Source organism: Streptomyces sp. NPDC107581 (assembly GCF_055657175.1).
Genome location: NZ_JBVKBH010000004.1, coordinates 1 through 51,038 on the forward strand (window position 1 = coordinate 1; position 51,038 = coordinate 51,038).

Annotated in this window: 49 protein-coding genes and 3 pseudogenes; 31 read left to right on the forward strand and 21 right to left on the reverse strand. The window is 71.1% G+C overall.

The genetic code is table 11. From position 1 onward, the window contains the following. Positions 1 to 4,361: non-ribosomal peptide synthetase (locus tag ACZ7P3_RS09925; protein ID WP_472080354.1), on the forward strand; the 4,361-nt coding region annotated here is incomplete at its 5' end. A 209-nt stretch (positions 4,362 to 4,570) separates the two neighbouring features. Here the strand turns inward: ACZ7P3_RS09925 and ACZ7P3_RS09930 are convergent. Beyond that, positions 4,571 to 6,115 carry an amino acid permease gene (locus ACZ7P3_RS09930; protein ID WP_472080356.1) on the reverse strand — a complete coding sequence of 515 codons (1,545 nt, stop codon included), beginning with the start codon at positions 6,113 to 6,115 and terminating at the stop codon, positions 4,571 to 4,573. Between the two features lie 526 nt (positions 6,116 to 6,641). Between ACZ7P3_RS09930 and ACZ7P3_RS09935 the strand changes: the two genes are divergently transcribed. Then, positions 6,642 to 7,250 (forward strand): hypothetical protein, encoded by a 609-nt coding sequence (locus ACZ7P3_RS09935; protein ID WP_472080358.1) that lies wholly within the window; start codon positions 6,642 to 6,644, stop codon positions 7,248 to 7,250. Between the two features lie 51 nt (positions 7,251 to 7,301). Here ACZ7P3_RS09935 and ACZ7P3_RS09940 read toward each other — a convergent pair whose 3' ends face one another. The 4 genes from ACZ7P3_RS09940 to ACZ7P3_RS09955 all read right to left on the reverse strand — a co-directional run bounded on the left by ACZ7P3_RS09940 (position 7,302) and on the right by ACZ7P3_RS09955 (position 10,328). Then, the gene (locus ACZ7P3_RS09940; protein WP_472080360.1) at positions 7,302 to 8,036 is read right to left on the reverse strand and encodes a hypothetical protein; all 735 of its coding nucleotides are present in this window, start codon (positions 8,034 to 8,036) and stop codon (positions 7,302 to 7,304) included. Between the two features lie 236 nt (positions 8,037 to 8,272). Then, positions 8,273 to 8,884, reverse strand: a complete 612-nt coding sequence (locus ACZ7P3_RS09945; RefSeq protein ID WP_472080362.1) for a hypothetical protein — start codon at positions 8,882 to 8,884, stop codon at positions 8,273 to 8,275. Positions 8,885 to 9,146: 262 nt separating this feature from the next. Next, complete coding sequence (locus tag ACZ7P3_RS09950; RefSeq protein ID WP_472080364.1) at positions 9,147 to 9,506, reverse strand: hypothetical protein; 360 nt, start codon at positions 9,504 to 9,506, stop codon at positions 9,147 to 9,149. A 507-nt stretch (positions 9,507 to 10,013) separates the two neighbouring features. Then, positions 10,014 to 10,328, reverse strand: a complete 315-nt coding sequence (locus ACZ7P3_RS09955; RefSeq protein ID WP_472080366.1) for a hypothetical protein — start codon at positions 10,326 to 10,328, stop codon at positions 10,014 to 10,016. 86 nt (positions 10,329 to 10,414) lie between these two features. Here ACZ7P3_RS09955 and ACZ7P3_RS09960 point away from each other — a divergent pair, with 86 nt between their 5' ends. From ACZ7P3_RS09960 to ACZ7P3_RS09980, 5 genes are all read left to right on the forward strand, one after another. After that, positions 10,415 to 13,150, forward strand: a complete 2,736-nt coding sequence (locus tag ACZ7P3_RS09960) for a helix-turn-helix transcriptional regulator (protein WP_472080368.1) — start codon at positions 10,415 to 10,417, stop codon at positions 13,148 to 13,150. A 174-nt stretch (positions 13,151 to 13,324) separates the two neighbouring features. Continuing rightward, entirely contained in the window at positions 13,325 to 14,479 is a 1,155-nt protein-coding gene (locus tag ACZ7P3_RS09965) for a serpin family protein (RefSeq protein ID WP_472080370.1), read from the forward strand. Continuing rightward, positions 14,472 to 15,182 carry a hypothetical protein gene (locus ACZ7P3_RS09970; protein WP_472080372.1) on the forward strand — a complete coding sequence of 237 codons (711 nt, stop codon included), beginning with the start codon at positions 14,472 to 14,474 and terminating at the stop codon, positions 15,180 to 15,182. Before ACZ7P3_RS09965 ends, ACZ7P3_RS09970 begins: the two co-directional genes overlap by 8 nt. A gap of 180 nt (positions 15,183 to 15,362) precedes the next feature. Then, a complete protein-coding gene (locus tag ACZ7P3_RS09975) occupies positions 15,363 to 15,656 on the forward strand; it encodes a hypothetical protein (RefSeq protein ID WP_472080375.1) in 294 nt (97 codons plus the stop codon). A gap of 286 nt (positions 15,657 to 15,942) precedes the next feature. After that, positions 15,943 to 16,191 (forward strand): hypothetical protein, encoded by a 249-nt coding sequence (locus ACZ7P3_RS09980; RefSeq protein ID WP_472080377.1) that lies wholly within the window; start codon positions 15,943 to 15,945, stop codon positions 16,189 to 16,191. 294 nt (positions 16,192 to 16,485) lie between these two features. Here the strand turns inward: ACZ7P3_RS09980 and ACZ7P3_RS09985 are convergent, their stop codons facing one another. Both ACZ7P3_RS09985 and ACZ7P3_RS09990 read right to left on the reverse strand, forming a co-directional pair. Next, positions 16,486 to 17,661, reverse strand: a complete 1,176-nt coding sequence (locus ACZ7P3_RS09985; protein WP_472080379.1) for a CapA family protein — start codon at positions 17,659 to 17,661, stop codon at positions 16,486 to 16,488. Positions 17,662 to 17,819: 158 nt separating this feature from the next. After that, positions 17,820 to 18,215, reverse strand: coding sequence for an ArsR/SmtB family transcription factor (locus tag ACZ7P3_RS09990; protein ID WP_472080381.1), 396 nt, complete (start codon positions 18,213 to 18,215; stop codon positions 17,820 to 17,822). A 218-nt stretch (positions 18,216 to 18,433) separates the two neighbouring features. On the opposite strand from ACZ7P3_RS09990, the gene ACZ7P3_RS09995 reads away from it, so the two are divergent. Continuing rightward, positions 18,434 to 19,714, forward strand: a complete 1,281-nt coding sequence (locus ACZ7P3_RS09995) for an MFS transporter (RefSeq protein ID WP_472080383.1) — start codon at positions 18,434 to 18,436, stop codon at positions 19,712 to 19,714. Positions 19,715 to 19,843: 129 nt separating this feature from the next. On the opposite strand, the gene ACZ7P3_RS10000 is transcribed toward ACZ7P3_RS09995, so the two are convergent. After that, positions 19,844 to 20,188 (reverse strand): hypothetical protein, encoded by a 345-nt coding sequence (locus tag ACZ7P3_RS10000; protein WP_472080385.1) that lies wholly within the window; start codon positions 20,186 to 20,188, stop codon positions 19,844 to 19,846. 31 nt (positions 20,189 to 20,219) lie between these two features. Next, complete coding sequence (locus ACZ7P3_RS10005) at positions 20,220 to 20,441, reverse strand: hypothetical protein (protein WP_472081063.1); 222 nt, start codon at positions 20,439 to 20,441, stop codon at positions 20,220 to 20,222. On the opposite strand from ACZ7P3_RS10005, the gene ACZ7P3_RS10010 reads away from it, so the two are divergent. The 4 genes from ACZ7P3_RS10010 (at position 20,341) to ACZ7P3_RS10025 (ending at position 23,208) form a co-directional block, all read left to right on the forward strand. Continuing rightward, entirely contained in the window at positions 20,341 to 20,787 is a 447-nt protein-coding gene (locus ACZ7P3_RS10010) for an ABC transporter permease subunit (RefSeq protein WP_472080387.1), read from the forward strand. The two genes, ACZ7P3_RS10005 and ACZ7P3_RS10010, sit on opposite strands and share 101 nt — an antisense overlap. Positions 20,788 to 21,100: 313 nt before the next feature. Continuing rightward, positions 21,101 to 21,430 (forward strand): PadR family transcriptional regulator, encoded by a 330-nt coding sequence (locus ACZ7P3_RS10015; RefSeq protein ID WP_472080389.1) that lies wholly within the window; start codon positions 21,101 to 21,103, stop codon positions 21,428 to 21,430. Positions 21,431 to 21,432: 2 nt separating this feature from the next. Continuing rightward, positions 21,433 to 21,813, forward strand: a complete 381-nt coding sequence (locus tag ACZ7P3_RS10020; RefSeq protein WP_472080391.1) for a DUF1048 domain-containing protein — start codon at positions 21,433 to 21,435, stop codon at positions 21,811 to 21,813. Between the two features lie 159 nt (positions 21,814 to 21,972). Continuing rightward, positions 21,973 to 23,208, forward strand: coding sequence for a serine hydrolase domain-containing protein (locus ACZ7P3_RS10025; RefSeq protein WP_472081033.1), 1,236 nt, complete (start codon positions 21,973 to 21,975; stop codon positions 23,206 to 23,208). Positions 23,209 to 23,490: 282 nt separating this feature from the next. On the opposite strand, the pseudogene ACZ7P3_RS10030 reads toward ACZ7P3_RS10025, so the two are convergent. Further along, positions 23,491 to 23,775, reverse strand: a pseudogene (locus ACZ7P3_RS10030) (Tn3 family transposase); the annotation flags it as partial. 269 nt (positions 23,776 to 24,044) lie between these two features. Between ACZ7P3_RS10030 and ACZ7P3_RS10035 the strand changes: the two are divergent. From ACZ7P3_RS10035 to ACZ7P3_RS10050, 4 genes and pseudogenes are all read left to right on the forward strand, one after another. Next, positions 24,045 to 24,629, forward strand: a complete 585-nt coding sequence (locus tag ACZ7P3_RS10035; protein WP_472080393.1) for a TetR/AcrR family transcriptional regulator — start codon at positions 24,045 to 24,047, stop codon at positions 24,627 to 24,629. A gap of 61 nt (positions 24,630 to 24,690) precedes the next feature. Next, positions 24,691 to 24,978, forward strand: a complete 288-nt coding sequence (locus ACZ7P3_RS10040) for a YciI family protein (RefSeq protein ID WP_472080394.1) — start codon at positions 24,691 to 24,693, stop codon at positions 24,976 to 24,978. A 12-nt stretch (positions 24,979 to 24,990) separates the two neighbouring features. Beyond that, a pseudogene (locus tag ACZ7P3_RS10045) lies at positions 24,991 to 25,543 on the forward strand (DNA-3-methyladenine glycosylase I); the annotation flags it as partial. Positions 25,544 to 25,589: 46 nt separating this feature from the next. Continuing rightward, positions 25,590 to 26,285, forward strand: a complete 696-nt coding sequence (locus tag ACZ7P3_RS10050; protein WP_472080395.1) for an ISAs1 family transposase — start codon at positions 25,590 to 25,592, stop codon at positions 26,283 to 26,285. Here ACZ7P3_RS10050 and ACZ7P3_RS10055 read toward each other — a convergent pair. Next, positions 26,265 to 26,459, reverse strand: coding sequence for a Tn3 family transposase (locus tag ACZ7P3_RS10055; protein ID WP_472080396.1), 195 nt, complete (start codon positions 26,457 to 26,459; stop codon positions 26,265 to 26,267). The two genes, ACZ7P3_RS10050 and ACZ7P3_RS10055, sit on opposite strands and share 21 nt — an antisense overlap. A gap of 136 nt (positions 26,460 to 26,595) precedes the next feature. On the opposite strand from ACZ7P3_RS10055, the gene ACZ7P3_RS10060 reads away from it, so the two are divergent. Further along, positions 26,596 to 27,069 (forward strand): hypothetical protein, encoded by a 474-nt coding sequence (locus tag ACZ7P3_RS10060; protein WP_472080397.1) that lies wholly within the window; start codon positions 26,596 to 26,598, stop codon positions 27,067 to 27,069. A 323-nt stretch (positions 27,070 to 27,392) separates the two neighbouring features. Here ACZ7P3_RS10060 and ACZ7P3_RS10065 read toward each other — a convergent pair whose 3' ends face one another. Next, positions 27,393 to 27,926 (reverse strand): CbrC family protein, encoded by a 534-nt coding sequence (locus ACZ7P3_RS10065; RefSeq protein WP_472080398.1) that lies wholly within the window; start codon positions 27,924 to 27,926, stop codon positions 27,393 to 27,395. A 264-nt stretch (positions 27,927 to 28,190) separates the two neighbouring features. Between ACZ7P3_RS10065 and ACZ7P3_RS10070 the strand changes: the two genes are divergently transcribed. From ACZ7P3_RS10070 to ACZ7P3_RS10085, 4 genes are all read left to right on the forward strand, one after another. Next, positions 28,191 to 28,325 (forward strand): hypothetical protein, encoded by a 135-nt coding sequence (locus tag ACZ7P3_RS10070; RefSeq protein ID WP_472080399.1) that lies wholly within the window; start codon positions 28,191 to 28,193, stop codon positions 28,323 to 28,325. A gap of 255 nt (positions 28,326 to 28,580) precedes the next feature. Next, positions 28,581 to 29,573 (forward strand): dihydroxyacetone kinase subunit DhaK, encoded by a 993-nt coding sequence (gene dhaK, locus ACZ7P3_RS10075; RefSeq protein WP_472080400.1) that lies wholly within the window; start codon positions 28,581 to 28,583, stop codon positions 29,571 to 29,573. 46 nt (positions 29,574 to 29,619) lie between these two features. Continuing rightward, positions 29,620 to 30,231, forward strand: coding sequence for a dihydroxyacetone kinase subunit DhaL (gene dhaL, locus ACZ7P3_RS10080; RefSeq protein ID WP_472080401.1), 612 nt, complete (start codon positions 29,620 to 29,622; stop codon positions 30,229 to 30,231). After that, positions 30,224 to 30,634 carry a PTS sugar transporter subunit IIA domain-containing protein gene (locus tag ACZ7P3_RS10085; protein ID WP_472080402.1) on the forward strand — a complete coding sequence of 137 codons (411 nt, stop codon included), beginning with the start codon at positions 30,224 to 30,226 and terminating at the stop codon, positions 30,632 to 30,634. Before dhaL ends, ACZ7P3_RS10085 begins: the two co-directional genes overlap by 8 nt. A 28-nt stretch (positions 30,635 to 30,662) precedes the next feature. Here the strand turns inward: ACZ7P3_RS10085 and ACZ7P3_RS10090 are convergent, their stop codons facing one another. Next, positions 30,663 to 31,394, reverse strand: a complete 732-nt coding sequence (locus ACZ7P3_RS10090) for a glycoside hydrolase family 75 protein (RefSeq protein WP_472080403.1) — start codon at positions 31,392 to 31,394, stop codon at positions 30,663 to 30,665. A gap of 457 nt (positions 31,395 to 31,851) precedes the next feature. On the opposite strand from ACZ7P3_RS10090, the gene ACZ7P3_RS10095 reads away from it, so the two are divergent. Together ACZ7P3_RS10095 and ACZ7P3_RS10100 are read left to right on the forward strand one after the other, a co-directional pair. Next, the gene (locus ACZ7P3_RS10095; protein WP_472080404.1) at positions 31,852 to 32,832 is read left to right on the forward strand and encodes a fibronectin type III domain-containing protein; all 981 of its coding nucleotides are present in this window, start codon (positions 31,852 to 31,854) and stop codon (positions 32,830 to 32,832) included. Between the two features lie 193 nt (positions 32,833 to 33,025). Beyond that, complete coding sequence (locus ACZ7P3_RS10100) at positions 33,026 to 33,565, forward strand: hypothetical protein (RefSeq protein WP_472080405.1); 540 nt, start codon at positions 33,026 to 33,028, stop codon at positions 33,563 to 33,565. A gap of 14 nt (positions 33,566 to 33,579) precedes the next feature. Here ACZ7P3_RS10100 and ACZ7P3_RS10105 read toward each other — a convergent pair whose 3' ends face one another. Together ACZ7P3_RS10105 and ACZ7P3_RS10110 are read right to left on the reverse strand one after the other, a co-directional pair. Next, entirely contained in the window at positions 33,580 to 34,188 is a 609-nt protein-coding gene (locus ACZ7P3_RS10105) for a PadR family transcriptional regulator (protein WP_472080406.1), read from the reverse strand. Between the two features lie 30 nt (positions 34,189 to 34,218). Then, positions 34,219 to 36,234 carry an oxidoreductase gene (locus ACZ7P3_RS10110; RefSeq protein ID WP_472080407.1) on the reverse strand — a complete coding sequence of 672 codons (2,016 nt, stop codon included), beginning with the start codon at positions 36,232 to 36,234 and terminating at the stop codon, positions 34,219 to 34,221. Between the two features lie 173 nt (positions 36,235 to 36,407). On the opposite strand from ACZ7P3_RS10110, the gene ACZ7P3_RS10115 reads away from it, so the two are divergent. Beyond that, a complete protein-coding gene (locus ACZ7P3_RS10115) occupies positions 36,408 to 36,827 on the forward strand; it encodes a tautomerase family protein (RefSeq protein WP_472080408.1) in 420 nt (139 codons plus the stop codon). 12 nt (positions 36,828 to 36,839) lie between these two features. On the opposite strand, the gene ACZ7P3_RS10120 is transcribed toward ACZ7P3_RS10115, so the two are convergent. After that, positions 36,840 to 37,208 carry a hypothetical protein gene (locus ACZ7P3_RS10120; RefSeq protein WP_472080409.1) on the reverse strand — a complete coding sequence of 123 codons (369 nt, stop codon included), beginning with the start codon at positions 37,206 to 37,208 and terminating at the stop codon, positions 36,840 to 36,842. Between the two features lie 212 nt (positions 37,209 to 37,420). Further along, positions 37,421 to 38,302, reverse strand: a complete 882-nt coding sequence (locus tag ACZ7P3_RS10125; RefSeq protein WP_472080410.1) for a hypothetical protein — start codon at positions 38,300 to 38,302, stop codon at positions 37,421 to 37,423. A 322-nt stretch (positions 38,303 to 38,624) separates the two neighbouring features. On the opposite strand from ACZ7P3_RS10125, the gene ACZ7P3_RS10130 reads away from it, so the two are divergent. After that, on the forward strand, positions 38,625 to 40,703 hold the full coding sequence (locus ACZ7P3_RS10130) for a SpoIIE family protein phosphatase (protein WP_472080411.1): 2,079 nt from the start codon (positions 38,625 to 38,627) through the stop codon (positions 40,701 to 40,703). A gap of 100 nt (positions 40,704 to 40,803) precedes the next feature. Here the strand turns inward: ACZ7P3_RS10130 and ACZ7P3_RS10135 are convergent, their stop codons facing one another. Continuing rightward, positions 40,804 to 41,610 (reverse strand): putative protein N(5)-glutamine methyltransferase, encoded by an 807-nt coding sequence (locus ACZ7P3_RS10135; RefSeq protein ID WP_472080412.1) that lies wholly within the window; start codon positions 41,608 to 41,610, stop codon positions 40,804 to 40,806. A gap of 470 nt (positions 41,611 to 42,080) precedes the next feature. Between ACZ7P3_RS10135 and ACZ7P3_RS10140 the strand changes: the two genes are divergently transcribed. From ACZ7P3_RS10140 to ACZ7P3_RS10150, 3 genes are all read left to right on the forward strand, one after another. Further along, entirely contained in the window at positions 42,081 to 43,607 is a 1,527-nt protein-coding gene (locus tag ACZ7P3_RS10140; RefSeq protein ID WP_472080413.1) for a hypothetical protein, read from the forward strand. Positions 43,608 to 43,651: 44 nt separating this feature from the next. Next, positions 43,652 to 44,935: an AAA family ATPase gene (locus tag ACZ7P3_RS10145; protein ID WP_472080414.1), complete on the forward strand. Its 1,284-nt coding sequence runs from the start codon at positions 43,652 to 43,654 to the stop codon at positions 44,933 to 44,935. Positions 44,936 to 45,033: 98 nt separating this feature from the next. Continuing rightward, positions 45,034 to 46,185, forward strand: coding sequence for a vWA domain-containing protein (locus ACZ7P3_RS10150; RefSeq protein WP_472081034.1), 1,152 nt, complete (start codon positions 45,034 to 45,036; stop codon positions 46,183 to 46,185). A gap of 284 nt (positions 46,186 to 46,469) precedes the next feature. Here the strand turns inward: ACZ7P3_RS10150 and ACZ7P3_RS10155 are convergent, their stop codons facing one another. Next, the gene (locus tag ACZ7P3_RS10155; RefSeq protein ID WP_472080416.1) at positions 46,470 to 47,582 is read right to left on the reverse strand and encodes a hypothetical protein; all 1,113 of its coding nucleotides are present in this window, start codon (positions 47,580 to 47,582) and stop codon (positions 46,470 to 46,472) included. Between the two features lie 151 nt (positions 47,583 to 47,733). Between ACZ7P3_RS10155 and ACZ7P3_RS10160 the strand changes: the two genes are divergently transcribed. Beyond that, positions 47,734 to 48,132: a MarR family winged helix-turn-helix transcriptional regulator gene (locus ACZ7P3_RS10160; RefSeq protein WP_472081035.1), complete on the forward strand. Its 399-nt coding sequence runs from the start codon at positions 47,734 to 47,736 to the stop codon at positions 48,130 to 48,132. Between the two features lie 95 nt (positions 48,133 to 48,227). On the opposite strand, the gene ACZ7P3_RS10165 is transcribed toward ACZ7P3_RS10160, so the two are convergent. Further along, a complete protein-coding gene (locus tag ACZ7P3_RS10165) occupies positions 48,228 to 48,905 on the reverse strand; it encodes a GNAT family N-acetyltransferase (protein ID WP_472081036.1) in 678 nt (225 codons plus the stop codon). 179 nt (positions 48,906 to 49,084) lie between these two features. Next, positions 49,085 to 49,405, reverse strand: a pseudogene (locus ACZ7P3_RS10170) (quinone oxidoreductase family protein); the annotation flags it as partial. A 168-nt stretch (positions 49,406 to 49,573) separates the two neighbouring features. Here ACZ7P3_RS10170 and ACZ7P3_RS10175 point away from each other — a divergent pair. Further along, on the forward strand, positions 49,574 to 50,179 hold the full coding sequence (locus tag ACZ7P3_RS10175) for a sulfite oxidase-like oxidoreductase (RefSeq protein ID WP_472080418.1): 606 nt from the start codon (positions 49,574 to 49,576) through the stop codon (positions 50,177 to 50,179). A gap of 4 nt (positions 50,180 to 50,183) precedes the next feature. Further along, positions 50,184 to 50,939, forward strand: coding sequence for a ferredoxin reductase (locus ACZ7P3_RS10180; protein WP_472081037.1), 756 nt, complete (start codon positions 50,184 to 50,186; stop codon positions 50,937 to 50,939). Positions 50,940 to 51,038 lie beyond the last annotated feature (99 nt).

A 51,038-nucleotide genomic window follows, 5' to 3' on the forward strand; every position in this document is an offset into this window, starting at 1 on the left:
CCCTCCCCACCCTCCCACTCACCCCCAACGGCAAAACCGACCGCACCGCACTCCCCCCACCCACCACCACCCACACACCCACCACCACACCCACCACCACACCCACCCCACCCCACACCCCACCCCGCACCCCACTCGAACACACCATCACCAACGCCTTCGCCACCGCCCTCAACACCCACCCCCACACCATCAACATCCACGACAGCTTCTTCCAACTCGGCGGCGACTCCATGCGCGCCATCCGCGCCATCGGAACACTCCGCACACAAGGCGTGCACCTCACGGTCCAGGACCTCTTCACGCATCAGACCGTGGCGCAGTCCGCCGCGCTGGCGGCCACGGCATCCTCGGCCCAGGAGGAGACCGGGCCGGTCGGACGGTTCGAGCTGCTCGCCCCGGGCGATCGTGCACGCTTGCCGGAGGGGCTGGTCGACGCCTACCCGATGGGCCAGGTCCAGGCCGGCATGGTCTACGAGATGCTCGCCGACCCCGAGCGCAACACGTACCAGAACGTGTCCAGTTTCGAGATCCTCGACGACGGCCCGTTCTCGGCGGACGCCCTCCGCGAAGCCGTACGCAGGCTGCTGGCGCGCCACGAGATCCTGCGCACCTCCTTCGACCTCACCGGTTACTCCGAGCCGCTGCAGCTCGTGCACGCATCCGCCGATCTCGACATCGGGGTGGACGACCTGCGCGATCTGACCGCCGAGCAGCAGCAGGAGGCCATCGGGCGTCATCGGGACGAGGCCCGGCGGACCCCGTTCGACATCAGCCGCGCCCCCCTGTTGCGCTATCACGTGCACCTCCTGGGAGAGGGGAGGTGGCTGCTGACCCACAGCGAGTGCCACGCGATCCTCGACGGCTGGAGCCACCACTCGGTGATCGGAGAGCTGCGGGCCGGCTACCGTGCGATCCGGCAGGGCTCCGACACAGGGCTGGAGGCGCCGCCCGAGGTCCGCTACGCCGACTTCATCGCTCTGGAGAAGGAGTCGCTGGCCTCCGTCGAGGACCGCGAGTTCTGGCAGGGGCGGATCACCGGCTTCGAGCGGCTGAGGCTGCCCGAGGACACCGCTGCCGCCGAGGCCCGTCTTCCCGCATCCGAGATCCGGTTGTCCTGGGCCCATCTGGAGCCGGAACTGCGCAGGCTGGCGGCGGAGACCCGGACGTCGCTGAAGGCAGTGCTCTCCGCGGCCCATCTGAAGGTGCTGGGGATGATCAGCGGTCAGCACCGGTTCTTCGCGAGTGCGGTGGTCAACGGCCGGCCCGAACTGCCCGGCGGTGACCAGGTGCGCGGCATGTACCTGAACACCGTGCCGTTCGCCGTCGACCTCGACCAGCTCACCTGGCGCGACCTGGTGGCATCGGTGTTCGCCGAGGAGCTGGCCCTGTGGCCGCACCGGCGCTACCCGCTGCCCGCCATGCAGCGGGCCTGGGGCGGCGGCACCCCGCTGGTGGACGTCGTCTTCACCTGTCTGGACTTCCATGTGCTGGACGACCAGCGGTCCGGCCTCGGCACCATCACCGACCACAGTCCCAACGAGTTCACCTTCGACGTGTGGACCTTCCCGGGGCAGCTGCGGATGAGCTGTCGGCCCGGCTGGGTCAGCCGGGACCGGCTGGAGACCTTCGCGGCCGTGTTCGTGGACGTACTCACCGCGATGGCCGCCGATGCCGACGCCGATCCGCGGGCCTTCCGTGCCGACGAGATGCACCGGCTCACGACGCCGGACCGGGCCGAACCCGAGCTGCCGGACATGTGCGTGCCCGAACTGGTCGCCTCCCGGGCGCTGCCGGAGTCGACGGCACTGCTGTACGGCGAGCGGCGGCTGACCTACCGGGAGCTGGAGCGTCGGGCGAACCAGCTGGCACGGCTGCTGCGGGGGCACGGGGTCGGTCCGGAGACGCCGGTCGCCGTGTGCCTGGAGCGCGGTATCGAGGCGGTGGTGACCCTGCTGGGAATTCTCAAGGCCGGCGGTTACTACGTGCCGCTCGACCCGGAGTTCCCGGACGAGCGGATCCGGTACGTTCTCGACGACACCCGCGCCGGGATCCTGGTGACCCATCCGCGGCACGCCTCGCGTTTCGCGGAGTACGGTGCCGCTCTGCGGACGGTCGAGGTGGATGAGAGCTGGTCGGCGCTCTCGGACCAGCCGGATGCGCCGCCGCGGGTGGCGCTTGCCCCGGACCATCCGGCATACGTCATGTACACCTCGGGCTCCACCGGCCGGCCCAAGGGCGTCCAGGTGACCCACCGGGGCATCGTCCGGCTGGTGTACGACCCCGACTATGCCGTTCTCGACCGTGACCAGGTGGTGCTGCAGCACTCGCCGCTGGCCTTCGACGCATCGACCTTCGAGATCTGGGGCGCGCTGTGCCACGGTGCTCGGCTCGCGTTGTGCCCGCCCGGCGCCACTCCAGCAGCTGAGCTGGCGGAGCTGCTGGACCGGCACCGGGTGACCACCCTGTTCATGACCCCGGTCCTGTTCCACCACATGGTGGAGAGCCGGCCTTCGGCCCTGGCGAGGCTGCGTCAAGTGCTCAGCGGCGGCGACGTGCTCTCTCCGGTCCACCTGCGCACGGCCTTGGAACACGGCATCTCGGTCAGCAACCTGTACGGGCCCACCGAGTGCACCACCTTCAGCACGGGGCGCCGGAATCTCACCATGGCCGACGCCGAGCACGCCGTGCCGATCGGCGGGCCGATCTCGAACACGTACGTGCTGGTGGTGGACGAGGACCTGGTGCCGGTGCCGTTCGGGGTGCCTGGCGAACTCCTGGTGGGCGGGCCCGGGTTGGCGCGCGGCTACCTCGGCAGGCCGGAGCTGACGGCGGAGCGGTTCGTGCCGGATCCGGCCGGTACGCGCCCCGGTGCCCGGCTGTACCGGACCGGCGACATCGTGCGCCGGGATCCCGACGGCACCGTGCACTTCCTCGGGCGGCGCGACCACCAGGTCAAGATCCGCGGCCACCGTGTGGAACTCGGGGAGGCGGAGGCCGCGCTCTCGGACCTGCCGGCCGTGCGCGCCGCGGCCGCCGACGTCGAACGCGGCGCCGACGGGACCAAGCAGCTGGTCGGCTATGTGGTGCTCGACCCGGAACACCCGGTCGAGGTCGGCGAGTTGCGTGCCCAGCTGCGCCGACGTGTGCCCGATTTCCTGGTACCCACCGCATGGGTGGTGCTGGACGAGCTGCCGCTCAACGTCAACGGCAAGGTCGACCGTGCGGCTCTACCGGCGCCCTCCGCGGCCGGCCCGGAGCGCGAGTACACCGCGCCGCGCACGGCGCTCGAGCAGGCCGTGGCGGACGTCTGGGCCGAGGTGCTGGGTGTCGATCGTGTCGGTGTGCACGACGACTTCTTCGACCTCGGCGGCCACTCCCTGGTGATCCTGCGGATCATCGCCCTGCTGCGTGAACGGCGCGGTGTCACGGTGTCCGCGCGCGCCTTCATGGAGCACCACACCGTCGCCGCGCTGGCCGAGTCGGTCGAGGGCGGTCGTCCGGCCGACCGGGCGCTGACGTGGCTGCGGCGGACGGGCGGTCGGCCCGTGTTGTTCTGCGTGCATCCGGGCGGCGGAAGCGCACACTGGTACCGGCTGCTGAGCCGGGAGCTGAGTGCCGAGCAGCCGGTGGCGGCGTTCGCGTGGCCGGGCCTTCAGGCCGAGAACGGGCCGGTGCCGTCGGCGCGGCAGATGGCCGAGCGCTACCTCGCCGAGCTGCGGACCGCCGTTCCGCAGGGGCCGTACCGGCTGTTCGGTTGGTGCGGTGGCAGCGGCATCGTCAGCGAGATGGCGCACCGGCTGGCCGCCGAGGGCGAGGACGTCACGTTCCTGCTCCTCGACCCGGCTCTGGACAGCCACGAGCGGCCGGAGCTGTGGAACGAGTACGCGCTGATCGAGGAGTGTGTCGAGAAGCTGGAGGCGCTGGCGGCCGCTCCCCCGGCGCAGGACACGTCGACGCTGCGCCGGGAGACCCTGGAGCTGCTGGAACATCTGGTGGACGACGTGGACCCGGAGGTCGGTATCACGCTGCCCGAGCACGGAGCGGGTGAGGTGTGGCTGCCGTCCGCGCGGATGTGGCGTGAGGTCATGGAGATGTGCCTGGCCTATCGGCACCGTCGCTACGCGGGGCGCCTGCACCTCGTTGTCAGCGATGAACTGGCCCGGGGCGATCACGAGGTGGCTTCGGGGCAGTCGTACCCGGACTATCTCGACCGGTGGCGGGACCTCACAGGGGCGCTGGAGGTGCACCGGATACCTGGTGACCACTTCAGTGTGATGAAGCCGCCGCACGTGGGACGGCTGGCCGAGGTGATCACCGCTCTGATCGACACCGACCCGCGAGGAGGCACAGCCGGCTGAGAGCGGACTCGGGGAGGAGTCCGCCGGCAGGCGCGGGTGGGCTTCTCCGAGAAACGGGTCCCCGGGCACCGACAGCAGCGGGGCCGTGCTTCGCGCAGCCCCGCGGTGCATGCCGCCATCACGTGCTGAAGATCATCGGTATCTCTCTTCGTTCGACCGGTCTGTCCGGGGACCGCTTGCTCGTGCTCTTCTCCGGTGCCGGCGGCAGGTCAGAATTCGAGTTCGTGCTCGATCGCGGCCAGTTCCTCGGCGGTGCCTTGGACCCTTGGGCCTTCGAACCAGCGGCGTGCCGAGACCAGCCACCACACGCCGGCGAAGCCCAGGACGACGAGGACGGCGATCGGGGTGTAGTTGAAGTTCTTGCTCGTCACGGGGCTGGTCGTGGGCAGCATGAACAGCACGGTGATGATCAGTGTCCAGGCCACGGCGATGATGCCCACCGGCCGGCTCCATCGGCCCAGGTGCCAGGGACCGCGTTCGAAGCGGTCCCCCTGGAGCAGTCTCAGGAAGACGGGCAGGACGTAGGCGATGTACAGGCCGATCACGGCGATGGAGGTGACGGCCGCGTACGCGGTCGCGTTCCACAGGTAGGGCAGGCCGAGGACGAAGGCGCTTCCGGCCGCCAGCCAGACGGCGTTGGTGGGGGTCATGGTCCGCTTGTTGATGCGGTGCCACACCTTGGATCCGGGCAGGGCGCCGTCCCGGGAGAAGGCGTAGATCATCCGCGAGTTCGCGGTGACCGAGGACATGCCGCAGAAGAACTGCGCGCCGATCGCGATCAGCAGCAGGAGCTTGCCGCCGGTCGCGCCGAGGGCGTCGATGAAGATCTGCGCCGGGGGGACGCCGGTGGAGCTGGCGAGGGCGCCGTCGTAGTTCTGGATGGCGAAGGTGATGCCGAGCAGCAGGATCCAGCCGGCGACCAGCGAGACGAGGATCGACATCACGATGCCGCGCGGTCCGGCTTTGGCCGCGTCGTGGGTCTCCTCGGTCATGTGTGCCGAGGCGTCGTAGCCGGTGAACGTGTACTGGGCGAGCAGCAGGCCGAGAAGTCCGACGTAGAGGCCGGAGTGCCAGCCGGTGCCGTTGACGAAGTGGGTGAAGACGAAGCTCGCGGACTGGTGCTTGGTCGGGACGATCACCAGCGCGCCGACGATGACGACCACGCCGAGTATGTGCCACCACACGCTGACATTGCCGAGGAGGGAGACCAGCCTGACGCCGAAGGTGTTCACCGCGCCGTGGACGGCGAGCACGATGGCGAAGAGAAGGATGGTGTGGCCCGGCGTGGCCGAGAACCCGAACTGCAGGTCCAGCAGGGCGTTGAGGAAGAACGCGGCGCCGAAGTCGATGCCCGCGGTCACCGCCACCTGGCCGAGGAAGTTGAACCAGCCGGTGAACCAGGCCCAGGCCGCGCCGTTGGACGGAGCGAGCTTGGCCGCCCAGTAGTACAGGCCGCCCGCTGTGGGGTAGCTGGAGCAGACCTCGGCCATGGCCAGGCCCACGAAGAGAGTCATCACTCCGACCAGCGGCCATCCCCAGGTGATCATCGCGGGGCCGCCGGTGACCATTCCGAACCCGTAGAGCGTCAGGCAGCCGGACAGGACGGAGATGATGGTGAACGAGATGGCGAAGTTCGAGAACGCCGACATCGAGCGGGCCAGCTCCTGGGCGTAACCGAGTTGATGCAGGCGTTGAGTGTCTTCGGACAGAGCCTCTGTGTGCTCCGGCTCTGTCACTGGCTTGTCGGTGGGCATACGGGCCTCCTCGGGCTCGGGCTGCCGCCGGTGGATCCGGCGTATCGCTCCCGCCTGAATCAAAGGTTTGGAGCGATACCTTTGCGGTAGGCGGGGTCGAGCGCAAGGGTCTGGCCCTGAACACCGGTTACGAAAAGGCATCGGCGACGTCGCCGGCGGGCCGGTGGCGGACGAAGACTCCTCCGCGGCGACCGCGGGCAGTCTCCTCCCGCCGCTCCCTCCGGAGCAGGTTGAGCACGTCGCGCAGCGTCACCGGCCGGTCCCCAGCCCTTCGGCGCGGTCACGCTCCACGGGGAGCCGGACGCCTGCCGGAAAGAGGCCCGCTGGAGCGCCTGGAGTTTGCGGAGCATGCGCTCCGACGCTGCCTCGAAGAGGCTGCCTGCCGGACGGGTTGCAGGACAGGGGGCAATCGGCCCACGAACGGCGCCTGTTGACCATCACCCTTCGGAACAACTTCAGCGAAAGGTCGGCGGGGATACCTTACGACCTGGGGAGAATGGAAGGCCCCTCTGATTCACTGTGGTACATGGGGAACGGGGCATTCATCACACAGGCGCGACGGCTGGCGGCACACGAGGGGCGGTGGATGGTGAGCCTCTGGCTGTTGATGGCTCGGCGCTCGCACGGGGTCGGGGAAGCGGACATCGCTGTCGGGTACGCGCGTGCTCAGGCGCCGACGGCGTACGGGCTGGTCTTCGTGTTCGTGGTCGAGACGGTCGGGGTTTCCTTCATGCTCGCCGCGTATCCGGTCGCCCACCTGGTCATGCTGCTCCTCGACCTCTACACGGTGTTTCTGGTCCTGGGGCTGCACGCCGCCGCCGTCACACGCCCACACGTCGTGGGGCCGGGCGAGCTGCGGATACGGCGCGGTGCACGACTCGATCTGCGGTTACCTCTGGAACGGATCGCGTCCGCCCGTTACGACCTCCGCTTCCCGGACGCCAACAAGTCCGAGGACGGTGTGCTGGACGTGGCCATCGCGTCGCAGACCTCGATCACTGTCGAGCTGACCCAACCCGTCACCTTCGTCAGTCTGCTGGGGCGGCGTGCGGAGGTACGTACGGTCCGCTGTCACGCCGACGAACCACAGGCCGCCGTCGCAGCGATCAAGAAGCTGCTGCCGGCGGACGGCTGACAGGACCGACACGGTACTGGCGGGTCGCCAGCCGACAACAACCCCAAGAGCTCAGTGGCTGCCCTTGTGAACCGCGTCGGTCGAGACGTCGGTTGGGGCGCTGATCAACTGCTGGAGGTGGTGAATGAAGTCCGGGTCGTCGAGACGGGAGTCGGTGACACGGTCGCGCACATCGGTGAGGAGCCACTCCACCAGCTCCGCGGTGGCGTGGTACTCGCTGTGGAACCCCAGGCTCAGGTCGGTGATCTCGTACTCGAACAGCACGTCGACGATCAGGTCCGCCAAGTGCGCGTCCGCGGCCAGGGTCCGGGTGGCGGTCCATATGTCCAGCCAGGGGCGCAGGCTGTCGGTGGCGACGGTGATGAGGGCAAGGGTGTCCCTGATGGACACCGGGCTGGGGTGGGTGTGCAAGGTGTACTGCCACCATGCGGTCCAGACGTGGCGAAGAGCGTCGGCCAGGGGCGCGTCCCAGGTGCTCCAGGCCGCCTCGACCAGGCGGGTGGCGATCAGCTCCTCGGAGACGTGGAACTGACCGGCGACAAGAGGGCGGATGATGCGCGGGACGAGACGGCGGTAGAGACGCGGGAAGTCGTCCCAGTGACTGGGCACCTCTCCGGCGGCCGCGGACACCATGTCGTCGGGTATGAGGTGCAGCGGCCTGGAGAGTTCGGCGAGTCCCTCCTCGCCATAGCAGTACGTGCAACCGCCGACGGGGAACGGCTCTTCAGAGGCGAAGGCGCGGTCCAGTGCGTCGAGGGCTGTCATGAGCTGCTGATGGTGTGACATGGCGACCGCCGGGGGACTCCGTCCGGGTGACCGGCGAAGATCGCAGATTATCAGGCTGTGCCGGAGCTGATGCTGCGGACTGAACCGTCACTGCCCGAATACGATTCGAAATTCTCAGTAGGAGCCTGCCCGCCTGGTGGAAGGGCCTGAGCGTGGCAGCCCGGCTCCCGCTGCCGTTCACTGTCTGCGACGTGCCGCGGGCCCGTGGGCCGATTTCGATCTGCTCGTGCACGCTCTTATGGGACCTCGGGCCTGACCTCCCACGGATCCGTCCGGAGTTCCAGGCCGAAGGTATGGCGAAGTCGTGCCTGGACCGCCTTGAGGCCCTTGATGCCTTCGCCGAACTCCTTCCAGCCTCGTGCCTCCTGCTTCTCCTGCCCGGGACCCATGGTCTGGTCGGTGCCGAGGTGCGGCAGTGCCTCGTAGACATCGCCCGCGCCGCTGTCGAGGTGCTTCAGGGCGGCTGACCACGCGGTCTGAGTCCTGCCGTCAGGGATGGGCAGGGTCTTCCGGGCCTCCTGGACAGTGGGGAAGTAGCCGCTGAAGTCGTAAAAACCCGCGTCCCGGTCGTGGTCCGCCTGGATCGTCGCGGACCGGCTGATGACGCTGATCAGCCGGTCCTCGCCCCCGGAGCCGAACCAGTTGGTGACGTTGTCGGCGACCTGCGACGTGGTGGTGGCCGGCGTGGAACCGGCACCGGCTGTGGGTGTGGACGTCGGCGTCGGCGTCGGCGTCGGTTCCACGGTCTCAGTGACGCTGGGACTCGGTGTCGGCTCGGCGGCCGGCGAGGTGTCGGCGGCATGAGTGCAGGCGGTGAGCAGAGCGACCGTGACGGCACCGAACACCACGGCCTGAATCCCCTTGCCCCGGCCCGGCCCGCCGGCCACGGCCGGTCGGAGCCGGTACCACGTTTCCGTGCCCGCCGCGGTCACCGCGGTTGCACCTCCGGACGCCACCAGCGCGGTCAACACCTGATACAGCAATGAACTCTCCCTCGATTCTTCCGATTGCCGAGCGCATGGCGTCCGCACCGCCCTGGTAAGGAGGCGGCGCGGCTCCGCGCGGTGACACATCCGCGTCACCGCGGCCGCGGCCACGACCTGGGGTGGGTCACGCCCTGACCCGTACATCCCTGCGGACCTTGGCGGTCAGCTCGGCCGCGTCCTTGAGGGACGTGGAGAACGCAGAGGCGGAACCGAGCGAGACCGGGTCGTACGACATGACAGCGCTGAGCGTGCTGTGGTCACCCCGGATACAGAGCGCGTACGTCTTTGTCACCACGTCGCTTCTCTTCATCTGCCGGCACTTCATGGTGCCGTTCTCGAAGCCGGGCGGGTCGAACTCCTGCGGGCGGCCCACCAGATCGCCGTCGCCGTCATCCTTCTCGGAGTCCGAATCCGTCCTGGCGAACATCGCATCGACGGCCCTTTCCGGGTCGTCGATGGTGCCGTGGACGCCTGGGACAGTCACGTTGATCGCGGTGATGCCCGACCCCGCGGTGTAGACGGCGCTGACGCCCTTGGAGTGATGGATCCCCCACGACTCGAATTCCTTGACCTGGTTCTTCGTCAGCGAGTCGCTCCGGGCCTCTTGCCTCTTGCCTCTTGTAGTACCCGTTGAGGAGAGTCGTGGGCGCCGACAGCTTGTACGCCCCGTCGTCGGCGACGGCGGCACCTTGGCCCATGACGACGAACGCGCCCGCACCGATGACGGCGAACGCTGCGATCGAGCCGGCGATGATGCCGGCCTTCTTCCTGCCGCCGCCCGGCGCCGAGGGCTGCGGAGGGGCGCTCTGCGGAGCACCGGGCTGCCGGAGCCGCCCCTCATGCGGTCCCAGCTGGTTGTCACTCATCTCCGCGTTCCCCCTGCAGCACATGCGTCTTTCGTGGACGGCCGGGTTCTCGCGCATCGCCCCCGTACCCGTCCGACCCTGGCAGGTCGCCCCTTGACGTGGCCTCCGTGAAACCACGTGTTCCGCTACTGGGATGGCGGCCGGGTCGTCCGCGAAGCGCCGGGCCGTACGCAGGGCGAGCTCGACACCCCGCGCTCCCCGGCCACCCGTGCCGTGAGCCGCTGGTCCGTCGCCGAGGACACTCGCTGCTCGGCCAGGAGGGCCCGGACGTGTGCCTGGTTGCCCAGCATCCGCTCGACCCGTACGTGGAAGTCGAGGAGTTCGGCGCGCAGACCGGCTCCCGTGTCCGCGGGCTCCAGTGCCTCCAGCGCATCCAGCGCCTGACGGGTCACCGACCGTGCGGCCACGCCCTGGCCCGTGGCCGCAAGCAGCCCGGACAAGTCGCATCCGGGTGAGCCCGAGGGGCACCGGCCTCAGCGCTTCCCGCTTGGCCGACTGTCATGGCAAGCCATTAATCTACCGTTTCATGACCGATGACTTGCAGGGTCACATACCGCCCCCCGCCCGTCGGGGGACCGGCGGCGCACGTCCGCTGATCGGGCGGGATGCCGAAGTCCAGGAGCTGGTGGCAGCCCTGGCCGGCCTCGAAGAGGGGTCAGGGCGGGCCGTGGCGCTGGTCGGGGACCCGGGCATCGGCAAGAGTGCTCTCATGTGGGCCGTCGCGGCCGAGGCGCGAGCCGCTGGAATACCGGTGTGCGCAGCGCGTGGACGGGCCGCCGCGGCGTCCCCTCCAGCCGGCGCCCCGCCCCTGCAGGACCTCCGCGACGTCGCCGCGCGCGCGGCCGAGGGTGGCCTCCTGCTGGCCGTGGTGGACGACTTCCATCTCCTCGCGGCCGACCAGCTCCCGTACCTGGAGCGATTGCTCCAGACGACCGCCGGCGGCCAGGTGCTGTGCCTCGTGGGCTGCCGGCAGCGCCAACTGTCGTCCACGGCCGCGGAAATGGTCTCGCGGGCGGCGTCCGGTGGCCTGCTGGAGGTGTGGGACCTCGAACCGCTCTCCCGCGAGGAGTCCGGGAAGCTGCTCGGAGACCATCCGGACGCGCAGCAGATCTGCCGGGACGCCCTGGGCAATCCGCAGTATCTGAAGGTGCTCGGGGCCCACGGCCGGACCGGTGCCGAGGCCGTCACCGCTGTCCTCGGGGAGCTGGCCGGTCTCGGTCCCGAGGCCCTCTCGCTGCTCCAGGCCGCGGCGGTCCTCGGCGAGCCGTCCCCTCCGGAGCTCCTGGGCGCCGTCGCCGGGCAGGACATGGCCGCCACCATGCGCGTACTGGACACCCTCACCCGCCTCGACCTGGTCCGGCCCGCCGAGCCCGCGCCGCACCTCGCGGTGCGCCACCGAGCGGTCGGCGAGGTGGTCTACCAGCGGCTCGAACCCAGCCGGCGCACCGATCTGCACCGCCGGGCCGACGCCGCACTGGCCGAGCAGGCAGTCCCCGTGTCCAGGCGTGCCCGCCATGTCGCGGCCGCCGCCGATCCGGGCCGGCCGGAGCATGTGACGATCCTGATCGCCGCCGCGCGCAGCGTTCTGTACAGCTCGCCCGCCGTCGCTGCCGGTTACCTCAAGGCCGCGCTGCCGCTGCTCCGGGAGGGCCAGGATCACTGGCACGAGGCACAGGTCCTGCTCGCCCGCGCCCGCCTGCTGACCGGAGACGCGTCCGAGGGCAGAGAGCTGCTCGACGCCCTGCGGTCGGCCATGCCCGGCCGCCCCGGCGAGGTGACCGCGCTCGTCGACTCGAGCCGGCTCGAACGGCGCCTGGGCCGGTACACCGAGGCGGGTGCCCTGGCACGTTCCGGTCTCGCGGTGCTGGCCGACAAGGACGCGGCGATCGCGGCCGCCCTGCACACCGAACTGGCCGACCACGCCTACGATCTGCAGGAGTACGAGACCTCCCGCGAGCACGCCGACACGGCCGCGGCGATCGCACACCGGCACCATGACCACGTCGGTGAGGCGCGGGCCCTGGCGCAGGCCGCGCTCGGCTACCTCTTCACAGGTGACCTGACCACGGCACAGGCACGGGCGGCGATCGCGGCCGAGCTCATCGACTCCTCCTCCGACACCTCTTGGCTCACCAACCTGGAGGCCTCGGTGCAGGTGGGGCTGACCGAGGGAATGCTGGGGAGACTCCTGGACGCCGATCGGCACCTGACGCGTGCGGCGGACCTGTCCCGGCGGACCGGACAGACGTACATCCGGTCGCAGATTCTCACGGTGCTCGCCAACGCTCGGCTGCGTTCCGGGAACCTGGACGGTGCGCTGGCCACCCTTGACGAGATCGCCCTCGGCGGCGAACGGGGCGTCAGTCCGTCGGAGGAAGCCGTCAGCGCCATGGTGCGGGCCGAGATCCTCTTCTGGCGGGACGGTGCGAGCGACCTGAAGGAGGCGGAGGCGTCGGCCGCACATGCCCTGGCCGTCTCCGGTGACACGCCGACCGCGTGGGCGGTCACCGTCCGGTGCTTCCACGCCGAGCTCGTCCTGCGCACCGGCGATCCCGCGCGGGCCCGGTGGCTCCTGCTGGACGCCTCGGGCGGCGCGGAGCTGTCCAGGCTCACCGCCTGGCGCAAGCCCCGCTGGTGCGACACCTTGGCGCAGGCGTCGCTCGCCATGGGTGACCCGGGGCCGGTGGAGCAGTGGGCCCGGCTGGCCGAGCAGTGCGTCGAACAGCTGCCCTCCCCCGGCCGCAAGGCCTTCGCCCTGCGTGCCCGTATGCGGGCCCACGCCGCGCGCGGGGACACCGAGTCGGCCCTGGAGAAGGCGGTGGAAGCGTTCTCCGACTTCTCGCTCAGCGGTGAGCGCATCGAGGCCTGCGCCACTCTCCTCGCGGCAGCCGAGCTGTCCCTGCACGCGGGACGGACACGGGGTGTGGCCGACTGGCTCGCCGGTGCCGCGGTCCTCGCCGACCAGTGCGGCTCCGCCCGCCTGATCGGTGATGTGAGCCGTCTGCGGTCCCGGCTGGCCGACCACACGGAGACGACCGACGCGCTGCCCTCGTTGACCGCGCGCGAACGTGAGATCGCCGGTCTGGCCAGCACCGGCATGACCAACGCCGGTATCGCCACCACGCTCTTTCTCAGCGTGCGGACCGTGGAGACCCACCTGAGACAGGTCTACCGCAAGCTCGGCGTCTCCAACCGCGCGGCCCTCACCCGCAGGATGCTCGACGACGCCGCTGCGCGAGCGCGACAGGCAGGTACCGACTGAGCCCCGAGCCCTTGAGCGCAGGGAAGCGGCGGCATTCCGGATACGTACCGGTCTACGTGGTTGCACCGATGCCGGTGCCTGGCAGAGTGCGACAGGGTTGCTCCGCGGCACCGGGACGGCCCGGGCTGATCGGGCCGTACCGCACCGTGCGGGCGGTGCGGTACGGGAGGCGGAGTGGTTCACGTCGTATCTGCTCAACATGTCGGTGACGTCCGGGCGTTCGCGGAGCGCCTGCTGGCGTCGGTGATCGACGACGGGGCGGTGCGGGCGGCGAACGGTGACTTCACCTGCTCCCCCGTGGGCCTGTGGCTCGCGCTGTCGGCCGTCGCGGCCGGGGCCCGGTCGGAGACGGCGCGAGAACTGCGTGCGCTGCTCGGTGCGGCCGGGCCGGAGGCCGCCTCCGCCGCCACCGAGGTGACGGCCCAGCTGGCCAGGACGGAAGGACTGGCGGCCGCGACCGGAGTGTGGTCGCGGATCCCGGTCTACCGGGAGTTCCGCGAGCGTCTGCCGGACGTCCGCTTCGGACACCTGGACCCGGCCGACGTCTCGGCGGTCGACGCCTGGATCCGCAGGGCGACCGGCGGACTGATCCGTCAGCTGCCGGACCGTCCGAACGGGCAGGAGCTGCTCCTGCTCGTCAACGCGCTCCAGGCGGACGGCGCGTGGGCGTCCCGTTTCAAGCGGGAGAAGACCACCGGCCGGACCTTCACCGACGCCCGGGGCGTCGATCACCTCGTCCCGACCATGACCACGACGCTGCCGCGCCCCTCGTACGCCTGGACCGTCGAGGCCCCCTCCGGGAACCCGGAGGACGAGGTGGACGTGGTGGCGTTGCTCTGCACCGCGGACCCGGACCGGCTGCCGTTGCAGGTGAGCTGCGTGCTGGGGGCGCCGGGCCGGGGCCCGGCGGACGTCCTGCCCGCCGCCTGGGCGGGGCACGAGCGCCGGCGGCCGGTCGACGCGGACGAGGTCACCATCGCGCTCCCGCGGCTCCACCTGCGCACGTGCCTGCACGCGGAGCGGCTCCTGGACTCGCTCGGCGCGCCCCTGGCCGTGTCCTCGCTCGCCGACTTCTCCGGCATGTCCCCCGAACCGCTGCGCGTCGACAGGGTCACCCAGGAGTCGGTGCTGAGGATCGACGAGGAGGGCGTGCGGGCGGCGGCCGTGGCACAGGTCTGGAAGACCACGCGGAGCGTCTCGGGCCATGTGCCGCGGACCAGGCACATCGCGTTCGACAGGCCGTTCGGCCTCGTGGTCTTCGCCGGCAGCACCGGACTGCCCCTGTTCACCGCTTGGCAGGCGTCCGCACCCCGGTCGCCGCATGCCTGACATGGAGGGCCGGGAACCGGTGCAGCCGCCGATCCGCGAGTACGGGGGGCAGGCGGTCCGCGCACGTGCGGGCTCCGGTGTACGGGGCGTCCTGTGGCCCGCCTCCTTTCCCGGCACGCCCAGGGCCCGGGGCACCGCGCACGCGCTCGCGGCGCTGGTGCTCGTGACGGCCGTGTGCGGGGCGTACATCGGTTTCTACTGGGCCGACGATCCGCAGGTCGACGGCCGGTACCGCGTCACCGAGCTGTGGCAGGGCGAGGCCATGATGGCGCCACCGGTCCTGTTGACGGGTCTGGTGCTGTTCCGCGCGTTGCGCGACCGGTTCGGGGCACCGTACTGGCTGCTGACCGCCCTGGCGTGGGCGACGGCGGCGGTCGGGGCCCCGTCGCTGGTCCTGGTGACCGCGCTGATGAACGACAGCGACTACTGCACGGCATCGCTGCCCAGGCATCCGCTCGCGGGCTATGTGCTGCCCACGAGTCTGCTGGCCGCGCTGGCCGTGGGTTCGGCGGCCACGTGGACCATGTCGAAGGTCACGCCTCACCGGGCACGGCCGACGGCCCGCTACACGGTCTGGCTGGTCACGGTTGCCGTCACCGTGGTCCTGACCCTGGCCCCGCAGTTGCACTCGGCCCGGACCTGTGGCTCAGAGGCGGGCGCCGGAGGAACACTCAACGGCGCCGCCCGAGAGCACCCATGGTGACCTCCCTGCTCACGCTCTGCTGCTGGAAGGAGTCCGCGCCGGCAAGCCGAGGCGGCCGCTGGAGTTGCGTACCGGACTACGTAGTTCCACCCATGACTCGGGTCGGGGCGACTGGGAGAGTTGCCCGGCGCGCGCGTTTCCTTTCGATGAAATCAACGGACTGGAAGAGTCATCGTGTCCATGCAAACCGGCATCTCCGTACAGGGGCGCCGCAATCCGATGCAGCTGTTTCTCTACTTGGTGAGTCTGACGGTCGAGGTCGATGGAAAGGCCCAGAGCGGTGCTTGGGGCAGCCGCTTCATACCGCTGGCTCCCGGCTCACACCAGGTCAACGTGTTCTTCCGGTACCTGTTCAAGGCTCGGTGCTGCGAGGCCGGCATCACCGTCCAGGTCGCCGGCGACCAGACGGTCACGCTGGAGTACCGCCCTCCACAACTCATGACGTCGCCCGGCCGTCTCACGGTCATCCGCTGAATCGCGATTTCCGCTGTCAAGGACCAAGGGGCACAGTCGAAACGGTTCGACCGGAAGCCGCGTTCGACCGCCATCGCTCGAGATCGAGGAGGCAACAGCTTCAGGGCACGATGAATCGGTCAGCGCGTCCCCGGGGCGGCCTCGGCCTGACGTAGCCGTCCACGGGCCGTCGCTCCGTGCCGCAGCGCGGTGATGAGGTGGGCGGACCGGGCGGTGTCGTTGTTCGGCCAGGACGTCTCCGGCCGATCACGTTGCCGGTTAGGGTGCGAGCGTGTCCAAGACAAGCGTGAGCAACGAGACCAGCGGCTTGGTCTCCCTGTGGGTTGAGCCGTGGGGAACCGATCACTGGATGCGCCCGGGTGAAGAGTTCACCGTGGTGACCGAGACGGAGTGCGAGCAGTCGCCGTTCAACGTGGTCGTGCATGACCAGGGCATCACGGTGTGGGTGAACTCGGGCAATGACGCCGAAGTCTTCGACAGGAACGGCGGCCCGGTGCCGTGTGGGCATCAGCGGCCGGCCGACGGTCGTCTCTGAGCTGCGTGTGATCGTCAGGTCCGGAGCCAGATGACCAGAGCTGCCGCCATCGCGGTGCCGAGGCAGACGTAGCCGCGTCAGTCGTGGCGAGTGGCCACTGCCTCGGCTGACGAGGCTCTGCCACGGCGTCTCGCGCCACGGGCCACGGGCCACGGGCCACGGGCCACAACGACGGTTGCTTGTCGGCAGGAACGGCTGCAGCCGTTCCCACTCGGCATCCGTCAGGTCACCCGGCGCCGTGTCCACACTGACGACATGCGCGCGGAGCAGTCACATGATCGACCGGAGAAGACCTTAAGGCCGCTGGATCGTTCCGTCCGCCGAGAGGTGGGCGGCATCGGAGCCGAAGTCCTCCTCCGACACGTCGGAGACGAGGTCGATCCCGTCGCCGCCCGGCTCCGGTGTGCCCGGCGCCACGATCCGGGTCGGGTGCAGGCGCCCGGACACGTAGGTGCCGTCGGCGCGGAGGGTGACGTGCAGCACGCCGCTGGTGGAGAGCGTGCCGCCGAGGCCGAGTACCTTGTAGCCGGAGAAGTTGCCCAGGCTGTAGGCGATCAGCCGGCCCTTGTAGAACTCCATTCCCCGCATCACGTGCGGGCCGCTGCCCACGACGAGGTCGGCGCCGGCGTCGATCACCGCTCGGCTGAAGCGGTAGCTGTCGCCGCGGTTCTCGCCGAGGAAGTACTCGGTGCCGGGCTCCACATGGGTGCGGTCCGAGCCTTCCGCGCCGGCGTGCATCGTGACGATCACGATGTCCGCCATTCTTGCGGCGCGGGCCGTGAGCCGCCTCGCGGCGGGGATGTCCGTGAGGTCGTTGGCCCCTCGGTCGGGTGCGAACCCGACCAGTGCGACCCGGATGCCGTTGACCCGCTGGATGGTGATCTGGCCCAGGCGGCCGGTGAACGGCAGGTGCACCGAGCGCAGGGCGGCGAACGTCTGGCGCCGCCCCTCCGCCCCGAAGTCGTCGATGTGGTTGTTGGCCAGGTTCATCACGGTGAACCCGGCCGCCTTGAGCCAGTGGCCGTAGGACGGAGGGGCGCGGAACGCGAAGCAGTTCGGGCTGTCGTCGTCGCATTTGCTGGGGCCGCCGGTGGTGAGTGTGCCCTCCAGGTTCCCCAGCACCACGTCACCGGCGAGCAGGTCGTCGACGGAATCGAAGAACGAGGCGCCGTCGTCCGGCGGCAGGGCGTCCGGCAGCGAGCCCATCACGATGTCCCCCACGGCGGCGACGCGCACGTTGCCGGTGGGGCGCGGCGCGGCCGGCGCCCCCGACGTCGTGGTCCTGGTCGTCCGCAGGGGGGTGGGGGCGGAGCCGATGGGGACTGCGTCCTCGGAACTGTCGTGGAGCACGAACGCCGCGACGACCACCACGCCGATCCCGGCCAGACCGAGGACCAGCCGACGGTGACGGTGCACGGCCTTCTGCCGCTCGCGCCGCTGCTGGGCGTGCTGTTCGCCGGACCCGGTCATCGGCTCATACTACGAAATAGGCACCTATCTCTCGCGCAGGTCAGCCACTGGCGTGTTCACCGGCCGCCGCACCCTCCACCGACCCGCTCAGCACGTCAGCGCAGGGCACGCCGCCGCATGCCGGAAGCGGAGATCCGCACGTTGCGGAGCGTGGCCGCTCAGGCCCCGTCCGGCGGTGTCCAGGCGGCGACCAGGTCCAGCAGGCCGGGGAAGCGGGCGTTCAGGTCCGCGACGCGCACCTGGCTGCGGCGCTCCAGCCCGTACTGGCGCTGCCGGGTGACGCCCGCCTCGCGCAGGGCCTTGAAGTGGTGGGTGAGGGAGGACTTGGGGCGGTCGAGGCCGAACCAGCCGCAGGTGTGGTCGAACCGCTCCGACTCCAGCAGGAGTTTGCGCACGATGAGCAGGCGCAGCGGATCGCTCAGCGCGGCCAGCACCGTCTCCAGACGCAGGTCTTCCACTGCCGGTTCCGGCAGCGGTTCGGGCAGCCCTTCGGGTTCCGGCAGTTCCTTGATGACCGGCACCTGCGCCCGCACGGTGCGCGCCGTCGACGGCATGGACAGCTCCTCGCGACCTGAAATCCGTTGTACGACTTCGATCGTACAGGATGCTATGTTCGAGAAAACTCGTACTGCCGGGCTGGTGCGGCACTCGGAGCCGATCCGCCATGCCCGCTCCACGGAGGGGATCAGTCATGCGCGTTGCACCGAGGGGATCCGCCCCACGCGTTTCACCGAGGGGATCCGTCCCACGCGATGCACGGAAGGGATCTGTCGTGTCCGGGAGCCGGACGGCGCCCTCGCGGAAGAGGCGCTGGCTCCGGGGTCCGGCCGCTCCCGCCTCCTGGGGACAGGTCGCTCCCTCGCGGGGGCCGGTTGCTCCCTCCTGGTGGGTGTGGCTGGCCGCCTGGCCGGTGACCGCGGTCTTCGTGCTGTCCAACGCGGCGACGCCGCTCTATGTGCTGTGGCAGCGCGACATCGGGTTCTCCAAGGGCACCCTGACCGTCGTCTTCGCCTTCTACATCGTCGGCCTGATCGGATCCCTGCTCGTCTCGGGCGTGGTCTCCGACCGGATCGGCCGCAAGCCCGTCCTGCTGCCCGCCCTGGGGCTCGCACTGGCCGCCTGTCTGGTCTTCGCGACCGCGACCACCGTGGCGGCCCTGATCGTCGCCCGGCTCTTCACCGGCATCGCCGTGGGCGCCGTGGTCTCGGCGGGCATGGCGGCCGTGACCGATGTGGCCGGCCCCGCCCGAAAGCGGCTCGCGGCGCTGCTCGCCTCCTGCGCGATGGTCTTCGGCGCCGGCCTCGGGCCACTCCTCGCGGGCGTCCTGTCCGAGACGCTGCCGGCCCCCACCGTCACCGTGTTCGCCGTCGAGGCGGTGCTGCTCGCCACCGCTGTCCTGGCCGTGCTGCGCATGCCCGTGCCGCGGCCCGCGGTGCCTGCGTCGGGCTCCTGGATCCGCGTACCGGGTGTGCCGCACGGCAACGGCCTGCACCTCGCCTTCGGCATCGCCGTGTTCGCGCCCGGCATCACCGCGACGTCCTTCGTCCTGTCGCTCGGCCCCTCCCTGCTCTCCGGCCTGCTCGGCACCACCAGCAGGAGCGTGGCCGGGGCCATGGCGTTCGCCATGTTCCTGACCGCCACCGGGGTGCAGTTCGCCGCACAGCGGCTGCCCAGGCGCACCGTCCTGACCGCCGGAGCGGTCGGCACCGCCCTCAGCATGGCCGCGCTCGTCACTGCCGTGCACAGCTCGTCCGCCATCGCATTCGTCGCCTCCGCGCTGCTGGCCGGCGCCGGTCAGGGGCTGGGCCAGCTCGGCGGGCTCTCCCTGCTGAACTCCGCCGTTCCCGCACAGCGGCTCGCCGAGGCCAACGCCGCGCTCAACGTGGGCGGTTACCTCCCCGCGGGCCTGCTGCCGGTCTCGGCGGGCTACCTCAGCGACGCCATCGGGCTCACCGGCGGCGCGACTGTCTTCGGCGCCGTCCTGCTGAGTCTCGCCGTCGTCGGCGGTGCCGTGGTGGTGGCCGGCCGGCGCCGGTTTCCCGAAGGCCTGTGAAACGGACCGGCCGTCAGACGCGCACCCGCAGATGCGGCAGCCGCGGGGCCACCCCCGGGATGGCGGTGCGCCGCAGACTCTCGGGGCCGCCGGCCAGACACAGGCCGGGATGGCGTGCGAGCAGGGTCGTCAGCGCGATCTCACACTGCAGCCGGGACAGGGCGGAGCCGACGCAGTAGTGGACGCCGTGGCCGAAGCCGCATGTCCACCAGGACCCGGCGCGGGTCCTCGCCCGGTGTGGCCCTCGACGGCTTGTGGCGTGTTGAGGAAGCGGGGGTCGCGCAGGCCCTCGCGGACGTCGTCGTAGCGGGTGATCAGCCAGACCGGCCGGCTGTCGCTGAGCCGGCCCCGGACCACAGGGCTCTCTTCGCGGACCTTGCCGTAGCCGCCGGCCGGGTCGGCCAGCAGCTCGGGGGCGAGCAGGTACGGCTCGCGCGCCGGGCGGCGCACGGGCGTTTCCGTCACGTTCGGCATGTCGTCCTCGGCTTCCTCGGTTCCGGCTTCGTCAGTTCAGGTGGGCGCTGATGTCGCGGACCAGTTCGGCCTCGTGCGGGACCAGGTAGACGTGGCCGCCGGTGACCGCACTCGCGCTCGCCCCGTGCGCCGTGCTCACCCGGATCGTGCGGGTGAAGGCGCTCAAGGTCCTCTCGGAGGACCATCTGCGGACCGCCCGCGCGAAGCGGCTGCCCGCCCGCGTGCTGTACCTGCGCCACGCCCTGCCCGACATGCTCACCGCCTCCCTCGCCGTCGCCGGGAACCTGCTGCCCGCGCTCGTCGCCGGAACCGCCCTGGTGGAGAAGGTGTTCACCTGGCCGGGACGGGGTTCGGCTATCGCCCAGTCCGTCGTGGCGCAGGACTGTCCCCAAGGCCGTGAAGTTTGCGGCTGGGTCAGTTCGTCAAGGGCCTGTGGACGCGAGGATTTCGATGCTGGTCGTGGCTGCTCGGTCTGGTCGGGCTCGACGCGCGGTTCGCTTCGAACACGCCGCCGCCGAGGACCTGTTCGGCTCGCCCGGCCATCCGTAGACACGGCTCCTGCTGGACGCGGCACCGACGCTCGGGGCGACGGGGTATGACCTTCGCGCAGCGGTCACCCGGAAGACCCGCCCGCATTCCAGGTTTATTGGACGCCCGCCGCGCCTGTCGTCATTCGTTCGTTTGCCGACAGGAGCAGATGCTCCCTCCGATAGATCAACAGCTGTCCGGCCCACAAGTGCCTCAGACATGAAGCTCCTGCGGGAAGCAGGTCCAGCGGAGGTGATGCCGCTGAACCGCGCGCTTGAGGTGCCGGCTCACAGTTCCACTATTCCGTCTTGCTAAGTACCGGTAGTCAGCGTTACTGTGTACTGGTACTCAATAGCGCTGACTAGTGCAGGGAGGAGGTGTTCCATGACCAAGCTGGAGACAGAGATGCTCAAGGGCACGCTGGAGGGCATCATCCTCGCGTCCCTGGCAGGCCGGCCCGCCTACGGCTACGAGATCACGGCACGGCTGCGGGAACAGGGGTTCTCCGACATCGCCGAAGGCACCGTCTACGCGCTGCTCCTCAGGATGGAGAAGCGCGGTCTCGTCGACGTGGAGAAGGTCCCCTCCGAGAAGGGGCCGCCCCGCAAGGTGCACTCCCTCAACGCTCAGGGACGGGAGTACCTCGAAGAGTTCTGGAGGACCTGGAGCTTCCTCACGGAACGACTGGAACAGCTCCGCGAAGGGGGCGAATAGCCATGGCCGATGCCGAAAAGACCGGTTTCATCTCGAAGGTGATCGGGCCCAAGAAGCGCTGGAGGGCGTACAAGGCGCGCGTCAAGGAACTTCCCGAGAACTACCGCACGGCGGTCGAGGCGATCGAGCGGCACCTGATGCACTTCGTACCGACCGACGAAGACAGCAATGCGTCGATGTTCGAAGACCTCGCCGACCTCTTCGAGCAGGCCGCGGCGGACGGAACGCCGATCCGCGAGATTGTCGGGGAGGATCCGGTGGAGTTCGTCGGTGCGTTCGCCGAGAACTACTCGGAGGGTGGCTACGTCCCTGCCCGCGCGCGCAAGCAGCTGACCGACGACATCGAGCGCGCCGCCGGGAACGAGACCGGAACGACGGTCTGACCGCGCCTGAGCACATCGCACCTCCAGGGGCCGGGTACCACTTTCCTCCTTCATCGCCTGTCTGCACCACGCGGCCGGGGGGTCATGCCCGGCCGGCCGCCTCGTGCCGCATGCCCGCGGCACCGTCGAGAACGACCAATGCGTGCAAGGAGATTCATGATGGGAAACGGCAACAACGGCTTTTCCGAAGCAGGGCTGCGCCGACTGCGCGAGGTGCTGGAACGGCATGTGGAGTCCAAGAAGATTCCCGGGCTCGTCGCCCTGGTCAGCCGGGGAGGGGAGACACACGTCGAAGCGATCGGGACGATGCGCCACGACGGCGGCCCCCCGATGCGCCGGGACACCATCTTCCGGATGGCCTCGACGACCAAGCCCGTCGCGGTCGCCGCGACGATGGTCCTGCTGGACGAGTGCCGGCTACGGCTGGACGACCCGATGGACCGGTGGCTGCCCGAACTCGCCGACCGGCGTGTCCTCAAGCGAGCCGGCGGCCCGCTTGAGGACACCGTGCCGGCGCGGCGTCCGATCACCGTGCGGGACCTGCTCACCTCCACCTGCGGGCTCGGGCTGGACACGACGGCGATGGGCTCCCCGATGATGAGCGCGTACTTCGAGCAGAGGATCTACGGCGAGAACGGATGGATGCTGCCGGCAGTGGAGCCGGATGAGTGGATGCGCCGGCTGGGCACGCTTCCGCTGATGAACCAGCCCGGAGAGCGGTGGCTGTACAACGTCAGCGACGACGTGCTCGGCGTCCTGGTAGCCCGGGTCACCGGCCAGTCGTTCGAGGCGTTCCTGCGCGAGCGCATCTTCGATCCGCTGGGGATGAGGGACACCGGCTTCCACGTGCCCGCCGACAAGATCGACCGACTGCCGCCCCTGTACGCCCCCGATCCGCAGACCGGAGAGTTCACCGTGGAGGACCAGGCCGAAGGGGGACACCACAGCAAACCTCCGGCGTTCCAGTCCGGCGGCGGCGGACTCGACTCCACCGTCGACGACTACCACGCCTACTTCCGGATGCTGCTCAACCACGGGATGCACGGCACCGAGCGGATCCTGTCCCGGCCCGCCGTCGAGCTGATGACCACCAACCGCCTCACGCCCGAGCAGACAGCCGCCCTGCAGGCCTGGGCCCGCAGCGTCGTCCATCTGTCACACGGCCAGGGGCAGACCGGCGGCTGGGGCTTCGGGATGACGGTGCGCACCTACCGAGGCGACTACGCACCCATCGGCCAGTTCGGCTGGGACGGCGGAGCCGGCACCACGACCTACGCCGACCCGGACAACCAGCTCGTCGGCATCCTGCTCACCCAGACCGGGATGTCCACCTCGGACTCGGCGCGGGCCATGCAGGACTTCTGGACCACCCTCTACCAGGCAATCGACGACTGACCCGCCTACCTGGTCGAGGTCGGTCCAACAGAAGACCTCGCCCAGGCTCCGTCCTTCGACACGTCCACGTTCTGCGATCAGCCGCACGACAGGCTCAAGGCACACCGATCGCACCGACACGTGCAGGCGGCCGTTGAGGTCCGCCTTTTCGGGTCGGTCTCCCAGCCCTCCTCCAGGAGCTGGCGGACGATCTCGGCGATGTCCAGGGCATTGTGGAAGATCACCGCGTGCGTCGACAAGGCATTGGATTTCATCGCTTTTTCCTGCTCGACGGGGTCGTTGTCATGACGCCCTGGTTGCCGAAGCCGACCCACTGCGAGAACCGGTTGAAGGACTCGACCTTTTCGTCGCCGCGGTCACCCGCCGGCGAAGCGGCGCGTCCGAGAGGTAGCGCGGCAGCTGCACCGTGCGGATCACCCGGCCGACCTCACGGAACGCGGTGCAATGGGAGTTCTTGTGCGAGCCCGAACGCAGCCTTTTGAACGGCGTCGACGAGGAGATGGCGCCCTCGCGCACCGTGACGGCCACCCGCATCAGGTGCCGGAACTGAGACTCGATCAGGTCGAAGTCGACTGAGTTCTTGCCCCAGGGTCATTGCGTGATCGCGATGTGTCCGTAACGTCAGGCTGAGGCATGACATCACGTGATGTTCGGGTACGGGATGGATCGTCCAGGAGAACAGCACAGGCACGGTGCCGGTGATCATGTGAGTGGTGTTGTGGGACGGGACGTTGGTGACGCGGCCCGCCTTGCCAGGCTAGGACGGATGTCCTAATGTGCCGACTGTCGCCTAGGACGGTCGTCCTAGGGCCGGTCGTCGGGTGTGAGGTGTTGTCGTGGGTACTCGCGAGCAGATCGTCGATGCAGCGAACCGCCTGTTCTACCAGCAGGGCTTCGAGCCGACGTCGTTCGCGGCGATCGCGGAGGCGGTGGGGATCTCCCGGGGCAACTTCTACTACCACTTCAAGACCAAGGACGAGATCCTCCAAGCGGTGATCGAGGCTCGATTGGTGAGCACTCGGAAGATGATCGCCGAATGGGCAGACGGCTCGGCAGACCCGCTTGATCGCGTGCAGCGGTTCGTTGAGATCGTCATCACTAACCGTGGCGACATCGAGAGCTACGGCTGCCCGGTCGGGACGCTGACGAACGAGCTTGCCAAGCTCGACCATCCCTCCCGTGCGCACGCCGTGGGCGTCTTCGAGCTGTTCCGTACCTGGCTGCGCGAGCAGTTCGAGGACCTCGGGTTCGATGCAGAAGCCGATGACCTCGCGATGCACGTCCTGGCGTTCAGCCAAGGGGTCGCCACGCTGTCGAACGCGTTCCACGACAGCGACTTCGTGTATCGCGAGGTCGACCGGATCAACACATGGCTGACCGAGCGACTGGCCTCTCACACATCCGCCGACGACACGCGCTGAGCCACTCCCGTTCCTTCTTGTTCCTTTCTTCGTCCGCATCCCTATCTGTGAGGAGACTTTCGTGTACGTCGCCCTGCTTCGTTTCTCTGCCAACAAGGCTGCAGCCACCGAGCACATGGCGGGGCACCAGAGCTGGATCCGCCAGGGCGTGGAAGACGGCGTCTTCCTGCTGGTCGGGAGCATCCAGCCGGGGCAGGGCGGCGCAGTGCTCGCCGCGGGGATCACACTGGAGGACCTCCAGGCGCGAGTCGCCGAGGACCCGTTCGTGGTCCACGACGTCGTGGCGGCCGAGGTCATCGAGATCGCTCCGAATTCGACGGACCCGCGCCTCGCGTTCCTTAAGGACTGAAGATGCGTGGAGATGTTCATTGCCCCCGATGGTGAGCCGCGCTGCGGCTGGGCGGGGTCGGCGCCTGAGTTCCTTGACTATCACGACACGGAGTGGGGCTTTCCGGTCGTCGACGACCGTCGGCTGTTCGAGAAGGTCAGTCTGGAAGGCTTCCAGTCCGGACTCAGCTGGCGCACCATCTTGGCCAAGCGGGAGAACTTCCGGATCGCTTTCGCCGGGTTCGACTTCCACGCGATCGCTGGCTTCGCTGACGATGACACAGTGCCTGCTCAGCGACGCCGGCATCGTCCGGCACCGGGGCAAGATCGAAGCCGTCGTCAATAATGCCCGCCGGGCCGTGGAACTCGAACGAGATGCTGGCTCCCTGGCGGCGTACTTCTGGCGCTTCGAACCAGCCCCGAGCGAGGTTGACCTGCCCCAGACCGTATCGACGTCACCGGCCTCGGTCGCCCTGTCGAAGGACTTGAAGAAGCGCGGCTGGAAGTTTGTCGGGCCGACCACCGTGTTTGCGTTCATGCAGGCCATGGGGCTGATCAATGACCACGCTACCGACTGCTCGACGCGCGCACTGGTCAGGGCGGCTCGCACTGCCGGTGTCTCTGCTGGCCGCCATGGAACACACCGGGGAAGTCCTCGCGCAGCGTCAGGTCGCCGACAAGAGGAACGGGATCCCCGCATTCGCCCCGCTGCTGGACACCCTCGACCTCACCACCACGGTGATCACCGCCGATGCCCTGCACACCCAGCACGCCCACGGCTCCTACCTGCACTCCCGCGGCGCCCACTACCTCGCCATCGTCAAGAAGAACCACCCCGGCCTGTTCGAGACCGTCCGCCGGCTTCCCTGGCGGGACGTCGCGCTCGACCACTACGACCGCACCCGCGCCCACCACCGCATGGAGATCCGCCGCCTCAAGACGGCTGTCTTCCGCCACCTCGACTACCCCGATGCCCGCCGGGTCCTCCAAGTCGTGCGCTGGCGCCGCGAGCTGGACACCGGCAAGCTCACGATCGAGCGCATCTACCTGGTCACCAGCCTGCCGCCGGGCGAAGCCACCGGCGAGCAACTCGCCACCTGGATCAGGGGCCAATGGCAAATCGAGAACCTGCTGCACCACGTCCGGGACCGGACCTTCCGCGAGGACGATTCCAAGATCCGTACCGGGCACCTGCCCCGGACCATGGCCAGCCTGCGCAACCTCGCCATCGGCGTCCACCGCCAGGACGGTCGCGCCAACATCGCCGCCGCTCTGCGCCATGCCGCCCGCGACTACCACCGGCCCCTGTCAGCCCTCGGCCTCACCTGACGAACCCAGACAGAACGCGATCATGCAAAGACCCTGGTTCTTGCCCGCCTCCCCGAACAGGGAGTCGGTGTGCACGTACTCGCTCTGCTGGGGCGGGCGGTAGAAGGTCAGGCCCTTCCAGTTCCTGATCCTGGACATGAGATCGAAGCCCAGCAGGTGCACCAAGGCGAACACGGGAACGCTCTTTATGTGGACAGTTCAAGTTGATCTTCCTTCGGCTTGTCGCTCGGATCGTTGGCGGTGTTGGTGCGGGCTGGAGAAGCCGCGCGCATAGAGTGAGATCTTCGATGGAGTGGCAGGGGTGGAGGCCGTGGAAATCACCGTCCAGTGGATACGGACGTCCTGGACGAAGCAGTCCCGCGGAGGAGAGGCCGCAGCCCGTAGGAACGCGGCCCCGGTCGCCTTCACTGTCCCGTATCTGCCGCCCTCGTTTGCCCACGTGGTGCGCTTGCATGAGCGAGACGGCTTCGAGCCCCACGGCGCCGAGGAAGACCTGCGCAAGGTCGACGTCCAACTTCGCGAAACCGACGGCCGGTTGCGCGTCCTTCCCCGAGTGCAGTCTCTGTTCGCCATACCTCCTAGGCCGCGACGGCCCCCAGCCGTGCGCCTTGCCTCCGGCCAGTGGGTCCGCTGGCAGCTCAACTACCGTTTCAGCAGCGCGGCGGGTGTGCGGGACTGGTCGTACTGGCTGGACACCTTCAACATCGCCTGCGGCCCGGTGGATGCCGACGTGTTCTTGTCGGAGCCCACTGTCCACGTTGACGAGCGAGGACCGCTCCGGTAGCTCCGACGTGGGGTGATCACGCACTGGAGCCGTTCTCCTCCGCTTCCGCGTTGACCGGCTGGCTGAGGTCGGCCAGGAGTCTTTCGATGCGTTCGCTCGAGGTCAAAGTCCCGTGCCAGGCCCAGAATCAGTCAGTATCACCGCCAACGATCTACAGCCGAATGGGTGACGGTCCCCCTCGGACCGGGATCAAGATTGAGTTCTGGCGGCTTCAGGGTTTACCTCGGCGCCACCCCTGATCGCTCCGAGCGGTTCCGTGAACGTGCGAGCTCTGGGAAAGAAGGGGACTTGACGGGACGCGGACTCGCCGGGAGGGACGATCCTCAGGACGCGTCGGCGTAGGCGAGGTGGGTGCCGCAGACGACGCAGCGGAAGAGCATGGCGGTCGCCCCCTCACCCAAGTGGGTCAGGAAGTGCTCGAGCCCGCTTTCGTCGTGCCAGCCGCCCATGCGCAGGTCGGCCCGCAGCCGGTCGAGGGCTTCGGGATGCGACGCCAACTCGGTGGACCCGACTTCGCCCAAGAAGGCGGCCGCGTCCTGGCAGTGGACGAGCCAGTGCGGATCCTGCCAGGCGTGGAAGCCGGGAGTGCGGCGGGTGACCTCGTGCACGACGTCCTCGCCGACACCGTCAAGCCCGTAGGAGTCGCTGAATTCACCCGCGAAGCGTTCGGCCGCGCTCCCGTCGGCGATGCACCATGGGCAGAAGCGTCCGCCGACCTCCTGCGCGGTGTAGAAGGTCGCCGTGTAGATCCAGCCCGTGCTGCGCTCGCAGCAGGCGCACGTGTCGGCGGCCGCGCGGATGGACCCGCTCGCCAGAGGGTCCGGGTGATAGCGGAAGAAAGGCAGGCCGGCACTCATCATTGCCTCCCGATCCGCGCTGCGGCGGCCATGTCTGCCGATCCCATGGGGCCAGTCTGTCCGCAAGGAGGTCCGTGATCAACCGGCGATCCCGATCTCGGACCCCTGCCGGGCCGGTCAGGGAACCTGTGCCGGCAGGAGATCAAAGGAGGCGAGCGACACCTGATCGATCCGAACCGACCTGACGGATCGAAACGCACACCTCACCCACGGCGGCGTGCACGTCGGTCGGGTGCCCTCCGAGTCACATGCCTCGCGGTAAGGATGCACACCGTCGCCACCGATCCGCGCGACCGGCTGATGACCAGCGTCCCGCCGCGCCCGACGTTGCACCTCATGGCGGTCCTGCCGCACAGCAGCAGCGCGTACCTTCGGTCGACCGGCCGCTACGAGGTGTGAACGCGCGCGGTCGCAGGTGACCTTCGCTGCCGCAAGGTCGATACTTCCAGTAGACGGGACGGGCGACTGCTTCCGACGAGGTGGCCGCCGGTAACTGATGCCCCGTCAGCGACGCCGGCTTCGTGTCAGCACCAGACCCGCCACGACCCACCTCCGACCCCGCCGAACCGCCAAGATCAAATACCGTCCTTCATGCCGGTGACCTGCGAAGAAGCGGGTCCTGGGCCCAAGTGCTAAGCTCCCGAGGAGACACCCATGAAGATGCTGATCAACGTCCCGGAGACCGTGGTGGCGGATGCGCTGCGGGGCATGGCGGCCGCCCATCCGGAGCTGGCCGTGGACGTGGAGAACCGGGTGATCGTGCGTCGGGACGCACCCGTGGCCGGGCAGGTTGCGCTCGTCTCGGGTGGCGGGTCGGGGCACGAGCCGCTGCACGGCGGATTCGTCGGTCCGGGGATGCTCTCGGCGGCCTGTCCCGGGGAGGTGTTCACCTCGCCCGTGCCGGACCAGATGGCGCGAGCGGCCGCCGCGGTCGACAGCGGGGCCGGCGTGCTGTTCGTCGTGAAGAACTACACCGGTGACGTGCTCAACTTCGACATGGCCGCCGAACTCGCCGAGGACGAGGGCATCCAGGTCGCGAAGGTGCTCGTCAACGACGATGTGGCGGTCACCGACAGCCTGTACACGGCCGGGCGCCGCGGCACCGGCGCGACCCTGTTCGTGGAGAAGATCGCGGGGGCGGCCGCGGCGGAGGGCCAGCCTCTGGAGCGGGTGGAGGCCGTCGGGCGCCAGGTGAACGAGAACGCCCGCAGCTTCGGTGTCGCCCTCACCGCCGTCACCACCCCGGCCAAGGGCACCCCGACCTTCGATCTGCCCGCCGGCGAGCTGGAGTTGGGCATCGGCATCCACGGCGAGCCGGGCCGGGAGCGGCGCGCCATGATGACGTCCGGGGAGATCGCCGACTTCGCGGTGCACGCCATCCTGGAGGACCTGCCGCCGCGCAACCCCGTGCTCGTCCTGGTCAACGGCATGGGCGCCACTCCGCTGCTGGAACTGTACGGCTTCAACGCCGAGGTGCAGCGGGTGCTCGCCGAGCGCGGCGTGGCCGTGGCCCGCACCCTCGTCGGCAACTACGTCACCTCCCTCGACATGGCCGGCGCGTCGGTCACGCTGTGCCAGGTGGACGAGGAACTGCTGCGGCTGTGGGATGCGCCGGTGAAGACCCCGGCGCTGCGCTGGGGGATGTGATACGGCGAAGGACGCGTCCAACACCCCTCACACACCAGGAGATCCAGTGCTCGACGCCGAATTCTTCCGCCGTTGGATGACGACGGCCGCCGCTTCGCTGGACCGGGAGGCGGAGCGGCTCACCGCCCTCGACTCGGCCATCGGGGACGCCGACCACGGCAGCAATATGCAGCGCGGCTTCGCCGCCGTCGCGACGGCTCTGGAAGCCGAGGCACCCGACACGCCGGGAGGTGTGCTGACTCTGGCCGGACGCCTGCTGATCTCGACGGTCGGCGGGGCGTCCGGGCCGCTGTACGGCACACTGCTGCGCCGGGCCGGCAAGGCGCTCGGGGATGCGCCCGAGGTCAGCGAGAAGCAGCTGGCCGAGGCGTTGCGGGCGGGCGTGGACGGGGTGATGCAGCTGGGCGGGGCGGCACCGGGCGACAAGACCATGGTCGACGCCCTGCTTCCGGCCGTGGACGCGCTCGCCGACGGCTTCGCCGCGGCGCGCGCTGCCGCCGAGGAGGGTGCGGTGGCCACCACCCCCTTGCAGGCGCGCAAGGGCCGGGCCAGCTACCTCGGCGAGCGCAGCATCGGCCATCAGGATCCGGGGGCCACGTCCTCGGCCCTGCTGGTCGCCGGACTCGAAGAAGCGGCCGCGGGAGCCGGCGGTGAGTGACGAGAAGCTGGTCGGGATCGTGCTGGTGTCGCACAGCGCCGAGGTGGCGGCCTCCGTGGCCGTGCTGGCGAAGGGGCTGGCGGGCGGGGCCACGGCGGTGCCGGTCGCCCCGGCGGGCGGCACCGAGGGCGGCGGCCTCGGCACCAGCGCCGAGCTGATCTCCGCGGCGGCGGCATCCGTGGACCGGGGTGCCGGGGTGGCGCTGCTCACAGACCTCGGCAGCGCGGTGCTCACCGTGAAGGCGTTGCTCGCCGAGGGTGACGAACTTCCGGACGGCGCGCGGCTGGTGGACGCGCCGTTCGTCGAGGGTGCGGTGGCCGCGGTCGTCACGGCGGTCACGGGTGCGGATCTGGACGCGGTGGTGGCGGCGGCCACGGAGGCGTACAGCTACCGGAAGGCGTGAGGCCACGGTCGCGCGGCGGGGGGAGGTCTCATCGGTGCCGTGCGAACAGCCGGGCCAGCCGCTTCCCCTCAGCCAGCGCGGCCCGGCGGTTCTCGATGGGCGTGATCCGCGAGTTCTTGAAGACGATGTACGTGACTCCGGACGCCGCTCCGCCACGGCGCGGGTCGCAGCGGATGCCGAGGCCGTGGGCGGTGGCGTAGGAGGCCTCGCCGATGAGATCGCGGGGGCCGGTGTCGCCGACGACCGCGTACTGCACCCGGCCCTTGTAGATCACGGCCGCCACGGAGCCGCCGTCGATGCCCTGGGCCCGGGGGTTCCAGATGCCGCTCGGCGCCGGGAGCACGATGTAGGGCAGGGACGCGGCGTTCAGGCGACGGCCGTCGGACTGCTGGTAGGCGGTGGCGGCCGTGAAGAACGGGTCGGTACGGCGGTTGCAGCGGGCGGTGGGCCGTCCGTCGCAGTCGACGTCCAGATCCGCCTTCCAGAACACCGCCCCGCGGGTGCCGCAGACGGGGACGGTCGCGGCAGCGTCGTCGTCGGTGCGGTACCGGCCCCGGGAGATCCGGGTGCAGGTGCGCACCCGGTCCAGCAGGTCGGCGGCGGTCACGGCGCCCTTGTCGCGGGCGACGGGGGCGGCGGTCACGGCGCCCTTGTCGCGGGCGACGGGCCTTTCGCGGGGCGGGACGGCGGCGGCCGGAAGCGTGGTCGGGGCGAGCAGGGCGGCACTGGCCGCGGCCAGCGTCAGCGACTGGACACGCACTCTGGGGGACCCTCTCCTCGGGGACATTCCGGACACCATGCCCAATCTGGTACGGGCGTGCGAGTACGGCCACCCCTATGGGGCCGGATGGAGCATCGTCCTGACGCCCTATGAGAAGAGATCCGGCATCCCGCGAGAATCCCGCGAGTAGAAGACCTGACGCTCCGCGAGGGGTCACCTGACGCCCCAAGAGAAGACAACAGGGGCCGGGAGGTCCGAGCCGGTGCCGACCCAGGCCCCCCGGCCACCCGTACCGGCGCGGGTCCGGCGACGACAGCGTTTCCGCGCCTCTCGGGCATGAACTCCTGTGCTTTCCCGGGGAGTTCAGCCACAGGGAGACTTCAGCATACGTAACGCTCCGCCCGCGCCACCCATACGGCCCCCTTGCTACGGCAGCACCGGCCGGGCATATTGGTCCGGACCTTTGCTGTGATGCCGTCCCCCGGGAGGCAGCGCCGTGCGACGTGTTCCCCTATCGCCCGTGCCGGTCTGCGCAGCGCTGATGCTGGTCGCGTCCTGCTCCTGGAGCGGTGCGGCCGACGGCGACGACGGCCGCGCGCCCGGGGCCCCGACGGGCGTCACCGCGGCGGCCGGCAGCGCCACCAGCGTGCACGTGATGTGGAACACGGTCCCGGACGGCCCCGGGGTCCGCACCTACGAGGTGTATCGCGGCGCCACGAAAGTCACGCAAGTGCCCGGCTCGCAGCACATGGTGGACGTCGTCAGGCTCAGGCCGTCCACCGTGTACGTCTTCACCGTGCGGGCCCGCGACGCGGACGGCCGCCTCGGGCCGCCGAGCCGCGGGGTGCGGGCGCGGACGCCCGCCGTGGTGGCGGCCGACCGCTCGGCCCCGACCCGCCCGCAGCGGCCGGCCGGGCGGGCGATCGGCAGCCGGGCGGTCCAGCTGTCCTGGACCGCCTCCCGGGACGACCGGGGCGTGATGTCGTACGACGTCTACCAGGGCGGCACGAAGATCCACAGCGTCGGCGGGAACCAGACCGCGACCGTGCTCACCGGGCTGCGCCCGGGCAGCCGGTACGTCTTCACCGTGCGGGCCCGGGACGCGGCCGACAACCTGTCGCCCGCGAGCGCGCCCGTCCGCCTCACCACTGCGGGCTCGGACGACGGCCGGGACACCGCGCCGACCGGCTTCACCGCGACGGCCCACCGCTCGGCCGGGGCCTACTACCTCGATCTGGCCTGGGATCCACCGCGCGTGGACGGCGTGATCACGGAGTACCAGATCCAGCTGGACGGCGCCGCGGCCACCTCCCTGGTGTGGGGCGGTGACCCGCCGCGCGGCCGGGCCCGCTACAGCTTCTACGCCGGGCGGGACGCGGGCGCCGAACACCGGGTGCGGCTGCGGGCGCGGCTGCCGGACGGCACCTGGGGCGGGTTCTCGGCGGAGCGGACCGTTACCACCGGTACGGCCGGCTGAGGACGGCATCGGGGCAACGGCCCCCGAGGCGGGCAGGCCCGCACCGGACGGAGCAGTCCGTCACCTGGCCGGGCGCGCTCCGCGTGCGGCGCGGGCCGGGGCCGTCTTTGCTTCCCTTGAGGCAGCACGGACGTTTCCCGACCCTCGGCGGCGCATGGGACGTACCGCCAACCGTGCCGCCGGAGGGCAGCCAATGCGAAACTCCCGACTTCTCCTCCGCTCCGGCCTGACCCTGGCGGCCGCCGCCGCACTCCCGGCCTCACTCGCCGGACCGTCTGCTGCGGCCTCGGGGATCTCCGTGAGCACCACCGGGTCCACGGTCTCGGTCGTCACCAGCTCGTGCACGCTGAACAACGGCAGCTGGGGCAACGCCTCGCTGCTCAGCAGCCGCCAGGCGAACTTCGCCCAGGGCCGGCAGACGGCCCTGGCGGGCACGACCATCAGCCAGTCCGCGGCCTGGTCGGGAGTGAGCCCGGGGACGTACACGGTCGTCGTGGTCTGCTCCAACGGCTCCACCGCAGGCTCCCAGTCCGTCATCGTCTCCGCGCCCTCCGTGCCCACGACCTCCTCGACGTCCAAGTCCGCGCCCTCACGAGGTGTGATGGGCGGTCAGGGCGGTGCGACCCGCGACTACGGCCCGCTCACCCTGGGCATCGGCGCGGCGCTGGTGGGCTCCGGCATCATCGCCACCGCCTGGTTCCTGCGCCGCCGCTCGAAGCCGTACCGCTTCTGAACGGGCCACGCACCTCAGCCGGATGTGCCGTTCGCCGGTTCCGGTTCCGGTTCCGTTCCCGGTTCCGGCCCCGGCTCCCGTGCTTCGTCGGGCAGCTCGGCGAACTCCTTCAGGGCGTGGGTGAGCCACTGGGTCCAGAAGGTCTCCAGGTCGATGCCCGCCCGCAGGACCAGATGGCGAATCCGGTCCTGCGGGGCGTCCCGGCCCGGCGGGAAGTCGCGCCGCTCGATCTGCTCGTACTCGGCCAGCTGCCGCTGGTGCAGCTCCAGATGGCGACTCAGATCGGCCGCGAGCCCCGCCGTGCCGACCACCGCCGCGGCGCGCAACCGCAGCAGCAGGACGTCCCGCTGCGGTTTGGGGTCCTGCGCGGCGGCGGTCCAGCGGGCGAGTTCGGCGCGGCCCGCGGGCAGGACCTCGTAGCTCTTGCGCTGCCCGCGCGCCGGCTGCTGGGCCGGCAGGGTGCGGATATGGCCCTCGGCCTCCAGTCTGCCCAGCTCGCGGTAGATCTGCTGGTGCGTCGCGGACCAGAAGTAGCCGATCGACTTGTCGAACCGGCGGGTCAGCTCCAGGCCCGACGACGGCTTCTCCAGCAGGGCGGTGAGGATGGCGTGCGGGAGTGACATGAACTCATCCTAAGGACGCGTTCACGGCCCCTACAGTGCCGCCGCCAGCTCGGTGCCCTGCTTGATCGCCCGCTTGGCGTCCAGCTCGGCCGCGACATCGGCGCCGCCGATCAGGTGGGCGCTGTGCCCGGCGGCGACCAGCTCCTCGTACAGGTCGCGGCGGGGCTCCTGCCCGGTGCACAGCACGACGGTGTCGACCTCCAGGACCGTGCTCTCCTCGCCGACGGTGATGTGCAGCCCCGCGTCGTCGATCCGGTCGTAGCGCACACCGGGGACCATGGTCACGCCGCGGTGCTTCAGCTCGGTGCGGTGGATCCAGCCGGTGGTCTTGCCGAGTCCGGCACCGACCTTGGTGGTCTTGCGCTGGAGCAGGTGGACCGTGCGCGGCGGGGCGGGCCGCTGCGGGGCCGCGAGGCCGCCCGGCGCCGTGTAATCCATGTCGACGCCCCAGTTCCGGAAGTACGCCTGCGGGTCCTCGTTCGCCTTGTCGCCGTCGTCGGTGAGGTACTCGGCGACGTCGAAGCCGATGCCGCCGGCGCCGAGGACGGCCACGCGGTCGCCGACCCGGGCGCCGTCGCGCAGGACGTCGAGGTAGCCCAGGACGCTCGGGTGGTCGATCCCGGGGATGTCCGGGGTGCGCGGGGTGACACCGGTGGCGACGACGACCTCGTCGTAGCCGGTGAGGTCCGTGGAGGTGACCCAGGCGCCGAGGCGTACGGACACGCCGTGCGCGTCGAGCTGGTGGCGGAAGTAGCGCAGCGTCTCGTCGAACTCCTGCTTGCCGGGGACCTTGCGGGCCACGTTCAGCTGGCCGCCGATCTCGCCCGCGGCGTCGAACAGGGTGACCTCGTGGCCGCGCTCGGCGGCGGAGACCGCGCAGGCGAGGCCGGCCGGGCCGGCGCCGACGACCGCGACGCGCTTCTTCAGCCGGGTCGGGGAGAGCACCAGCTCGGTCTCGTGGCAGGCGCGCGGGTTGACCAGGCAGGAGGTGATCTGCCCGCTGAAGGTGTGGTCGAGGCAGGCCTGGTTGCAGCCGATGCAGGTGTTGATGGCCTCGGGCCTGCCGGCGGCGGCCTTGGCGACGAAATCGGGGTCGGCGAGCATCGGGCGGGCCATGGACACCATGTCCGCGTGCCCGTCGGCGAGCAGCTGCTCGGCCAGCTCGGGGGTGTTGATGCGGTTGGTGGTGACCAGGGGCACGGACACCTCGCCCATGAGCTTCCTGGTGACCCACGTGTAGGCGCCGCGCGGCACGGAGGTGGCGATGGTCGGGATACGGGCCTCGTGCCAGCCGATGCCGGTGTTGATGATCGTCGCCCCGGCGGCCTCGACGGCCTTGGCGAGGGTGACGACCTCCGCCAGGGAGGAGCCGCCCGGGACCAGGTCCAGCATGGAGAGCCGGTAGACGATGATGAAGTCCTCACCGACGGCCTCGCGCACCCGCCGGACGATCTCCACCGGGAAGCGCATCCGGTTCTCGTAGGAGCCGCCCCAGCGGTCCTCGCGCCGGTTGGTCTGCGCGGCGATGAACTCGTTGATCAGGTAGCCCTCGGAGCCCATGATCTCGACTCCGTCGTAGCCGGCCTGCCGGGCGAGGCGGGCGGCGCGGGCGTAGTCGTCGATGGTCCGCTCGACATCGGCGTCGGACAGCTCGCGGGGTGCGAAGGGGCTGATCGGGGCCTGCAGGGCACTCGGTGCGACCAGGTCCTTGTGGTAGGCGTACCGGCCGAAGTGCAGGATCTGCATCGCGATCCGGCCGCCCTCGCGGTGCACGGCATCGGTGACGACCCGGTGCTGCTCGGCCTCCGCCTCGGTGGTCAGCCTGGCGCCGCCCTCGTAGGGCCGGCCCTCGTCATTGGGCGCGATGCCGCCGGTGACGATGAGCCCCACTCCCCCGCGCGCCCGGGCCGCGTAGAACGCCGCCATGCGCTCGAACCCGCGCTCGGCCTCTTCCAGGCCGACGTGCATGGAGCCCATGAGCACGCGGTTGGGCAGGGTGGTGAAACCCAGGTCGAGCGGGGACATCAGGTGCGGGTAACGGCTCATCGGGCCCTCCGTGCGCAGTGCGGTCGTCACTGTTGTAGAGGACCCCGGACCCATTGTGCAACTAGTTGCATAACCCCATCGAGGTGAGCCCGATCACTCTGTAACTCGCTCTGTAACTACTAGTATGTACATTGATCGCGAACCGTAGGACAGCTCCGCAGGGGGAATCCGGCATGCCTTTCGTCCGCATCGACGCACTGGGCGCCGACGGCGACCGCCTCGACGCCCTCGGCCGCGCCGTACAGGACGCCCTGGTGGAGACGCTCGGCATTCCGCCCTCGGACCGCTTCCAGGTCCTGGTGGGGCACGACGGCACCGGCAGCACCCTGCGGTACGGCGACTACCTCGGCGTACCCCGGGACGACGGGATCGTCTATGTGGCGATCACGATGCGCCGGGGGCGTACGCCCGGCCGGAAGCGGGCGCTGTACCGGCGGATCGCCGAGCTGGCGCACGCGTACGCGGGCACCGAGCCGCGCAATGTGTTCGTCACCGTCACCGAGAACGAGTCGGTGGACTGGTCGCTCGGCAACGGCGAGGCGCAGTACGCCCCGGCCGACGGCGGCGATGCGCAGGCGGCCGGGGCGGCGTAGCGGGGCCGGGTGTCACCGGCTGCCTAGCAGGACGTGCAGTTCCCTCTCCTGGTCTCCCGAGGCCGAGGAGAGGTTGCGCACGGCGAAGAGGGAGTCCAGCGTCATGTGGAGCCGGTTGATCGCCCAGTAGCTGCCCTGTGCGTCCGCCTCGACGGTGGACGCGAGCCGGGCGGGCGGCCGGCAGGTGTGGGCGTCGGTGACTTCGAAGGTGCCGAGCCACACCATCGGGCGTGTCTCGTGGAGCTGCTGCGGCACGTCCTCGGCGGACCGGTCGGACTCGAAGCACTCGCACAGCGCGTCGAACACGATCCGGGCGTCTTCCTTGCTGCATCCGCTGATCTCGAGGGAGACGGGCTCCTCGTGCAGTCGCTCACGGGCCATCGTGATCGCTCCTCTCATGGCGGTGGCGCGATCTCGCGGGTTCCCCGCACACCGCGCCACCTCCCAAGAAAACCACCACTTTCGGCAAACGCACCACCTGTCGCGCCGCCGGAGCCGGCCACGGCTCAGCCGCGCGTGCACCGACGGCCGGACCCCAGCCGCACGCGAACCGGCGGCCGGACCCCAGCCGCGCATGAACCGACAGCAGGGCGTCAGCCGCGTGTGAACTTGTACGTCTTGCTGTCCGTGAGGACGCAGAAGCCCGGCGACACGACGATCACGCGCAGGATGCCGGTCCGGCGGTCGTAGTCGATGCCCTCCGCCTCGAAGGTGCCCGAGCAGGAGCTGCGCAGCGGGAGCTGGCGCAGGGCCGTGACATGGCCGGAGACGTCGCCCGAGCCGTTCGGGGCCGCCGACAGGTCGATCTGGAGCAGCGGCTTGGTCATGCCGAACAGAGAGCCGTCCGGGTCGTCGGAGGAGCACAGTAGGGTCGTCGGGCCGGAGAAGTCGCAGCCCTGGACGTCGCGCACGGCGTGGTCCAGGCGGACGTCGGAGACCTGCGGGAGGTTCGCCGAGGGCGAGGTGCTCGCGTTGATGCCGGGGGTCGGGAAGACCAGCAGGCGGTTCATGGTGCCCCACTCGCCCGCCAGCATCCACTGGCCGTCCGGCGAGATCGCGTCCCAGGAGTTGTTCAGGGCCTCGCCGGGGCTCAGCGTGTGCACGTACTCCGACCAGGCGCCGCCCGGCGCCTGCACGCGGAACATCTTCGAGTTGCCGGAGTCCTGCTGGTAGGGCTCGATGTAGTAGCCGTTGTACGAGGCGTCGGGGTCGCCGACGTGGTTCCAGCCGCGGCTGGAGACGCTGAGCGGGATGGTGCCGATGCCGGTGTACCGGTTGGGGCTGTTCGCCGGGACCTCCACCGAGGTCAGACCCTGGCTCTCGGTCAGTGGGTCGGCACGGTCGGAACCGGCCTCGGTCCAGTTGTCGGCGGCGGAGGCCGGGGCGGGTGCGGCAAGGGACACGACGGCGGCGGTGGCCAGGGTGACGAGTCCGGTGAGGACTGCGTGACAACGTTGCCGGGCGGGCGCGGGCATGGCCGACTCCTCGGAACGGGCGGTGGGGGCACTCGGTCGGCGCACAGTCTGGCCCGCGGGGAGTAGTCATGAACAGACCAATGGAGCAACATGAGCGTGAATTCTCCCGGCCCCCGGGAACGGCCGGCGGTCTTCGCAGGCGAGAGCGGGCACCGCGGGTGTCTGCGCCATGTGATGGCTTCGGCGGACGGCCGCCGCCGTGTTGAGAGATGGTGGAGATGGACGGCGCGGGCGTCGGAAAGTCGGGTGTGAGCGCGGTAGAACAAGGGGAGTCGGCACGGGGGACGACGTGCCGTTCGGACGGGCGAAGGCGGTTCGTGGCATGAGTGCAGCCGAGGCTCCGGTGGCGGAGGGCGACGAGCCCGCGCGCGGGCCGATGCGGCCGAGCGGGCTGCTCGACGTGCTGGGCGTGGCCTCGGTGGTGCTGGACTCCGAGGGCCGCATCGTGCTCTGGAGCCCCCAGGCGGAGGAGCTGTTCGGCTACTCGGCGGGGGAGGCGCTGGGGCAGTACGCCGCCCGGTTGATGGTGCACGAGCAGCACGTCCACCTCGTCGGCAAGCTCTTCGCCGATGTGATGCGGACCGGTCAGAGCTGGGCCGGCGCGTTCCCCGTCCGGGTCAAGGACGGCGGCACGCGTCTGGTGGAGTTCCGCAACATGCGGCTGATGGACGACCGGGGCGACGTGTACGCGCTGGGCCTCGCCGCCGACCAGTCGACCGTACGGCGGCTGGAACAGGACGTGGCCCTGTCCGAGCGGATGGTGCAGCAGTCGCCGATCGGGCTCGCCGTCCTGGACACCGGGCTGCGGTTCGTCACCGTCAACCCGACGCTGGAGCGGATCCACGGCGTCCCGGCCGGGGAGCACCTGGGGCACACGGTGCGCGAGGTGCTGCCGCTGCTCGACGCCGACGCCCTCGAGGACGCGGCCCGCCGGGTCCTCGACACCGGCGCCCCGCTCGTCGACGATCACGTCGTGGGCCGCACCCCGGCCGATCCGGACGAGGACCGCACCCTGTCGCTGTCCATGTACCGCCTCGAGGACGCGATGGGCAATGTGCTCGGCGTGGCGGTCTCGGTGGTCGACATCACCGAGCAGCACCGGGCCTCCGTCGAGGCGGAGGCCGCGCGGCGCCGGCTCGCGGTCGTCGCCGACGCCTCCGCGCGGATCGGTACGACGCTGGAGCTGGAGCGCACCGCGTTCGAGCTGGCCGAGGTGGCCGTGCCCGAGCTGGCCGACGTGGCCGCCGTGGACCTGCTGGACGCGGTCGTGGAGGGCCGGCCCAGTACGCTCGGCCCGTCGGAGCCCGCGGTGATCCGGGCCCTGGCACTGCGCGCCGTACAGGAGTCGGACGCCGTACGGGCCGCCGACGCACCCGGCCAGATCGCCCGGTACGCGCCCGACCGGCTGGTCACCGAGTGCGTCCGCACGGGTGAGGCGGTGCTGGTGCCGCAGGTCAAGGACGAGGACCTGCCGCGCATCGCCCGTTCCCCCGAGGCGGCCGTCCTGCTGGGCCGGGCGGGCCTGCACTCCTATCTCGCGGTGCCGCTGATCGCCCGGGGTGAGGTGCTCGGCGCCCTCGACCTCAAGCGCACCCGCAATCCGGCGCCGTTCGACGAGGACGACGTCCTGCTGGCCCGGGAGCTGGCGGCCCGCGCGGCCGTGCAGATCGACAACGCCCGCTGGTACCAGAACGCCCGCAACACCGCCCTCACCCTGCAGCGCAGCCTGCTGCCCAGCCATCCGCCGCTGACGACCGGCCTCGAGGTGGCCTCCCGCTACCAGCCGGCTGGCGCCACCAGCGAGGTCGGCGGCGACTGGTTCGACGTCATCCCGCTGGACGGCGGCAAGACGGCGCTCGTGGTCGGCGACGTGATGGGCAGCGGTATCAGCGCCGCCGCCACGATGGGCCGGCTGCGCACCGCGACCACCACGCTGGCCTCACTCGACCTGGATCCGGCGGTGCTGCTGGAACACCTGGACAAGACGACCTCGGCCTGGGACCACTCCATCGCCACCTGTGTGTACGCCGTCCACGATCCGCATCTGCGCCAGTGCCGGATCGCCAACGCCGGCCATCTGCCGCCGGCCCGGGTCCGCCCCGGCCGCCCGCCGGAGCTGCTCGACCTGCCCACCGGGGTGCCGCTGGGCGTCGGCGGTGTCGAATTCTCCACCGTCACCGTCGACTTCGAGCCGGGGGACGAGCTGGTCTTCTACACCGACGGGCTGGTCGAGACCCGCTGCCATGCGCTGGACGAGCGCCTGGACTTCCTGCTGTCCCTGCTCGACGACCCCGCCCGCCCGCTGCAGGAGGCCTGCGACCTCCTCCTGCGCACGCTGCACCACCCCGACAACCACGACGACGTGGCCCTGCTCATCGCCCGGGCACAGGAACTGGCCTGAGCACTGTCTCCTCGGCAGGAAGGGATGCGGCAGAACCACCTCGGCGACGCTGTACACGATGACCGGGGGTGCTTCCCGGGCCGGCCCGGCCCGGGCTCACTCACCGCTCCCGCACGCCGATCAGCACATGCGCGTACAGCTCCTCCGACACCGCCGGACGGGTCGTCAGACCGGCATCGGTGAACGCCTGCACGGCGGCGTCGACCTGGCGCTCGCCGATCTCGGTCAGCAGGCAGCCGCCGGGCGCCAGCCACTCGGGGGCCCCGGCGGCCACCCGGCGCAGCACGTCCAGGCCGTCCGCGCCGCCGTCGAGGGCGGCCGGCGGCTCATGGTCGCGGGCCTCCGCCGGGAGCAGCGCCACCTCGGCACTCGGGACGTAGGGCACGTTGGCGGTGAGGATGCCGACCCGGCCCCGCAGTCCGGCGGGCAGGGCGTCGAACAGGTCGCCCACGTGGGCCCGGCCACCGTAGGGGGCGAGGTTGCGGCGGGCACAGTGCACGGCGACCGGGTCGATGTCGGCGGCGTGCACCTCGACGGCGCCGAGCGCGGCGGCCAGGGCCGCGCCGAGCGCACCGGAACCGCAGCACAGATCGACGACGAGCCGTGCGTCAGGGGCCTGGGCCAAGGCCTGGTCGATCAGGAACTCGGTACGGCGGCGGGGCACGAAGACACCCGGCTCCACGGCGATGCGCAGGCCGTGGAACCGGGCCCAGCCGAGGACGTGCTCCAGCGGGAGTCCGGCGGTGCGGCGCTCCATCATCGCGGCCAGTTCGCCGGGGGTGCGGGCGGTGGCGAGGAGCAACTCCGCCTCGTCCTCGGCGAAGACGCACCCGGCGGCGCGCAGCGCGGAGACGACGGCGGAAGGAGCGAGCGGGGGCAAGGGGGGAACGGAGGGCAGGGAGGTCATGGAGGCCGAGAGCCTTTCGGGTACCTGGGACCGAAGGGCGCTCTCGCGGTCACCGATGCCGGTGTTCCGCGCTGTCACAACAAGCTGTCACAAGGAGAGAGCACCCCGGCTGACACAGCGGTGATGGGTCTCACCTCCTCGGCGGCGTGCGGCCGCGAACCTTGCGCGGCCAGGCAGCAACCCTACCCCAGCACCCGGATCCGCCGCCGTCCGCGCCTTGTTCGCCCGAATTCCCCGGCGCGGCCCGGTCTCAATTCCCTGGCGCAGACCGGATCGATTCCCCAGCGCGGCCCGGTCTCAATTCCCTGGCGCAGACCGGATCGATTCCCCGGCGCCGCCCGGTCTTAATTCCCCGGCGCCGCCCGGTCTTAATTCCCTGGCGCGGCCCGGACGGTGCCGGTTACGCTCGCTGCGATGACGACTCATTCTGCTGACAGATCGGAGGTCCCGTCCGCGCAAGGTGAGTGCTGATGCTCACTCAGACCGCGTACGGGGAATCCCGACTTTCCTTGTGGCTGCGCGTGCGCGAGTACGCCGTGCCGCCGTCCATGATCGAGACCGCGACCGCCCGGCGCCGTGCCGGGGACTGGGCGGGGGCTTGCGCCGCCGCCGGTGTCGACGTCGACCTCGATCTGCGTTCCGTCGCCCGCACCCATGGCCGGGACCTCGCGGCCCGGGTCCGTGCCGACCTCAGCCGTCTCGCTCCCGACCTGCTGCGCTGGCACATGCCGAGGATCGCGCCCGACGGGCTGCTGCGCCCGGGCCTGACCCTCACGCTCGCCCGGTACCCGGGGCAGGCCGCCTCCCGCCCGGTGCACCTCGTGGCCCGGACCCCGCCGGCCTGGGCGGACGCCGGCCAGCGGATCGCCCTCGCACTGTGGGACGGATCCCGCTCGGGCACCGCCCGGCATCCGCACCCCCGGCCCAGCCTGCGGTACCGGTTCGACCTGCACCGGCATCTGTGGGACGCGGACCGGGCCGGTGAGCTACGGGTACGGGCCGGCGCCGATAGGCCCATCGCCGACCTCGTGCCGCCCGGCCTGGTGGCGCCGGGTCCCGGCCTGACCCCGACGGCCCGGGAGCCGGCAGACCGCGTAGCACCGGGTCCCGGCCTGACCGTGGCGGGCCCCCAGCCGCCCGGCCTCGTAGCGCCCGGTCCCCAAGGGGCCGCGGCGGGCCCGGAGCCGGACGGCCTGGTGCCGCCGGGGCTCGGCTGTGCGGTCGGCCGGTGGGCGGCCGAGGCGGGGATCCTGCTGCGCTCTCAGGGACGGGAGTACGGCGCCTTCGCCGTGCGGTGCGGTGCCGGGCGCCGGCTCGTCCTGGAACTGACCGGGGCCGCGGACGGCCGGGACCCGGCCCTGCGGGCCGCTGCCTGGCCCCCGCAGGACGGCGGCTCCGCGCTCCCCGTGCTGCCCGACGCCGCGACCTGGGTCCTGCCCGACCTGGAGCTGATCCGTGCGGGTCTGCTCGATCCCGGCCGGCTGCACCCGTTGGTCGCCGCCGCCCTGGTGCCGGGTCACATCCCGTCCGCCCGGCCGGACCTCGACGGCCCGCCGGGACAGTCGCGCCCGGTGGAGTGCCGGGGTGTCCGGCACCGCATCGGCCTCGTCGACGGCGTACTGGCCCCGCTGGACCACGGCCCGGACGAGGTCCGGCGCGAGGAACTGCTGGTCGCGCTCGGCGGGCCACCGCTGCCGTGCCTCCAGGCCATCGACGAGGCGCACCGGCGCCCGGACTGCCTCACCGGGGTCCGCGAACGCCTGGACCACGGCGACACCGCCGGTGCGCTGGCCGTCGTCGAGGCGCTGCTGGGTCCCGGGGCACTGCTGCGGGACGGCCCGCTGCGGGACGCACTGGAGACGGCCGCGGAGCGCCGGATCACCTACGGGCTCTACCGGGCCGGTCTCATCGGCCCCGGCCGCGCCCAGCCGAATCCGGACCGCCGCACCACCCGGCACCACCGGCACCACCCGCGCCACGCGACGTTCCGTCGCTGATCCCGCCTCTCCCCCACCCACTTCACACCCTTAGGTGACCACATATGTCTTCTCACGCCCCCGTCGCCACGTCCTCCTCTCCCTCTCGGTCCTCCTCTCGGGCGTCCTCTCGGGCCTCTCGACTCGACGTCGCCGCCGACCTGTCGGCCCTGTTGCGCACGGCCCGGACCGAACCCCGCGCCGACACCCAGCTGGAGGCACTGACCCTGGCCGTCGCCGCCGACCTCCCGGTACTCCTGTGGGGTGAGCCCGGCATCGGCAAGACGGCGGCTCTGACCCAGCTCTCGACCGCCCTGGACCTGCCGCTGACCACCGTGATCGCCAGCGTGCACGAGCCGTCCGACTTCTCGGGGCTGCCCGTCGTGGGAGACGATCCCGCGGAACAGGGGGTCCCGATGGCGCCGCCGGACTGGGCGGTACGGCTGGTACGGGCCGGCCGCGGGCTGCTGTTCCTGGACGAGCTGTCCACCGCGCCTCCGGCCGTCCAGGCCGCGCTGCTCCGACTCGTGCTGGAACGCAGGATCGGCACGCTGCGGCTGCCGTCCGGCGTGCGGATCGTGGCCGCCGCCAACCCGCGGTCCTCGGCCGCCGACGGCTGGGAGCTGAGCCCTCCCCTGGCCAACCGGTTCGTGCACCTGCAGTGGACGCACGACCACGATGTCGTCGTACGCGGTCTGGGCGGGACCTGGCCCCGGGCCACCCTGCCCCGGCTCTCGCCCGAGAGACTGCCCGAGTCCGTGGCCTTCGCGCGGCGCGCGGTGTGCGGCTTCCTCACCGCGCGCCCGGCGCTCGTGCACCGGCTGCCCAGCGGCGAGACCCGCCGGGGCGGTGCCTGGCCGTCGCCGCGCAGCTGGGAGATGACCCTGCATCTGATCGCCTTCGCGACCGCCGCCGGGTCCTCCCGCGACGTGCTGGCCCTGCTGGTGCGGGGAACGGTGGGGGACGGACCGGGTCTTGAGCTGCTGGCGCACCTGGACCGGATGGACCTCCCCGACCCCGAGACGCTGCTGGCCGACCCGGACGGTGCCGTCCTGCCCGAGCGCGGGGACCTGCGGCAGGCGGCGCTGGACGGCGTGGTGGACGCGGTCCGCAAGCGGCCGGAGCGGGCCCGCTGGGACGCGGCGTGGACACTGCTGGTGCGCGCGATGGAGACCGGGGCCCCGGACGTGGTGGTCGTGCCCGCGACCACGCTGGCCTCGCTGCGCCGTGAGGACTGGGACGTGCCGTCGGCGGTCGAACGGCTCGCCGGTGCGGTGTCCCTGTCCCGCCGCGCCGACGACGCAGCCCGCCGGACCACGGCCGGGACCGCGGCCGGGGCACGCCGATGACGGGGGCCGAACCGGGGACGCTGGACCTCGGCAAGCTGTTCGCGGCCCGGCTGCACGCGGCCCGGGCGCGGCCCTACTTGGCGACGGCGCTGTTCGCGCTGCATCCCGTGGAGTCGCGGCAGGTGCCGACGATGGGCGTCGACCGGCACTGGCGGTGCTATGTATCACCGGCCTTCGTGGACCGCACGCCCGTGGAGGACCTCGCCTCGGTATGGGTGCACGAGGTGTCGCACCTGCTGCGCGACCATCACGGGCGCAGTGACCGCGTCGCCCGGGAACGCGGTCTGACCGGCCTCGGGGAACGGCTGCGGATGAACATCGCCGCGGACCTCGAGATCAACGACGACGCCTACGGCGACGGGCTGGTCCGGCCCGAAGGCGCGGTCCAGCCGGAGCAGTGGGGGCTCCCGACGGGACTCCTCATGGAGGACTACCTGAGGCGGTTCCGGCTCGGGCCGATCACGCAGTGGCTGGCCTGGCTGGACTGTGGCAGTGGAGCCGACGGTCTGGACCGCGGCTGGGAGCTGGGACCGGACGGCGCGCACGGCCTGAGCGACCAGGAGCGTGACGCGGTCCGCTTCCGGGTGGCGCAGGGCATCACCGGCCGTCCCGGGAACGCACCCGCGGGGTGGCGGCGCTGGGCCGAGGAGGTGTTCCATCCACCGCAGCCCTGGCGGGAGTTGCTGGGTGCGGCGCTCCGCTCGGCGACCTCCGGTGCGGGCTCGGGCGACGACTACAGCTACGGCCGCCCGGCACGCCGCTCGGCCGGGGTGCCCGGCGTGGTCCTGCCGGGCCTGCGGCGCAGGCCCCCTCGGGTCTGCGTGGTCGTCGACACCTCCGGGTCGGTCAGTGACGCCGAGCTGGGCAGCGCGCTCCTGGAGGTCGCCGCGATCTCCCGTGCCGTGGGGGGCCGGCGCGATCTGGTCACCGTGGTGTCGTGCGACGCGGCCGCCCAGTCGGTTCACCCGCTGTGCCGGGCCGAGGGGATCGAGCTGGTCGGCGGCGGGGGGACGGACCTGCGGACGGGCTTCGCCCGGGCGCTGCGGTCGCGGCCCGGGCCCGATGTCGTCGTGGTGCTGACGGACGGTCAGACCCCCTGGCCGGCCACGCGACCCGCGTGCCGTACGGTGGTGGGCCTTTTCCCGCGGGAGCGCTCGGGCCCGTCCTGGCGTGAGGACGCCCCCGGCCACCGGCCGGGCGCACCGCCCGAGTGGGCGCGGGTGGTGACGATCGGATCGGCAGGCGGATGAGGGGGCGGGCCGGGACAAGGCGCCCGGCCCGTACGCGGGCGGCCGGAGACGGTGTCCGCGGCCCGGTCGGTACGCGTGCGGGAGGGGCTCCGCCCGTCGCCGGGCGGCGCACTCCCTCCTGCGGTGACACGGCTCCGGGCGACCGGCTCACCGTGTCCGGTCTTCCGGTCCGGACTTCCGGTGCGGCACATGGGCAGCGCCCTCCGGGCGGCCTTCCGGTACGGCCCCTGGGCAGCTCCCTCCGGTGCGGTCTTCCGGTGCGGCCCTCGGATACGACCGCTCCCTCAGACGCCGACCGCCTCCTCGATCTCTTCCTCGGCCTCTTCTTCGGCCTCGACCTCGGTCCCGGTCCCGGCCGCCTGCTCGGGCTCGTGCTCCGGCTCCCGTCCGGCGTGCTCCGCGCTCGGCAGGGGCTCGGGAAGAACGCTCGCCGGGCGGGAGGCGCGTGCCCGCTCCCAGGCGGCCGCGACCGCGGTCACCGCGAGGCCGACGAGCAGCCAGACCACGAGCGTCCACACGTTGCGCGCGAGGCCGTCGTCGCCGAAGTACAGCAGGCTGCGGATGCCCTCGACGAAGCCGGCGCCGTTCCAGAAGGCGTGCAGGGTGCCGAAGAAGCCGTTCTGCAGCTCGGGCCGGAACAGACCGCCGGAGCTGGTGAAGTTCAGCATCACGAACAGCACCATCATGGTCAGCGTGGTCCACCGCTTGAGGAAGGTGTGCAGGCCGACGCCGATGAAGAGGATGCCCGCGGAGTACAGCCACGCCATCCCCCACAGGCTGGCGAGTCCGTGGTGCGCGAGGTGGAACACCGGCCCGGCGAGCAGTGCGCCGATGGCGCCGACCACGGCGGAGACACCGAGCGCGAGCAGCGCCCGTATCCGCATCGGGAGCGCGGCACCGGCGGCACCGAGGGCGGCGACCGAGGCGTAGGAACCGATGCTGACCGCGATCAGCAGGAAGAACAGGCCCTGCCCGGTGGGGTCGTCGGCGACCGGCGCGGCCACGTCGGTGACCTTCAGCGGGGCGCCCTCCTTGGCGGCGACCGGCGTGAAGACCTTCTCGGCGGCCGTGGCGCCCATGTCGGACGCGGCGGTGGCCACCAGCAGCTCGGGCGCCTTGGCGCTCGGCACATAGGCGCCGGTCACATCCCGCGACTTCAGCAGGTCCACGGCGGCGGCGCGGCTGGTGACCGTGCGGACATCGAGCTTGTCCCCGGCGGTGTCCTTGACGGTCTGGGCGAACACCTTCACCCGGGGGCCGTCGCCGACTACGGCCACGGGCAGATGGTTGGGCTCCGGGGTCACGAAGGCCCCCATGTACGCGAGCCCCATGCCCAGGCACATCAGCAGCGGGGTGATCAGGTGCGTGAGCACATGGCGCAGTGCCGGGGACCTCATCGTGGGCGACCTCCAATAGTTGGCTTATACAACTTTCCGTTCAAGTTGTACTATACAACTAGAACGACGGGGAAGGTATTCCCGTGACGCAGCCCATGGAGGTGCTCCCGTGACAGCGGCGGAAACGGCCGTGGAGGCGATCCAGCGCGAGATGACGGTCTTCGCCCGCCGGGCCCGCGCCTCGGCGGGTCGCATGCACCCGGAGCTGTCGCTGGTGTCGTACACCCTGCTCGGCCATCTGGAGGAGAGCGGCGGCTGCCGGGCGACCGACCTGGCCGCTCACTACGCCCTGGACAAGTCGACGGTGAGCCGCCAGGTGGCGGCGCTGGAGCGGACCGGGCTGATCGAACGGCGGCTGGATCCCGAGGACCACCGGGTCCATGTGCTGCACCTGACCGAGGCCGGCCAGGAGATCCTCGCCCAGGTCACCCGCAGCCGCCGGGCCGCCTTCCGCGAGCGGCTCGCGCACTGGCCGGAGGAGGACCTGATCCGCTTCGCGGCCTACCTGGAGCGCTACAACTCGGGGCCGTCCGGCGCCGAGTCCGGCTGATCCGCCGGTCACGGCACCGGCAGGCCCGGCCGAGGCCACTCACGGCACCACGGCGACGGCCGGCCACCGCACCGGCACGCCCGAGCCGCGGCCGGTCACGGCGCCACCGCGGCGGACCGGTCGTCCGTCAGGTGTGCGGGGGCCAGGGCCGCGAGGAACGCCGTGCGCATGCGCTGCCGGAAGCCCAGGGACTCGTACAGCCGGATGGCGCTGGTGTTCTGGGCGCCGGTGTGCAGGAACGGCGTCTCGCCGCGCTCCCGTATGCCGTGCGCGACTGCGAGGATCAGCCGGGTGGCCAGGCCCTCGCCGCGGAAGGCCGGGTCCGTGCAGACCGCGCTGATCTCGGTCCAGCCCGGCGGGTGCAACCGCTCCCCCGCCATGGCGACCAGGGCGCCTTCGCGGCGGATGCCCAGGTAGTCGCCGAGTTCGATGGTGCGCGGCAGGAACGGGCCGGGCCGGGTGCGCGCCACCAGGTCCAGCATCTCGGGTACGTCCGCCGGGCCGAGGCGGACCGCCTCGGCGTCCGGTGCCGCGGCGAGGCCGTCGTCCACGAGCTGCACACCCTCGATGCGGAAGGTCACTTCCCAGCCGTCCGGAACCTGCCCGCGGAAGCCGGGCAGCGGCACCTCGGAGCCGGGCCCCGCCAGCAGGGCGAGATCCGCCCAGTCGTCCCCGTCCGGCTCGGCGGGCAGGCCCAGCCATGGGGAGACGTCCACCGGGTAGCGCAGCACTCGGCCGCGCCGCTCGGCGAAGCGGGCGTGCGGGCCGGTCAGCGAGGCGAGGGCGGGATGGTCGAGAACGTGCGGTGCCGCACCGGCCGGACCGCCTGCCCCGCCCGGGCCCTCGGCGGCCTCGACCGCGGCGTCGCCCCCGGCACGGACCCGGGCTCCCGTTGTGGATCCGCTCCCGCCCGTGGTCCGTCCGCCCACCTGGGTCAGGTCGCTCACGCGGCCACCTCGATCACGGCGTACTCGGCGTACCCGCCGTCCACAGTGTTGCCGAACACCTCGTCACCGGGGGCGAACCCGGTGACACCCTCGCCCGCCGTCACGACGACACCGGCGGCCTCACTGCCGAAGACGGCGGGAAAGGCGCGCTCGCCGCTCTCGCCGGGACGGCGGAAGCCGTCCCGCAGTTTCCAGTCGACCGGGTTCACCCCCGCCGCCCGGACCGCGATCAGGAGCTGGCCGGGACCCGGGCTCGGCCGTTCCACCTCGGTCAGCGCCTCGGTCTCGGGGCCGCCGTACCGTGTGAAGACGTAGGCCTTGGGCATTCTCTTCCCTCGCTTCCGTCGTGCGGTCACCGGCGCACCGGCCGGCACTCTGCGCCAAGGAGGAGCGCGGGACGGCTATTCCCGGTCCGGCCCGGAGTTCGCACGGCTGTAACGATCGAGGTCCTGACCTGGGACGGAGCATCCACGGCGGCAGCGTACGGTTGAAGTATGAACGTCACGCGAGGCTTCACGGGCCGCCCGCGCGTCGACAACCCGGGGCTGCCGCCCGGGCAGTACGACGCGGGGGACGACTGGCCGGTCCTGTCCGCCGAGGTCACCCCCGACCTGACACCCGCAGACTGGTCCTTCCGCATCGACGGACTCGTGGAGCGGCCGCGCACCTGGGACTGGGACACGGCGCGGGCCCTGCCCGGCTCGTCGTACCGGGGTGACATCCACTGTGTGACCAGCTGGTCCAAGTTCGGGGTGCGGTTCGGCGGCGTCTCGCTGGACGCGTTCTTCGATGTGGTGCGGCCCCATGCGTCGGCCACCCACGCGCTGGCCTACTCCCACTCGGGCTACACCACGAACCTGCCGCTGGCCGACCTCACGGGCGGGCGGGCCTGGATCGCCTGGGAGTACGACGGCAAGCCGCTCGCGCCCGAACACGGCGGCCCGGCGCGGCTGCTGGTTCCGCACCTGTACTTCTGGAAGAGCGCCAAGTGGATCGCCGGCATCACGCTCCTCGACCACGACGAGCCGGGCTTCTGGGAGCGCAACGGCTACCACGGACGGGGCAATCCCTGGGAGGAGCAGCGGTACTCCGGTGACTGAGACGGTGACTACTCCCCTCACTCCCGCGACACGCTTCGCCGTGCCCGGGCGCATCGCCGTCAGCGAGCAGGCGGCGGCGGTGTGGCAGACGGCGACGCTGACCGGGATCCGGCGCGAGACACCGCACGCGGCCAGCTTCCGCCTCGCGGTGCCGGACTGGGCGGGGCACCTGCCCGGTCAGCATCTGATGCTGCGGCTGACCGCGCGGGACGGCTACGTGGCGCAGCGCCACTACTCGATCGCGTCCGCACCGGACGACTCCGGCCACATCGAGCTGACCCTGGACCATGTGCCGGACGGCGAGGTCTCGGGCTGGTTCCACACCGTGGCCAGGCCCGGTGACACGTTCGAGGTGCGCGGCCCGCTGAGCGGCTTCTTCGCCTGGCCGGGCGACCGGCCCGCCCTGCTGCTCGGGGCCGGTTCCGGGGTCGTACCGCTGATGTCGATGGTGCGGCACCACCGGGCGCGGAGCCTCGCCGTTCCGCTGCGGATGCTGGTGTCGGCGCGCAGCCCGCAGGAACTGATCTACGCGCAGGAGCTGGGCACCGAGACGACGGCCGTGTTCACGCGCAGCGCCCCCGCTGGCGTACCGGTGGGCCGTATGACGGCCGCACAGGTGGCTCCGCTCCTGACCGAGCAGCCTCCGGGGGGCTGGGAGGCCTATGTGTGCGGCTCGAACGGTTTCGCCGAGCACGCCTCCCGCCTGCTGGTCGAGGCGGGCCAGCCGGTCGAACGCATCCGCATCGAACGCTTCGGCTAGGGCCTCCGGCGGATCGGGCCGGCTTGCTCCAGGGGCCTCATCGGGCCGATTCCGGACAACGGCACCTCATCGGGCCGGCTCCGGACGACGACACCTCAT

What these genes read in the sequence shown, in the direction of transcription:
- ACZ7P3_RS10020 (WP_472080391.1), top strand. Translation starts at nt 21,433, where the DNA reads ATGGCCGATGCCGAAAAGACCGGTTTCATCTCGAAGGTGATCGGGCCC.
- ACZ7P3_RS09975 (WP_472080375.1), top strand. Translation starts at nt 15,363, where the DNA reads ATGCAAACCGGCATCTCCGTACAGGGGCGCCGCAATCCGATGCAGCTG.
- ACZ7P3_RS10140 (WP_472080413.1), top strand. Translation starts at nt 42,081, where the DNA reads ATGCTCACTCAGACCGCGTACGGGGAATCCCGACTTTCCTTGTGGCTG.
- ACZ7P3_RS10175 (WP_472080418.1), top strand. Translation starts at nt 49,574, where the DNA reads ATGAACGTCACGCGAGGCTTCACGGGCCGCCCGCGCGTCGACAACCCG.
- ACZ7P3_RS10015 (WP_472080389.1), top strand. Translation starts at nt 21,101, where the DNA reads ATGACCAAGCTGGAGACAGAGATGCTCAAGGGCACGCTGGAGGGCATC.
- ACZ7P3_RS10000 (WP_472080385.1), bottom strand. Translation starts at nt 20,188, where the DNA reads ATGCCGAACGTGACGGAAACGCCCGTGCGCCGCCCGGCGCGCGAGCCG.
- ACZ7P3_RS09970 (WP_472080372.1), top strand. Translation starts at nt 14,472, where the DNA reads ATGCCTGACATGGAGGGCCGGGAACCGGTGCAGCCGCCGATCCGCGAG.
- ACZ7P3_RS09985 (WP_472080379.1), bottom strand. Translation starts at nt 17,661, where the DNA reads ATGACCGGGTCCGGCGAACAGCACGCCCAGCAGCGGCGCGAGCGGCAG.
- ACZ7P3_RS10005 (WP_472081063.1), bottom strand. Translation starts at nt 20,441, where the DNA reads ATGTCGGGCAGGGCGTGGCGCAGGTACAGCACGCGGGCGGGCAGCCGC.
- ACZ7P3_RS10065 (WP_472080398.1), bottom strand. Translation starts at nt 27,926, where the DNA reads ATGAGTGCCGGCCTGCCTTTCTTCCGCTATCACCCGGACCCTCTGGCG.
- ACZ7P3_RS10135 (WP_472080412.1), bottom strand. Translation starts at nt 41,610, where the DNA reads ATGACCTCCCTGCCCTCCGTTCCCCCCTTGCCCCCGCTCGCTCCTTCC.
- ACZ7P3_RS09990 (WP_472080381.1), bottom strand. Translation starts at nt 18,215, where the DNA reads ATGCCGTCGACGGCGCGCACCGTGCGGGCGCAGGTGCCGGTCATCAAG.
- ACZ7P3_RS10070 (WP_472080399.1), top strand. Translation starts at nt 28,191, where the DNA reads ATGCACACCGTCGCCACCGATCCGCGCGACCGGCTGATGACCAGCGTC.
- ACZ7P3_RS10050 (WP_472080395.1), top strand. Translation starts at nt 25,590, where the DNA reads ATGGAACACACCGGGGAAGTCCTCGCGCAGCGTCAGGTCGCCGACAAG.
- ACZ7P3_RS10110 (WP_472080407.1), bottom strand. Translation starts at nt 36,234, where the DNA reads ATGAGCCGTTACCCGCACCTGATGTCCCCGCTCGACCTGGGTTTCACC.
- ACZ7P3_RS10155 (WP_472080416.1), bottom strand. Translation starts at nt 47,582, where the DNA reads ATGAGGTCCCCGGCACTGCGCCATGTGCTCACGCACCTGATCACCCCG.
- dhaK (WP_472080400.1), top strand. Translation starts at nt 28,581, where the DNA reads ATGAAGATGCTGATCAACGTCCCGGAGACCGTGGTGGCGGATGCGCTG.
- ACZ7P3_RS09960 (WP_472080368.1), top strand. Translation starts at nt 10,415, where the DNA reads ATGACCGATGACTTGCAGGGTCACATACCGCCCCCCGCCCGTCGGGGG.
- ACZ7P3_RS10125 (WP_472080410.1), bottom strand. Translation starts at nt 38,302, where the DNA reads ATGCCCGCGCCCGCCCGGCAACGTTGTCACGCAGTCCTCACCGGACTC.
- ACZ7P3_RS09935 (WP_472080358.1), top strand. Translation starts at nt 6,642, where the DNA reads ATGGGGAACGGGGCATTCATCACACAGGCGCGACGGCTGGCGGCACAC.
- ACZ7P3_RS10100 (WP_472080405.1), top strand. Translation starts at nt 33,026, where the DNA reads ATGCGAAACTCCCGACTTCTCCTCCGCTCCGGCCTGACCCTGGCGGCC.
- ACZ7P3_RS10145 (WP_472080414.1), top strand. Translation starts at nt 43,652, where the DNA reads ATGTCTTCTCACGCCCCCGTCGCCACGTCCTCCTCTCCCTCTCGGTCC.
- ACZ7P3_RS10105 (WP_472080406.1), bottom strand. Translation starts at nt 34,188, where the DNA reads ATGTCACTCCCGCACGCCATCCTCACCGCCCTGCTGGAGAAGCCGTCG.
- ACZ7P3_RS10025 (WP_472081033.1), top strand. Translation starts at nt 21,973, where the DNA reads ATGGGAAACGGCAACAACGGCTTTTCCGAAGCAGGGCTGCGCCGACTG.
- ACZ7P3_RS10130 (WP_472080411.1), top strand. Translation starts at nt 38,625, where the DNA reads ATGAGTGCAGCCGAGGCTCCGGTGGCGGAGGGCGACGAGCCCGCGCGC.
- ACZ7P3_RS10120 (WP_472080409.1), bottom strand. Translation starts at nt 37,208, where the DNA reads ATGGCCCGTGAGCGACTGCACGAGGAGCCCGTCTCCCTCGAGATCAGC.
- ACZ7P3_RS10115 (WP_472080408.1), top strand. Translation starts at nt 36,408, where the DNA reads ATGCCTTTCGTCCGCATCGACGCACTGGGCGCCGACGGCGACCGCCTC.
- ACZ7P3_RS09940 (WP_472080360.1), bottom strand. Translation starts at nt 8,036, where the DNA reads ATGTCACACCATCAGCAGCTCATGACAGCCCTCGACGCACTGGACCGC.
- ACZ7P3_RS09930 (WP_472080356.1), bottom strand. Translation starts at nt 6,115, where the DNA reads ATGCCCACCGACAAGCCAGTGACAGAGCCGGAGCACACAGAGGCTCTG.
- ACZ7P3_RS10160 (WP_472081035.1), top strand. Translation starts at nt 47,734, where the DNA reads ATGACGGTCTTCGCCCGCCGGGCCCGCGCCTCGGCGGGTCGCATGCAC.